The organism is Rubripirellula reticaptiva, assembly GCF_007860175.1.
Lineage (GTDB): Bacteria > Planctomycetota > Planctomycetia > Pirellulales > Pirellulaceae > Rubripirellula > Rubripirellula reticaptiva.
Genome location: NZ_SJPX01000004.1, coordinates 346,028 through 403,698, shown reverse-complemented (window position 1 = coordinate 403,698; position 57,671 = coordinate 346,028). Strand labels below are relative to the sequence as shown.

General features: G+C 51.4%; 52 protein-coding genes (2 of these 52 running past the window's edge). 23 read left to right on the top strand and 29 right to left on the bottom strand.

Annotated features, from left to right (window positions below; genetic code table 11):
- From Poly59_RS18525 to Poly59_RS18465, 13 genes are all read right to left on the bottom strand, one after another.
- A protein-coding gene (locus tag Poly59_RS18525; RefSeq protein WP_146535608.1) for a hypothetical protein crosses the window boundary here: on the bottom strand, nt 1-513 show its 5' portion. 252 nt of this gene lie to the left of the window's left edge; only the first 513 of its 765 coding nucleotides appear in the window; the start codon lies at nt 511-513; the stop codon falls past the left edge of the window.
- 137 nt (nt 514-650) lie between these two features.
- A complete protein-coding gene (locus Poly59_RS18520; RefSeq protein WP_222436135.1) occupies nt 651-1,781 on the bottom strand; it encodes a hypothetical protein in 1,131 nt (376 codons plus the stop codon).
- Between the two features lie 17 nt (nt 1,782-1,798).
- Nucleotides 1,799-2,101 (bottom strand): hypothetical protein, encoded by a 303-nt coding sequence (locus tag Poly59_RS18515; protein WP_146535606.1) that lies wholly within the window; start codon nt 2,099-2,101, stop codon nt 1,799-1,801.
- A gap of 30 nt (nt 2,102-2,131) precedes the next feature.
- Nucleotides 2,132-3,412 (bottom strand): DUF4062 domain-containing protein, encoded by a 1,281-nt coding sequence (locus Poly59_RS18510; protein WP_146535605.1) that lies wholly within the window; start codon nt 3,410-3,412, stop codon nt 2,132-2,134.
- The gene (locus Poly59_RS18505) at nt 3,405-5,360 is read right to left on the bottom strand and encodes an ATP-binding protein (RefSeq protein WP_146535604.1); all 1,956 of its coding nucleotides are present in this window, start codon (nt 5,358-5,360) and stop codon (nt 3,405-3,407) included. The genes Poly59_RS18510 and Poly59_RS18505 overlap by 8 nt, the downstream gene beginning before the upstream one ends.
- 18 nt (nt 5,361-5,378) lie before the next feature.
- The gene (locus Poly59_RS18500) at nt 5,379-6,161 is read right to left on the bottom strand and encodes a hypothetical protein (protein WP_146535603.1); all 783 of its coding nucleotides are present in this window, start codon (nt 6,159-6,161) and stop codon (nt 5,379-5,381) included.
- Nucleotides 6,158-8,161: a BREX-3 system phosphatase PglZ gene (gene pglZ / locus Poly59_RS18495; RefSeq protein ID WP_146535602.1), complete on the bottom strand. Its 2,004-nt coding sequence runs from the start codon at nt 8,159-8,161 to the stop codon at nt 6,158-6,160. Before pglZ ends, Poly59_RS18500 begins: the two co-directional genes overlap by 4 nt.
- Nucleotides 8,154-10,994, bottom strand: coding sequence for a DEAD/DEAH box helicase (locus tag Poly59_RS18490; protein WP_222436134.1), 2,841 nt, complete (start codon nt 10,992-10,994; stop codon nt 8,154-8,156). Before Poly59_RS18490 ends, pglZ begins: the two co-directional genes overlap by 8 nt.
- A gap of 1 nt (nt 10,995) precedes the next feature.
- Nucleotides 10,996-13,611 carry a DNA methyltransferase gene (locus Poly59_RS18485; RefSeq protein ID WP_186776371.1) on the bottom strand — a complete coding sequence of 872 codons (2,616 nt, stop codon included), beginning with the start codon at nt 13,609-13,611 and terminating at the stop codon, nt 10,996-10,998.
- A 131-nt stretch (nt 13,612-13,742) separates the two neighbouring features.
- Entirely contained in the window at nt 13,743-17,384 is a 3,642-nt protein-coding gene (locus Poly59_RS18480) for an AAA family ATPase (protein ID WP_146535599.1), read from the bottom strand.
- Nucleotides 17,385-17,510: 126 nt separating this feature from the next.
- On the bottom strand, nt 17,511-21,215 hold the full coding sequence (locus Poly59_RS18475; protein ID WP_146535598.1) for a DUF6079 family protein: 3,705 nt from the start codon (nt 21,213-21,215) through the stop codon (nt 17,511-17,513).
- A 26-nt stretch (nt 21,216-21,241) separates the two neighbouring features.
- Complete coding sequence (gene brxF, locus Poly59_RS18470; RefSeq protein WP_146536085.1) at nt 21,242-21,712, bottom strand: BREX-3 system P-loop-containing protein BrxF; 471 nt, start codon at nt 21,710-21,712, stop codon at nt 21,242-21,244.
- A 54-nt stretch (nt 21,713-21,766) separates the two neighbouring features.
- Nucleotides 21,767-21,997: a MerR family transcriptional regulator gene (locus tag Poly59_RS18465; RefSeq protein WP_246151754.1), complete on the bottom strand. Its 231-nt coding sequence runs from the start codon at nt 21,995-21,997 to the stop codon at nt 21,767-21,769.
- A 119-nt stretch (nt 21,998-22,116) separates the two neighbouring features.
- On the opposite strand from Poly59_RS18465, the gene Poly59_RS18460 reads away from it, so the two are divergent.
- The 7 genes from Poly59_RS18460 to Poly59_RS18430 all read left to right on the top strand — a co-directional run bounded on the left by Poly59_RS18460 (nt 22,117) and on the right by Poly59_RS18430 (nt 30,912).
- Nucleotides 22,117-23,484 (top strand): DUF4365 domain-containing protein, encoded by a 1,368-nt coding sequence (locus Poly59_RS18460; RefSeq protein ID WP_186776370.1) that lies wholly within the window; start codon nt 22,117-22,119, stop codon nt 23,482-23,484.
- Complete coding sequence (locus Poly59_RS18455; protein ID WP_146535596.1) at nt 23,474-25,015, top strand: argonaute/piwi family protein; 1,542 nt, start codon at nt 23,474-23,476, stop codon at nt 25,013-25,015. Before Poly59_RS18460 ends, Poly59_RS18455 begins: the two co-directional genes overlap by 11 nt.
- A gap of 85 nt (nt 25,016-25,100) precedes the next feature.
- Entirely contained in the window at nt 25,101-28,757 is a 3,657-nt protein-coding gene (locus Poly59_RS18450) for an AAA domain-containing protein (protein ID WP_146535595.1), read from the top strand.
- The gene (locus Poly59_RS29995; protein WP_222436132.1) at nt 28,754-30,322 is read left to right on the top strand and encodes an alpha/beta hydrolase; all 1,569 of its coding nucleotides are present in this window, start codon (nt 28,754-28,756) and stop codon (nt 30,320-30,322) included. The genes Poly59_RS18450 and Poly59_RS29995 overlap by 4 nt, the downstream gene beginning before the upstream one ends.
- A gap of 24 nt (nt 30,323-30,346) precedes the next feature.
- A complete protein-coding gene (locus tag Poly59_RS18440) occupies nt 30,347-30,514 on the top strand; it encodes a DUF2256 domain-containing protein (protein ID WP_146535594.1) in 168 nt (55 codons plus the stop codon).
- Nucleotides 30,511-30,708: a hypothetical protein gene (locus Poly59_RS18435; protein ID WP_146535593.1), complete on the top strand. Its 198-nt coding sequence runs from the start codon at nt 30,511-30,513 to the stop codon at nt 30,706-30,708. The genes Poly59_RS18440 and Poly59_RS18435 overlap by 4 nt, the downstream gene beginning before the upstream one ends.
- Nucleotides 30,709-30,729: 21 nt before the next feature.
- Entirely contained in the window at nt 30,730-30,912 is a 183-nt protein-coding gene (locus tag Poly59_RS18430; RefSeq protein WP_146535592.1) for a hypothetical protein, read from the top strand.
- A 45-nt stretch (nt 30,913-30,957) separates the two neighbouring features.
- On the opposite strand, the gene Poly59_RS18425 is transcribed toward Poly59_RS18430, so the two are convergent.
- The 6 genes from Poly59_RS18425 to Poly59_RS18400 all read right to left on the bottom strand — a co-directional run bounded on the left by Poly59_RS18425 (nt 30,958) and on the right by Poly59_RS18400 (nt 33,832).
- The gene (locus Poly59_RS18425) at nt 30,958-31,383 is read right to left on the bottom strand and encodes a hypothetical protein (protein ID WP_146535591.1); all 426 of its coding nucleotides are present in this window, start codon (nt 31,381-31,383) and stop codon (nt 30,958-30,960) included.
- Between the two features lie 44 nt (nt 31,384-31,427).
- Entirely contained in the window at nt 31,428-31,958 is a 531-nt protein-coding gene (locus Poly59_RS18420; protein WP_146535590.1) for a DUF6933 domain-containing protein, read from the bottom strand.
- A 78-nt stretch (nt 31,959-32,036) separates the two neighbouring features.
- Nucleotides 32,037-32,630: a helix-turn-helix domain-containing protein gene (locus Poly59_RS18415; protein WP_146535589.1), complete on the bottom strand. Its 594-nt coding sequence runs from the start codon at nt 32,628-32,630 to the stop codon at nt 32,037-32,039.
- 96 nt (nt 32,631-32,726) lie between these two features.
- A complete protein-coding gene (locus Poly59_RS18410; protein WP_146535588.1) occupies nt 32,727-33,119 on the bottom strand; it encodes a TspO/MBR family protein in 393 nt (130 codons plus the stop codon).
- Nucleotides 33,120-33,374: a hypothetical protein gene (locus tag Poly59_RS18405; protein WP_146535587.1), complete on the bottom strand. Its 255-nt coding sequence runs from the start codon at nt 33,372-33,374 to the stop codon at nt 33,120-33,122.
- Between the two features lie 44 nt (nt 33,375-33,418).
- Nucleotides 33,419-33,832 carry a hypothetical protein gene (locus tag Poly59_RS18400; RefSeq protein WP_146535586.1) on the bottom strand — a complete coding sequence of 138 codons (414 nt, stop codon included), beginning with the start codon at nt 33,830-33,832 and terminating at the stop codon, nt 33,419-33,421.
- A 397-nt stretch (nt 33,833-34,229) separates the two neighbouring features.
- On the opposite strand from Poly59_RS18400, the gene Poly59_RS18395 reads away from it, so the two are divergent.
- From Poly59_RS18395 to Poly59_RS18385, 3 genes are all read left to right on the top strand, one after another.
- Nucleotides 34,230-34,709 (top strand): hypothetical protein, encoded by a 480-nt coding sequence (locus Poly59_RS18395; protein ID WP_146535585.1) that lies wholly within the window; start codon nt 34,230-34,232, stop codon nt 34,707-34,709.
- Between the two features lie 765 nt (nt 34,710-35,474).
- Nucleotides 35,475-35,786, top strand: coding sequence for a hypothetical protein (locus tag Poly59_RS18390; RefSeq protein ID WP_146535584.1), 312 nt, complete (start codon nt 35,475-35,477; stop codon nt 35,784-35,786).
- Nucleotides 35,787-35,884: 98 nt separating this feature from the next.
- The gene (locus tag Poly59_RS18385) at nt 35,885-38,341 is read left to right on the top strand and encodes a phage/plasmid primase, P4 family (protein WP_146535583.1); all 2,457 of its coding nucleotides are present in this window, start codon (nt 35,885-35,887) and stop codon (nt 38,339-38,341) included.
- A 486-nt stretch (nt 38,342-38,827) separates the two neighbouring features.
- On the opposite strand, the gene Poly59_RS18380 is transcribed toward Poly59_RS18385, so the two are convergent.
- Both Poly59_RS18380 and Poly59_RS18375 read right to left on the bottom strand, forming a co-directional pair.
- Nucleotides 38,828-39,718, bottom strand: a complete 891-nt coding sequence (locus Poly59_RS18380; RefSeq protein WP_186776368.1) for a TolB family protein — start codon at nt 39,716-39,718, stop codon at nt 38,828-38,830.
- A gap of 36 nt (nt 39,719-39,754) precedes the next feature.
- Nucleotides 39,755-40,441 (bottom strand): DUF1963 domain-containing protein, encoded by a 687-nt coding sequence (locus Poly59_RS18375; RefSeq protein ID WP_146535581.1) that lies wholly within the window; start codon nt 40,439-40,441, stop codon nt 39,755-39,757.
- Between the two features lie 325 nt (nt 40,442-40,766).
- Between Poly59_RS18375 and Poly59_RS18370 the strand changes: the two genes are divergently transcribed.
- The 10 genes from Poly59_RS18370 to Poly59_RS18325 all read left to right on the top strand — a co-directional run bounded on the left by Poly59_RS18370 (nt 40,767) and on the right by Poly59_RS18325 (nt 47,348).
- A complete protein-coding gene (locus tag Poly59_RS18370; RefSeq protein ID WP_146535580.1) occupies nt 40,767-41,660 on the top strand; it encodes an ArdC family protein in 894 nt (297 codons plus the stop codon).
- Between the two features lie 268 nt (nt 41,661-41,928).
- Nucleotides 41,929-42,273, top strand: a complete 345-nt coding sequence (locus Poly59_RS18365) for a hypothetical protein (RefSeq protein WP_146535579.1) — start codon at nt 41,929-41,931, stop codon at nt 42,271-42,273.
- A 50-nt stretch (nt 42,274-42,323) separates the two neighbouring features.
- Nucleotides 42,324-42,740: a hypothetical protein gene (locus Poly59_RS18360; RefSeq protein ID WP_146535578.1), complete on the top strand. Its 417-nt coding sequence runs from the start codon at nt 42,324-42,326 to the stop codon at nt 42,738-42,740.
- Nucleotides 42,741-42,799: 59 nt separating this feature from the next.
- Nucleotides 42,800-43,105: a hypothetical protein gene (locus Poly59_RS18355; protein ID WP_146535577.1), complete on the top strand. Its 306-nt coding sequence runs from the start codon at nt 42,800-42,802 to the stop codon at nt 43,103-43,105.
- A gap of 86 nt (nt 43,106-43,191) precedes the next feature.
- The gene (locus tag Poly59_RS18350; RefSeq protein WP_146535576.1) at nt 43,192-44,082 is read left to right on the top strand and encodes a replication factor C small subunit; all 891 of its coding nucleotides are present in this window, start codon (nt 43,192-43,194) and stop codon (nt 44,080-44,082) included.
- A 65-nt stretch (nt 44,083-44,147) separates the two neighbouring features.
- A complete protein-coding gene (locus Poly59_RS18345; RefSeq protein WP_146535575.1) occupies nt 44,148-44,456 on the top strand; it encodes a hypothetical protein in 309 nt (102 codons plus the stop codon).
- Between the two features lie 65 nt (nt 44,457-44,521).
- Nucleotides 44,522-45,175 (top strand): metallophosphoesterase family protein, encoded by a 654-nt coding sequence (locus Poly59_RS18340; RefSeq protein WP_146535574.1) that lies wholly within the window; start codon nt 44,522-44,524, stop codon nt 45,173-45,175.
- A gap of 1,056 nt (nt 45,176-46,231) precedes the next feature.
- Entirely contained in the window at nt 46,232-46,633 is a 402-nt protein-coding gene (locus Poly59_RS18335; RefSeq protein ID WP_146535573.1) for a hypothetical protein, read from the top strand.
- A gap of 50 nt (nt 46,634-46,683) precedes the next feature.
- Complete coding sequence (locus tag Poly59_RS18330) at nt 46,684-46,872, top strand: hypothetical protein (RefSeq protein ID WP_146535572.1); 189 nt, start codon at nt 46,684-46,686, stop codon at nt 46,870-46,872.
- Between the two features lie 191 nt (nt 46,873-47,063).
- The gene (locus Poly59_RS18325; protein WP_146535571.1) at nt 47,064-47,348 is read left to right on the top strand and encodes a hypothetical protein; all 285 of its coding nucleotides are present in this window, start codon (nt 47,064-47,066) and stop codon (nt 47,346-47,348) included.
- A 152-nt stretch (nt 47,349-47,500) separates the two neighbouring features.
- On the opposite strand, the gene Poly59_RS18320 is transcribed toward Poly59_RS18325, so the two are convergent.
- Nucleotides 47,501-48,061, bottom strand: a complete 561-nt coding sequence (locus tag Poly59_RS18320; protein ID WP_146535570.1) for a hypothetical protein — start codon at nt 48,059-48,061, stop codon at nt 47,501-47,503.
- 211 nt (nt 48,062-48,272) lie between these two features.
- On the opposite strand from Poly59_RS18320, the gene Poly59_RS18315 reads away from it, so the two are divergent.
- Nucleotides 48,273-48,878 carry a recombinase family protein gene (locus Poly59_RS18315; protein WP_146535569.1) on the top strand — a complete coding sequence of 202 codons (606 nt, stop codon included), beginning with the start codon at nt 48,273-48,275 and terminating at the stop codon, nt 48,876-48,878.
- Nucleotides 48,879-49,230: 352 nt separating this feature from the next.
- Here the strand turns inward: Poly59_RS18315 and Poly59_RS18310 are convergent, their stop codons facing one another.
- The 7 genes from Poly59_RS18310 to Poly59_RS18275 all read right to left on the bottom strand — a co-directional run bounded on the left by Poly59_RS18310 (nt 49,231) and on the right by Poly59_RS18275 (nt 55,701).
- Entirely contained in the window at nt 49,231-50,925 is a 1,695-nt protein-coding gene (locus Poly59_RS18310; RefSeq protein ID WP_146535568.1) for an ankyrin repeat domain-containing protein, read from the bottom strand.
- Between the two features lie 29 nt (nt 50,926-50,954).
- Entirely contained in the window at nt 50,955-51,362 is a 408-nt protein-coding gene (gene pth2 / locus Poly59_RS18305) for an aminoacyl-tRNA hydrolase (protein WP_146535567.1), read from the bottom strand.
- Entirely contained in the window at nt 51,359-52,480 is a 1,122-nt protein-coding gene (locus Poly59_RS18300) for an AAA family ATPase (RefSeq protein WP_146535566.1), read from the bottom strand. Before Poly59_RS18300 ends, pth2 begins: the two co-directional genes overlap by 4 nt.
- Nucleotides 52,477-53,217, bottom strand: a complete 741-nt coding sequence (locus Poly59_RS18295) for an RNA ligase family protein (protein WP_146536083.1) — start codon at nt 53,215-53,217, stop codon at nt 52,477-52,479. The genes Poly59_RS18300 and Poly59_RS18295 overlap by 4 nt, the downstream gene beginning before the upstream one ends.
- Entirely contained in the window at nt 53,217-53,996 is a 780-nt protein-coding gene (locus Poly59_RS18290; RefSeq protein ID WP_146535565.1) for a tRNA(His) guanylyltransferase Thg1 family protein, read from the bottom strand. Before Poly59_RS18290 ends, Poly59_RS18295 begins: the two co-directional genes overlap by 1 nt.
- On the bottom strand, nt 53,986-54,426 hold the full coding sequence (locus Poly59_RS18285) for a bifunctional polynucleotide phosphatase/kinase family protein (RefSeq protein WP_146535564.1): 441 nt from the start codon (nt 54,424-54,426) through the stop codon (nt 53,986-53,988). Before Poly59_RS18285 ends, Poly59_RS18290 begins: the two co-directional genes overlap by 11 nt.
- Before the next feature lie 732 nt (nt 54,427-55,158).
- On the bottom strand, nt 55,159-55,701 hold the full coding sequence (locus Poly59_RS18275; protein WP_261343505.1) for an HAD family hydrolase: 543 nt from the start codon (nt 55,699-55,701) through the stop codon (nt 55,159-55,161).
- Nucleotides 55,702-55,924: 223 nt separating this feature from the next.
- On the opposite strand from Poly59_RS18275, the gene Poly59_RS18270 reads away from it, so the two are divergent.
- Together Poly59_RS18270 and Poly59_RS18265 are read left to right on the top strand one after the other, a co-directional pair.
- Nucleotides 55,925-56,383: an NADAR family protein gene (locus Poly59_RS18270; protein ID WP_146535561.1), complete on the top strand. Its 459-nt coding sequence runs from the start codon at nt 55,925-55,927 to the stop codon at nt 56,381-56,383.
- 13 nt (nt 56,384-56,396) lie between these two features.
- On the top strand, nt 56,397-57,671 hold the 5' portion of the coding sequence (locus Poly59_RS18265) for a hypothetical protein (RefSeq protein ID WP_186776367.1). The gene runs 357 nt beyond the window's last position; only the first 1,275 of its 1,632 coding nucleotides appear in the window; its start codon is at nt 56,397-56,399; its stop codon lies off the right edge, out of view.

The following is a 57,671-nucleotide window of genomic DNA, read 5'->3' as shown; positions in this document are numbered from 1 at the left end:
CTTGATGCTCGGGCTCAATGCTTCCATCGCTTCTTGCAGTTGTTGTTCGATGTTCTTCCGTTGCAGCGGTCGGAGTTCGGGATGATTGTCGTAAATTTGCTTGTCTACACGAATGGCGATTGGGAAAGATCGCAACTGCCAACCGAGGCCGTTTCCAAATTGAGTTGCAAGTTGAGGAACGGCGTGTTCCGGTATTTTGGGGTTCTGCTTTGCGTGTTCGGTCGTCAGCTTCAACACATCACTCGCCATGTTCGGCTTTGATGCCAGATCAAATCTCGATTCTTTGTCAGCGTCTATGGTCCTGAGCGCCAACAAGCATTGGAAGGCGACGAGGTACGGCAATACAGCGTCATGCTCTTGCTTGTGGAGCAGCAGATGAGCCGGTTGGTCATCCCGAGCGATACGGATAGTCGCATGACCAGCAAACTTCGGATCGCACTGCATGATCACTGGTTTACCGCTGGCAGATTCAACTCGGCCAATGAATTCACGTTGCAGTTCGATCAAGTCCAATGGAAATACACCCCGAAAAATACTTTCGTCTAGTAAAAACCCGCATTTTATCTGGTTGGGACACTATCCGGTAGGGACAGGCGGTGGATCTGCTTGAGTGTCCAATTCGAACCCAATTATCTCCCCAGCGGCGACACTCACACAGGGAAACGTGGTCGTTGATCCGGCTCGTTTTCTGTTTTAGAAAGTGCGTCTATGATCGGCCTCATATGCTCCATGATCGCATCGCATTGTTCTTGGCTGATCGATGCCTGCTTTGGAATGATAGCGTCTTTTTTCAAGTGCTTTTGCCAAAGCTGTTGGATGACTGAGTTGCCGGATGGATTGACCTCGGGATCGGACTCTCGCTCGGTCGCTAATTCCTTCAGCGTCTTGTTCAATTCGACCGATGGTACGAAAGATTGATCGTCGTCGAGAATCAATGGTGCCAACTGGTGGTGGAGTTTGTCTCCCGATGAGAACACTGATGCAAAGGGCGTGTAGTAAAGGTACTCAAGATCAACGATGTTACTGGAACGTGTTCCGAAGATCCCTTGCAGCATCCCCGAGTAATAGATCAGTTGAACTCGCAGGCAGTGATAGGAGTACGGTGCGAACGAAACAAGCATTCTGGTGACATCAAATTTCCAGCGGGTGAGGATTTGCTGTTGTCTCGTTTGGTCAAATTTCATCATGCTCAGGAACCAAGCGAGGATTGATCCTTGCAGTTCCGGCTGGGCAAGGAGCGTGTCAACGAAGTCACGAACCTGATCCGCTGATTTGAATTTCACTGACGGACTTGGTAAAGCCTGTTTCATCTCTTGGAGGCTTGCCCCCTTGGCAGCTTTTCGCCACTCGATTGCGAACCGCATGTCATCGCTGTTGAACTGCCCGCTCTGCCAACGGAGTACGGCGTCATGTTCTCGCTGCACGTCAATGACCAAACCCTTCGACCCATCCGAGGCGACAACCGGTTTTGCGCCGCTGACAGCCGGTCTGCGAGTCATTGGAACTCGTTCGCCAAGCAAATTGTGTAAGCACATTGTGTGGTAGTGCTCATTGGCAATCGACTCGTTAGGGAAGACCTTGTTTGCTATGTCGGCCACCTTCTTTTGGGCCGCTGGAAGATCGTCTGGCTTCAATGAAAGATCAGCCAGTGTCTCCATCAGTAGAACGTGAGGTACGACCGTAAAGAAATAGCGACCAACTTCAGCCAACGCTTTCTGGCCCAGTCCTTGAATCGCTGACTTATCGAAAATGATTGTTGGTCCCATGTATTTCTCAGACACAAATCAGCCAGTGAAGTTCACGTCTGCTGCGCATTGGTATTCTCGCCATTGAACAGGCTCGCATGGAGTTCCGGGTAGCGTTGCTTGAGTTCGTCACACAGTCCCTTGAAAAACGACTCCCACCCCGACTCATCCATTTCATTTGCAGACTCACCTGAGTCTGCTGAGACGGCAAATCCGATACGTCGATTGATTGGTATCCCGAGTTCCTTCTCGGCCTTCATTCTGCGAACGGTCGAAGATAGCCGCCCGGCGTTCGTATGTGGAACGATGGGATACTTCTGATCGAGTGAACGGATTAGTTCGTTGATGTCATCCAAGATTTTTCCTCCAAGTTGATGTTCTTGAATTCAGTTGTCGAGCCATTGCTGCACCTGTTCTCTTGACGCTCTTTCTCGTTGCATCGCTTCACTCTCACCAGCGAGCGGAGAGTTGCCGTAGAGATCGATCTCATCCAGTGAGTCTTCGGCCCCACTTAGTGCTCGATGCACCGCCTTGTTCAATGCAACAACGTTAGACTGGCTGTCATGAAGAGAGAACACAGATACGAGACCAATGTTCTGCATTTCATGCGTGCCTTCACCATCAAAAGCTTTTAACTTTTGCATCAACTCAATTCGGGCAGCAACGGGCAATAATTCTTCGTTGCGGCGGAGGCGTTCGATACTCTGCTTTAAGTCGAGCAGGCGTTGTTGAAGAGGGCCAACTGCAAACGCATCAAGGCTTTGGTCGAATTCAAGAAATTCGCCGCTCGAAACAGCCGCATCTAAAGCGCTGGTTGACACGCTTTGTCCGATGCCAGCCCCGCTAACGGCGAAAATCCCAAGCCACTTCAGACACTTTCCCCGAATCTCTGAATAGTCGTCTATTCCGCCACTGAACTCTCTTCGTGCGTGGGATGCCCAGTCATAAATTGGATTGGCGCTACCCTCGTGTTGTGTCATCATCACAAACAGGTTCGCCTCTATTTCAGCCTTCAGATTCGCAATCAATGAAATTCTACGGAGCGAATTTCCAATTCTAAATTCAACTCGAAGTGCGTCGATTATGTCTCCAAAGTTGTTGAATTGACGTATCCAGTTTCCAATTGGGAAAGGTGACGTTCCTGCCAGCGCCGTCCTCATTTCTTCGTTTCGAGCAATCTCGCTGAGGAAATTGAACGTAAATTGAGCGTCGTTAGCAAACTTACTGGGATGCGTCGTAATCCTTCCGATTTCCGCCTGATCAAGTTCGGCGCTGTGCAGAGCACCGTTCCTTAAAAGTGTTTCGAGTTCGCTTCTGTCTTCTCGAATATCCCATATACATTGGCGTACAAATGCGATGACTTTTGGTCGTCCTGCAAGCAAGTTTTCATAAGCTCGACGATACTCAGCTTGGGTGATGCTGATGCGGTTGTCCCTGTCGAACCAACCGCCGACACGACTTCCAACGAGAACAATGAAGTAATCACAAGCATCGATTGCTTGCAGACAGGTTTCGTACGAATTCAGATCAGCCTGAACAGGAAAGTCGTTGTGTTCCGACAATAGAACGTCGAAACCTAGTTCCTCAAGCCAAAACTTCAGTGCAGACCGCAGGTCACGGAAGTCGTAGATGGTCGAGGAGATGAATACACTCGGTTTGTCAGACATTCGCACCACCCTCTTCGCCGTTGCCTTGAAGTAACTCTCGCAAATGGCTTTTTATCACGAAGCGTTTCTTCTGTTCATCGACAAGTTGTTGCCTGATGAGCGTGTCGATGGCTTCTTGTGCTGAATCCAGTGGCAAGCCGGTCGCTGAGGCTGCTTGTTCGACGGATAGACCATCGACGGAGAGATTTAGGATCGTCGCTTCGGATGGCGATAGTTTCACGCCGAGTCGGTCTTTCCAGAACTCGTTGTAGTTATCCGGGACGGTTCGCCAGTCGAGAGTTAAGGTAAAGGTGTTGGCTGACGGATTGGACTCCATTTGAGGTGGTCTGCGTTTTTGAGTTCGCCAAGCGTGCTGAAGTTGGCGAAGGCCGGAACCGGCGAGTTCGGCAAAACCAATCAGACGTAAGGCCCGTGCGACCAATGGATTTCGGCACACGCTTTTCCCGCCCTCGACCAAGGCTTTTGTATTCGTCAAGGATTTGCCGGGGTTGAAGCAGACGACTTGTTCCGGCTGGATTTCGACCTGAGCGGCGGCTCGTTGGTCGGCGAAGTCTTGGTGGATGAATAGATTGACCAGTGCTTCACGCATAGCGAGGTAATCCGCTGAACCCGATGTCGCCTTCAGGCCATCCAGTGTCACTCCATAAACACCAATGTATTTCGAGAAGAACTCGACCGACTTCTTTAGGCAATCAATCACGTTGGAATGCGATTCGACTCGTTCATCCCAACGCTCACCCACTGTCATCACAGCACGTAAGTCGATCAGTTCACGCCCGAGGGTTTTCAAGATCGCAGCATCCGTGCCGAATAACATTTGCAGTTGATTGGTATCTGCTGCGTTCAGACTGTCTCGATCATCCAATAAACGAGAATGGATGATCTCTTGCGGGGAGCGAGTGTCGCCTTCGGTCGCTAGTTTTGAGGCGTACCAATTCATCGTGTCAGTCGAAAGCGAATCCCACTGAATCCTGCCTTGCAGGTTTTCTCTTGCCGCTTCAAGTGCTCGTCGGCGTTCGGACCATTCCTTAGCAAACGAGCGGCCATCAGCGAGTGTCAGTGATTCGGCCTGCCGAGTATTCCCTGCAAGGATCGAATGGAAGTCGTTTGTCTCGTTATCCTGAGATTCATAAGTGCTGACTTCCACCGCTTTGTACTTAACGCTATCCGAGAGAATTGTGTCAAAGATGAAGAGTTTATAGTTTGCCGTCTTGTGGGATACTCGCCAGACCAGCATCGGAGCGAGGACGTAGACCGAATCACTGAATCCGATATAAGGGTCTCCGTCGTCATGCAACGGACTTGAAAGCTCGATTGACTCTGGGGGCGGATCGGCTCCATCGCCCATGAGCATCAGTCGTTGACCGATGGTGTTGCCCTTGGTGAAGCGGATGTCCTCGACGACAAATAGTGGAAGCTGAAGAAGACCCTGCACGCCAGTAAGTGCAGCGACCAGCAGCGTCTGAGGTGCCTGCTCCTTCAGGATTGAAATAGCTCTCGCCCGATTGATGCTGTTCAGATCATGCCCAAGCTCATTCCGCAAATTCAACAGTTTGGTCAGTGCATCATCCGTTGGCCGAGCATCCTTTGAACCGTCATCGCTTGAAAACCCAGATTTAAGGTAAGGCTTTGCGGGATGATTGCATTTCAACTTCGCAGTTTGTTGCGTAACGCTCAGGAAGTGACCAAAGGCAAGATGCCCATCCAGCTTGGCAAACAACTCGGGAGCTTCCGTAGCATCTTCACGTACCGAATAGGATGCGAGCGAAACCGACGCCAGATACCGGGCAAGAATCTCAGCACCCTTCAGCAAGGCATCCAGCAAAGTTTCTTCTGATCGACTGCGGATGATGCGTCCGCAAGAAAGTGCAACTGGATGCGGATAGACCCATGAGCCCCGCTCGAACAGCCGAAACTCATCGCCTGTCATGTGTGTTTCTGCTGTCATAGTGCTCGAATTGCCCCGCTATTCATCGCCGAATAAAACCTTCTGTGTTGCGCCACGTTCTCTTGATTTTGGCTTTAGCTTGCCGTGTGGCATCTCAACCATATCCATGTCCAAGCCCTGTCGATGGACCTCGAATCCCTTTGTTCCTCGAATGTCGGCTTTGCCAACCGTGATTTTGAATGGGAACAGATTCGGGAGTGTCAGTAACTCATTGGCTTCAATTTGCTCTTTGCCGTGTGCGATGTGGGATGCCTTGAGCAACCAGACCTGAAGCTTCTTCGATCTGGTCGAATGCAGCGGTGCCGCTGTGAAGACTTTGTTGTCTTCCGAATCATTGAGGACGTGCCAATCCACCATGCTGCGCACAAGCCTTGGCACCGCTTTCTTTACCGTTGTGCGTTCACCCCACGAGGACTCCAGACGCCGATGGACTTGCCCCCATGTGATCTCGTCTTGCAGTTTGAGCAGTCTGCCAACGGATGAGGTGATGTCTTGGAAGATTGGGTAGGCCAACAGGCACATTCCCCAATGCAGCCAGAGTCGATCCTTTGACGAAATCGTTTTGAGAAGCTCGAACGCCTCGGCACGAACTTGCTGATGTTCCTCGGGAACACGTGCCCAAACTCTCATCAGCACGGTGACCGTTTTCCCACGAGCCACTTCGCCGGGGTGGTCGCCAGCCAAAATCTCATGAAGGTAAGTGCGCAGCGTGGAGGCATCTTGGTCCTGAGCTACTCTGTCTGCCAGAGCGTCAAGCCAATCAAGTTTGATCTTCCTGTCGAAACCTACGACAGCGGTCATTCTTCCTCCTTAACAAACCGCACAAACGGCACAATGATTTCTTCCAAGGCGATGCCACCATGTGACACGACCTTTTTGTCCTTGAACGTGAAGGCGGACAATCCTTCAGGCAACAACGCATAGCGGTCTGGCGGCAAACCGACATTCGACCATTCCAGACTTTCTGGAATCTGTTCGTGCGCTTGTCGCCGAAAGGTTTCGCTCTCGTAGATTCTGGCTCGTTTCCCGGTCGTCTCGGGCTTCACACCATCATCTGGCTTACCAACGCCTTTGGCAGCGATATTACCGTGGTCGGCTGTCACGAAGACTTCGTAGCCTTCGTCCATCAGCCGATCCAGTAACGACAACAAGTTTTTGGCTTCCAGTCGGATCGCATCGTGCATTCCTGCCGCCCCCTGTTTCTCGCCGTGCATGATGTCATCAACGGTGTTAACGACAATGCCGACGATTGACTCGTTCGGGTTGGCAAGGCACTCGTCCAGACTTTCTGTCGAACCTGACGTTACCTTCTTGGCATAGTGTATCAGACCGGATGAAATTCCTTCATCCTCCCAAAATCGCTCCCAGTGCTTCTTTTCCCGACTTGTATGTTCCATCGAGTCGGCAAAATACATCGGTGCCTGAGCCGCAAAGATCGACTGGCGTGAAATCGAAGTAAGCGAAGGCACCCATGCGAACACGCTCGATTCCTCCAGTCGCCAATTCATTCGTTCGGCCTCGATAATCCGTCGAAAAATCAACCACTGGTCGAGCGCCAGTCCGTCCATGACTACCAAAGCCAGTTTTCTCAACGACTCTTTGCTTCTGACGGAAGCAAGATACTTGGGGACGTGATGAACCATCACAGGCTCGGGCACGAATGGAAGGTTGTAGAGACTTCCGAATCGCTCTTGCATCCACTCCGCAAACTGCCGCTCGACTTGGACGTGCAACTCGTGCCAGCTTTGTTTTTGATCGTCTTCAAGTGACGTGTCGAGTTCCCACCGCAACACAACTGTCTCGGCCCAAGCACGAGCGAACTGTTGCCAGTCACGGTGCGTGTCCGTTAGCGACGGAATCTGCTCCTTGGCTCTCTCGACAAGTTTTGAATACCGCTTCAGTGCGTCCGCAATTGGATCATGCTTGACGCCAATGTGAGCCCACGCAGGCAGGGCATCCAACGAATCACATTCAATCGGTTGAAGAAGCCCTTCAATGAAGAATGTATCGACATACGCTCGCACATCCTGATGCTCGAACGGCACCAGCAGTTTTCCATTTCCGTTCGATGTCGAGTTGTAACCTTGAGGTGACTCTTGAACGGTCACGGATTCGCCGCCACCGAACGAATGAATCAGGTATCTCCACTGCCGCTGCAAGAACTGAAAGAAGACTGACTGGTTGGACAGTAATTCCTTCAGTGACCAATCAGCCAGAGCCGGGTTAGATTGCAGGTTCTCCGACAGATGATCCGTGAGTAGTGTCGGTAAGGTTCGATTGGCGTGGTACAGCGGCAGCAGTGCCCTTAGTAAATCAACGGCGGAAGTGATCATGCTACGTTCGATCCGAAAACAGGATCGCAGCACGAAGTCCTTTGTCGCCTTGTCAGCAAGTTTTGAATCGTGGTCTTGGCTGTAGGCAGCAAACAGCGGATCAAGCAACGACCGATCCAAAGCTGCCAGCACTGGGTAGCTCAGGTTTGGGAACAGCTTGTGCAGACTGAACTCCAGTTGCCGCCCAGCTTTCAGCAAGTCATACGGCAGATGCTGAAGATCGTTTTCGCTGCGAAGGACGACGACCAACTCCGTCTTCTCACCTCGGTCCCAAATCGAGCGATACTTCGACTCATAGGCATACCGGAACGCAATCGAATCCTCAAACGGGATTAGATCGAAGCCACGTTGCTTGATCTCAGCCAGCATACGTTCTTCCGTCAGCAATCCATCGGGATCGGAGACCAGTGTCAGCCGGTTGATGTCCTTCTTGAAATGCTTCAGGATCGTTTTTCGCCAATCAGCCATCAAATGCCTCCACGAATAAAATGCAGATGGGCTGAAGCTCAGGAAAAACGTGTTCTCGCTGCTGAAGTGCTGCTGTCCAAGCTTGTTCTTCTTCGTCCAATTTCTTGATGCGGAACTGCCGAACTTCGGGCAGACCGATGCGATTCAATGCCTGCCGACGAACGTGGAATGCGTAGCGCCCTTTCTCTCGCTCGTGATGCAGCCCTTCCTGATGTTTTGTATGCAATTCTCGAAACAGGTTTTCCCCATGCTTCTCAGCGTCCGCTGTTAGCTGATCGAAAACCTCGCTGCTGGCACTACCGTCGATGGTGCCGGTCTCTTCAACCTTCGTGTCGGCTTGCAGCAGACTCTCCCAGATCGTCCGAGCCGTGGGCAGAAACGTGCGGCCATCTGAGTTGCGAAACAGGGGAAGGATTCGGACATGTCCGCCGCCGCTGCCCCACTGTGTTTCTTCGTGGCTTCGCAACGCAATTTTCCACAGCGACCAATAGCCATGAATCTGTGACGATAGCCCCTTGATCTTGACTTTGGAGATTGGTTCACCGGCTATCGTACGAGGCAATCGCTCAATCAAAGTCCGCAGCTTGGGGTTCTCCAGACTGATATGATTCAGGCCCTTGTCCTGAGCTTCCCGACCAAAGAAACAAATGTCGTCCATCTGCTCGCCATCGGGCCACGTTAGATCGTATGCGAACAATTTCTTCTCCACCTTGCCGCCTTCGGCTTGCAGATAAGAAGTCGCCATTCGTTCGATCCAGTACGGCATCGGATGATTGACGTACTTCGATGCAAGCAATGCATCCAGAGGCGAATGATCGTAGAGCGACTTCCCTGACTGTTCGTACTCGGCTCGTTCACGTACCTGCATGATCAACTTATCGACGTTCTGCTCAATGTCGTCTGGATTGACTATCGCTCTGGCAAACACTTTCTCGAAGTCCGCACCGCTTTCGGCGGAATCAAGTACATCGCCGGTCTTGTCCACACCGAATTCGGCATGGATCGTCTTGAGTTTCGCTTCCAGCACCTCGTGAACTCGAAGCTCAACACTGTCAGCGAAGATCAGATTGAATGCTTTGACCACATGCTTCTGACCAATACGGTCAACACGTCCGATGCGCTGTTCGATTCGCATGGGATTCCACGGCAAGTCGTAGTTGATGACGACATGAGCGAATTGCAAATTCAAACCCTCGCCACCAGCATCCGTGGAAACCAGAATGCGAGCTTCCTTGGAAAACTCTTTCTGCACACGTTGTCGTGATTCCAGATCGAGCGAACCGTTCAGGCAGACCGTTTTGAAACCATGAGTCGTCAGCAATTCGGCCAGCATCTGCTGGGTGGGAACAAACTCGGTGAAGATCAGAAACTTCAACTCGGGATCGTTTTCTTCCTTCTGAGTCTTGTAGAGCAGGTCGAGCAATGTTTCTGCTCGTGCGTCCGTTCCCTGAGCCTGACACCGCTTAGCGGCCTCCAGCAACAATTTCACTTCTTCACGCTCGTTGTGCAGGCCAGCAATTCTGGAAGCCAGCAATTCTTCCATTTGTTCCTGACTGTCCGAATCGAATAGGTCCCCACTGTCTTCGTTCAAGTCATCTTCGGTGACGGTTGTCGATTGCAGAATGAGTTGCCGACGTTGCAAGGCTGATGCGATGGCTCGTGTGCTACTGGTGACCAGTCGCTGCATCAGGATCATCAAGAAACCGAGATACTGTCGGTTCTCTCGCATCGCTTGGTTGTAGCCCTGACGAACGTACTCGGTGACCGCTTCGTAGAGTTCCTTTTGCAGTTGGTGCTTGTCCTGCCACTGAACCGGAACAAGTCGAGTGACCCGAGGCATGAACAGTGCTTCGCCTCGATCATTGATGGCGTTTCGCTTCTCGGTGCGAACAACAAACGGAGCCACATTCTCGTGCTTGATCGAACCGATATCCGGGAAGGCGTCCTGATCCAACAACGACATCAAACGATGAAAGCTCTCCGTCTTTCCTTGGTGTGGTGTGGCTGACAGCAGCAACAGATAGGGAGCCGCATCGGCCAGCGCTTTGCCCAGTTTGTAACGAGCGACCGTATCACTGCTGCCGCCTAATCGGTGTGCTTCGTCAACAATGATCAAGTCCCAACCGGCTGCAATCAGATCACCGATGCGTTCCTGATTGTGCTTTTCGATTCGTTCTCGATTCCATCCTCGTCGTTTTTCCAGCGGCTTAACGGAATCCACTGGACAGACAACCTGATCGTAACGTCGCCAAATGTTGTCATCGCCGACAAGATGTCGATACGCCGAAAAGTCGCTGGGTGAGAGCATTTGAAAATCTTCGTGGAAGTGCGTTCGCATTTCCTGAACCCACTGCGTCACCAAGCCCTTTGGAGCAACCACCAACACACGCTTGACCAGACCACGCAGCTTGAGTTCCCGGATCACCAACCCAGCTTCAATCGTTTTACCAAGCCCGACTTCATCGGCAAAAAGGTAACGCACTTTGTCGCCCGACATTGCTTTAGACAATGCAACCAACTGATGCGGTAACGGAATGACGCCCGCCTCCAATGGTGCCAGCAGTACGTCTTCTGCTAGTCCTTCGACAACACGAGCCGCTGCAACACGATAGAGCAGATTCTCAAAACTCTTTGCCCGAGGTTGATCGACGGGAGAAAGCTGATCCGCTGTGATCCATGCGACAGCTTCAACGCTGGGACGCCAAACGAGATAGCTGGTGTGATTCCAGATCGTCTGCGATTCAAGTATGCGCACGGGCTCACGATGCTCTTGGCTGAACGCCCAAGAACCAGTTCTGTACGCATCATTGGCATCGTCGTTGACACGATCCACTTTATGCTCCATCGGTGAGCATCATTGCATTGTCGTAGTACATCAGGAGCGCCGGGTCTTCTTGGATAATGGCTTCCTTAACACGCTTGGCAAGAGCGACAATCTCAGCGTATTCGCCACTTTGCCATCGTTCTTTGAAACCAGCACGTAAAGCTTCAGACCGAACTTGCTTTAGCTTTCCTCGGCTTTCTTCGTAGCTGCGAAACTCCTTCATCAATGCTCGGACACGCACCTTTTCCAAGTCCCCTTCTTTCCTTGGGTCTGGTAAGTACCAACGGTCCGTTGCTTTCTTCTTCAGACGCTCATCAGATTTTTCAAGGTTTCGTAGCTCCTTGAAGTTTGACGAGAGATACCCATGTATTTGACTTGGGACATCATCCGCCCCGTCATAACACAAGAAATTCTCTTCAAGTATCTCTGCAAGTTCGACAGACTTTTCGTTCTTGTCCCACGTGTTCAGTTGCTGAATGAAGTGTGGGTGAATCTCTTGGAATGATTGGGGCTTCAGCTTTAACTCTTGCTTCAACCATTGGATAGCGCTTGATTCGTCAGAAACAAAAAGCTCAAGCTGGGTTAGCTCACTAACCGTCAACCGCTTTTTGTCATATTCGAGCACCTGTTCGGGCAAGAAGAACATGCTATCACGCTGCGGAAAACGCTGTTCAAGCCCAAGGTGGAATTCTGGTGCCGACACTGGGATTGCTCGGCTTCGCTGAACATGAAAGGCGACCATGCGATCAAACAAGACGTGCTTTTGGCGTTCAACTACTACTTCAGCTTTTCCGTTGGTCTGCAAAAACACGGGAAGCTGTTTAAGGTGCCCGGATACAAACTCCCAAACACTAACCTCTGAACCGGGCTGAGCATCAAGCGTCTCCTCCACATGAACGCCCGGTTTGTAGGCCGAGATGATCAAGTCTTTCTTGATGCTCTGGCCGAGGTCTTGCCGAATAGTGCCTTGCTTCTTGTCAAAGACTCGAACGTCCGCAATCACGAATCCGCATGCTTGAACTGCTTCGCTAATTGAATTCCAGACCGCATTGCTGCGATTGGAAAACTCGATTGTCATCCACTTTCCGGGCTTTAAGACCCTAAAGCACTGTGAGAATACATCTTGAATATGGTCTTGGTAGCCATCGATTGTTTTTCCTTGATGCTTGCTAACGATTGCTTCGCATTTGCGGTTGGTGAATACCTTCAAGAAATACTCGAAACAAAAACTGCTCTCGGCATACAGGATGTTCTTACCGAAAGGCGGGTCAACGAACACGTAATCAATCGAACCGTCCGATAACCCACTGAGTCTTGATGCTTCTGTTGACACGAATGCGGTAGGTGGGCGTGTGACAGCAAACGCTTTCTTTTGCTTCTTGACAGTCTTATCCCAAGTTCTGAATGGGTTCACTTCACATTGCAGTTCAGGAATGTAGAGTGAATTTGGCAGCGGCCCACAAGTCGTTCCTTTTGGGTGGTGCTTGTCGATCAAGTAGCGATTGCGTTTCGATGCATGGTTGTCCACGAAAGCGGTCAACACATACAGCATCTGTCTTGGGAATTGGCAATCGAGCGACGCATCACGCAGGGCACAAAGCGTCAGAAGATTGCGCTTCGTGTAGAAGTGATGTGCATGCGTCATTCCTGCGTGGTAACCCGGACGATAAAAGTCTCCCCATGGAGGATCTTCAAAATTTATCTTCACAGGAGGAGCAGACGCAGGGTATCGCATGTCCTCAATTGACCGGATTACTTCAAGATCAGCTTCGTCGGGCGTCTTTTCAAATCGTTTCTTGCCGACTGTGTAATGAATCAAGACAGGCGTTGATTTATTGCGGATAGCGGTTGCATTCAGTAGCGTGTCGAAATACGTTTCGGTCACACGTTCAAGTTGGTCTTTGGCTAAATCGCCGTCACATTCCGGGCACGATAAGTGTTTTAATATTTGTTGATTGTCTCGATCTACAAGTTCATCCCAAGCACTGAACTCCGCATTGCAGTGTGAACATCTGTAGTATTCAGTCCAGATTGTGTAGAGAATCTCACCAGACACGTTGCCAGATGACCCATGATGTCGAGTTTGGTACAGCGAGGCGTGCGAGGAAGCAACTTTGTCTCGAATGCTAGCGGCTAAGCTGGAGAAATGAGCCGCAGAGATTGACGGACGATTGTTCACATGGCTGATAAACGTCGCTAATGGCGAAATGTCAGATAGAATCGTTGAGCGGGCACCAGCGGTTCCCTCAAAATCGCCTAAGTGTGGCGTTGGGTTTTCACAAAGCGAAGCAGCAACGCCCAACATCCCTGAGCCAGCAAACGCATCCAATACTAAGTCGCCCGGCTTAGTAAAGTGCAGGAGCATTCGCATTAGCGCTTTGGGTGGAACCTTTGTATGGTACGGGTGCGCATCGTAGATCGGATCGCCCTTCCCCTCAGTTACATCTGAAGCAAACGGTGATCCGCTTTCTGTGGCCGTTTCATGTCCACGCACCTCTGCAACACGTTTCAGGAATGGGTTGGGACAGGCGGTGTAGTAAGGCGGGTCCGAGAGTGCGAGGATATCTTCGTCCTCTGCAATCGGGAATCCTTCGATTTTCCTGAACTCAGGGTCTTGTAGCTTCATCTGTAGTAGTTCGAGGAAGTGAAGTCTTCGTGCGGAATCATTTTCAAATGTCTCCCCTAGACATGTAACTGGGACGTTGGGTGCCCCAGCATCTTTGTCGAACAGTTGGTGTGTTTCGTCTGACATATCCGTTACTCGTCTTCCATCAGGATGTATTTGCGTGCGATACGTTCAATCTCAGGAGAACTTATGCTTCCGTCTAGTCGGTCTTCGGAAGTGATCAACTGATTGACGTAGCCGTTGTCTTTGTACCACTGGAGCTTCTTGTCCCACTTCTCTTTGTACGACGGCACCGAGAGCATTCCGAGATGCTCCCAGTAGAACACGTCCCCCTCAAAGCTGACCGTGAAGTCGGGCAATCGGTAATCGTTCGGGTTGCCGTCTTTGCTCGGCAGCTTCTTTTCGTACTCGTAGCTGATCTCCAAACGAGTCAGTGTGTCGGCCACGATCACTTCTGACTTGGACTGCACCAACACATTCTTCGCCGTGCGGTGAATCAAGTGATGAGCGTACCACTTCTTTACGTCTTCCGGTCGCACTGCCGTCAGCAGCAAGTTGGTGTTTCGCAACATCGTGTCGGATTCGGCAGGACTGCGGAGGCGCTCCAGCACGTCCGTGTCTCGCTCGACCAACAGGACCAACTTCTTTTTGAAGCGAGTCAGTCCGGTATAGAGCAGTTCTTTGGAAAGCGTTGAGGCTTTCTGCGGCAACACCAGAAACACGATCTCAAAGTCGCTGCCCTGCGACTTGTGAACCGTCATTGCATAGGCCAACTCCAAGTTCGCATCGACTTCGCCACGTTTGTAGTAGTACATCACCTTTGGCTGCGTCGAGAAAACCACGCCAATCGTGTCTGCTTTGCCTTTGTTCTTGAAACTGCGAGTGACGATGCCGACTTCTCCGTTGGCAACGTAATCCAGTCCATTCTCTTCACGTGGTTGCGACCAGCGGCGGTTGTTGAAAATCTGGATCACCTTGTCAGTCCAGATGATCTCCTGCTCGCCGAACGGCTTGGCAAGCTTGCCCTTTCGCCGACGAGAGTTGTTCAATAATCCGCCCCGGAAACGGCCCTGAATCTTGCGATTCATTTCCGTCGTACCGAACTCGTGCTTTTTTACCGGACTTAGTATCTGCCAGTGTTCGGCCTTTTGCGGTTCGTGTTCTTCGTCTCTTCCGTTGGCGATACCAATGCTGGTGTTGAATGGTTCGTAACATTTGGCACCATCGGTCAAGTTCAGAAGCTGCTTCATGCGGTTGTGCAGAAGAACTTCCAGTTGCACATGGTCCTGCCAAAAGTGGACTTCCAAGTCGCCGCCCACGTCTTGTCGAGCCACACGTGAGAGCATCTCGTCATCGCCGGGTGAACCTTCATCACTCAGGTAAACGTCGGCCAGTTGCAGAGCGAGACTGTTATGGTCCTCATGTCGGGCACGTTCGCTCAGGTGGGCGTAACAGCGGCCACGTTCCTCGGCTGAAAGCTGGAATCCCTTGGGGTAATGCTTGGTGACCGTTTCTTCGTCCGCCTTTAACCAACTCACCACATCGACAAACGGACGACCGGGACCAATCGGCGGCAACTGGTTTGGATCACCAACCAAGATCAGTCGCTTGACGGCGTTCAAATCCAAGGCTCGGAAAAGCACCCCCAGCAAATCCATGGAGATCATCGACGCTTCATCAATGATCACCGTAGGAGCGGAGCGTTGTTCGCCGCCCTGATATCGCAAAGCGAAGTTCTTGGGGTTGATCCAATTGTTGTGCATCAACAATTGATGAATCGTCATGGCGTCGTCTCGGCCTGTTCGATCCATCATGCGTACACGAGCTTTGCCGGTCGGAGCGAGCAACAGCACATGCTGCTGTCCTTCCAGTTCTTTCAATCCCTTCAGGAAGACGTTCAACACACTGGTCTTGCCGGTTCCCGCTCGACCGGTCAGCGTGCTGAACCGGGATTCGTACAGAACCTGCAATGCCTTGGCCTTCTCGGCTCTCGCTCGCTCTTCGACTTCAGGTGGTAATTTCGACGAACCTGCTTTGGAGAACTCTTTCTTGAGCAATGCTTCCCATGACCAATCGGCTGGCGGTGGGGCGTTCTTTCGCTTGAGGCGACGTTTCAGACGACTGCCGACTTCCTGTTCAAGTTCCGCCAGAATTCGCAGTGCCATCGTTGGCGGCTCGGCATCCTGCCGGAACATCAACGCTTCTTCATAGAACTCACTCTGGCCGACAACAAGTTCCCGATCCGGCAAACAAGCCCGACGCTCTGGAAACTGTGTCTTGATCCGGTTCAGTGTTTCACCAAGTGGCAGCAGAGTGTCGCCTTCGGCGGCTGCGTTCTTCAGCACCGTCACGGCACAGCCACGCACTCGACGTGGATCGTCCTGCGGAATGGATTCGCCTTTCGGCAGAAATAAGGCGGCATCACCTTCGGGACGCATCCCACGGTCGATGACTTCCAGTGATACCACGTCACGATCAGGACCACCCTCATCCATTTCGCAGATCAGGTAAGGATTGGCGGTTAGTTCTTCCGGCGTAGCATTGATTCCCGCTTCGGCTCGCTCGTCTTCGTCAGCAATTCGTTTGACTTGCTTAGGTGTCATTTCAAATCGAACCAGCTTTGCCAACAAATCACGTTTGGGCTGACCGTAAGCTGCCCACCGCTTGGCGGCTTGTTTCATCGGTTTGGCGTATTCGGCTTCTTCGCATTTCTGTTTGCCTTCCAGAATCGCCAGCAGATAGTCCCAAGCGTTCTCGCCTTTCTTGATACGAGGCATCAGCACTTGACGATGAAAGGCCGTGCCAACCTCGACGCCCAGAAACTGAAGCACGCTGCCAGCACCGGGAAACGGACCACGATTGGTCCAGACTTCGGACAGGACATCATTTAGCCAAGTGATGTGCCGGTGCCAGTCGCCAGTGATCTTGTTTTCATCTCGCACTGCCTGCACGCATTGCAGCAAGCGTTCCAATGCCCCGACTGCTGTGTCATCGCTAACATGCTCGCCCACGTAGGAGAAGTCGAGCATCGTGCCGTCTGGGATCGTGCAGATGATGTTCGACGGATCATGCCCTTCCCGCAGGTATTCCTGATACGGCAATCGGAAGCCCTGATTCTCGTAATCGTGGGTGATGCACCGAGACCAGATCGGATAATCGTCTTCGTAGCCTTTCTTGGTGCCAAAGTAGATTTGCTGAGCGATGTTGGAGATGCGTCCCACGCCAACCAAGACACGACTCAGGTTCTCACCGAGTGGATTGCCTTCGTTGCAGTAGAAGAAGACCAGCGACTGATTCTTTTCCAGCCGCCCCCAAAACTCTTTCAGCAACGCACGTTGTCGTTCCGGTTCAAAGACCCAGCCCGCTTCTTTTGCTTCATCCGGTCCACGAATCTCCAGACGCTCGTCTTCACAAAGCTGAGGGAAGTTTTCTTCACGCATCCAGCGATACGGTGACGTGCAAAACGAATAGGGTGGAACTTCCTCATCTGCCGAAGGCAATCTGCGAAAGTCCAGAGGATCGTTGTGGGTGATCGTGCATCCGATGGAGGAGAAAGCAAGAGGATCACGGGAACACGGCGGTTGCCATCCATCGAGTTCAGCCAGCGGTAAGCCCGCATTATCTACTTCTCGCTGAAGCTTCTCGGGATTCGACAGCGACTCACGAATATGCTGCTGAACAACGCAAAACGCATTCTGGCTGGGGTGATCACAAACGTGCCCATCCCATCCTCGATCATGCCATACCAGTCGTGCTGACAAATGCGTCGTCATCAGATTTTCCGAACGTGCCTTGGTGTTTGTAGTTTTTTCGTTTCGTGGTTGTCTCAGTCAGGTGGAGGTTAGTCAGTGACCAACTTCAGGGTTTTGCAGCAACTTAGTCAGTGACCAAGTTTGCGTCTATTTTTCTTCCTCGATGACGATGCGGACTTTTTCAACTTCCTTGCCACGAGTCATTTCTGTCACGAACTCATCGAACCGCTTACGAAACTGATCGACGGTACAGGACGCACTGCCATCACTTAGCTTGCCAATCAAATCGCCCGGCTTCACTTTGATGGGGGTCAGTCCCTCAAGCGCACTGTGGATTCCTTGGACGAGTTCCGTGCTGATTGTCTTGGGAAGACCGCCATCCTTGATCAGCTTCTTGACCGCTTTCTTCTGAGCGTCATCAAGTAGTTCGATGCTTTCGCTGACGGTTGGATCGCCAAGATCGGAGAGGATCGTTTCGGCCCAGCTATCGAGCAGCTTGTCGATCTCTTCATCAATCCCGTCCAGCACTACAGCGCCGGTTGCTGAGCTTTTCTCGTCACTTGGGCGAAAAGCACAATGCGGACACACAGAGTTTGTGTTCAGATCGTCCTTGATCAGCGAGTAACACGGTTTCAGTTTCCCGAGTCGTCCTTGCAGATCGGTCAGGCTGCTGTGCGACAGAACGGAGATGCCAGCGAGTTTGCCAAGCCGGTCAAGACGAGCATCCTTTTCAAGCTTTCGCTTCTTCTCTTCTTCGTTGACGCCGAGTCGGCTCTTCTTGTGCAGATCAAGATAGTGCTCCTGATATTCCTTCTTGCACTTTTCAATGGCCTGAACCAATTTCTGCCGGAAACTTGGATCGCTTCGTTTCACTGCGTCACGAAGCTGCGGTTGCCAGTCGTTGCACAGCTTCTCTGACTTTGCGATCCACGGATCACCTGATGGCAAGGCAGAACCTGCCATCGTCAAGTACGAGGTCAGCGGCATCAGTTCGCCGACTAGCAAGTTTGTCGCTTCCAATTCGCCAAGCAGATCAAGGCTGACTGCATACGCTTTCACATCATCCACCGAGGCCGAGAAGTTCTTGAGCTTCCCCGGAGTGTTGAACGCCTGCAACTTTTCCAGAAAAGCTTGGAAGTTATCCAGTTGCTGGCGATATTCATTTCGCTTTTCCAGCGGAATCAATTCATGGCCCCAGCAAGGCAGGCCGGATTGTGCGTGCTGCTTGGCAACAACAACTCGCTTGACGATCCCTGATGTCTTTTCATGGAGTTGGCGAATGGCATCTTCACGAGTGTTGGGATCTCGAATGATGCCTTCGGGAAGACCGACCAACTCGAACAGTGCGACAAGTGATGCAAGTGGGATGTCTTTGGGGCGTTCTACATGACGAAACTTGCAAAAGTCATCGACTGGCTTTTTGCCTGCATCGGAAAGCGACGAGGCATCAACGGCTTCTTTCCCAACGAGCCGCAATGTGATGTCGCCGCTATGAACGAGAGACAACAAAACCAGAACGAAGAGTTCGGGCTCCAGCTTGTATTGGCTTTCCAATTCGACGTTGGCGTACTTTTCTTCGAGAAGCTCGTTGCGATTGAGCACTTGCCCCGATGGTTTGGCGTCGAGTTTCTTGATGACCGATTTGCCATACCGTGAATCGTGGGGACGAACCTTGTCACCGTCGATAAGCTCAAGTCCGTCAAGGATTGCCGTCGCTAGATTGTTTTGCAGACCACCGGACAACGCACGAATGCCGCTCACAACCGCATCTTCGATATTGTCGCTGGTCAGCCGAACGGAAAACTTCGGGTACTCGGGGTAGCGTTCTTCAAACGTTGGCTCAAGTGCGACTGTCCCGACAAGGTTGACCAATTCACGAACGGTCATGTTGCCGGTCTTCTGACCTTTCAGGAATTCCAGCATCTTCTTCGACACACCCTGATGAATGACATCGAAGGCCGTCAACATATTGTTCCGCAGCCATGTCGTCAGTGCCTTCAGGTGTGAGTCTGCTTTGTCGAGGTAGTTCTTCTTCGTTGCAGCACCAGCCGTTGCCGCCATTGCCTGAGCACCTGCGTACAAACGCAAGGCTCGGTCAAATGCTTCGTCAGGATGCTTCAAGATGAAGAAGACTTCATCGGCAAGGTTGTCTTCCCAGTTTTTCTTTGGCCGTTCAAACGGCTGCATGAAATACAGATAGAAGTCACGAGGCGGTTGGGCCGTCGAGCGTTCGTTGGGAGCGCCGAAGAACAGATACCCTCGACGGAACATCTTGTGGGATTGCCAATCGACTTCGTGCTCCCAGATGCGATAGCCGGGGACATACTCGGGACGGTCCACGCATTCCATGACTCGCTTGAGTGCATCGAAGTAATAGCGGTCAAGTTCACTTTTAGAGAGGCTTTCCGAACGCTTTTCGATCTCGGTGTCGTAGTCAATGTTCTTTTCGAGATCGAGGTAATACTGATCGTTCTCTTTGTTGTGAGTGATGAACTGGCCGCTCATCGTTTTGACGATTTCATTCAGACACGATTGGACGGTCGTCTTCAGGAACTCGCTGTTTTTTTCCGGTAATGATTCGTGATAGAGACATAGGTCATCACGGATTTCGCTGGCGGTGGGTCCGATTTTGGCGTGAATGTCGTCGGTGGTTAGGCGATGCACTGAAAGACCGTGGCTAACTCGCAATGCCATTGGCGTGTAAGCCTTGCGAGTGAATGCCTGTTTGATGCGATTCTCCAAGACACCGCTTTTGTCGATCACGTCTCGAACGTCTGGAAGTGAACGAATCGAAGCATTGTCCCGCAGGTGACTCCAGTAGGAGTCGTAACTTACGAGGCCGGTTTCATTCTCCGGGATGTCTGTCTCCAGTAGTCGCCGCATTTCGGCACTGAGTGTTTTGAGAATCTCTCGCTTCTCAGCAATCGAGATCAACTCAAACTTCTCAAGGTAGGCCGGGTGAATCGGATAGAGCATGACAAACTCATCCAATCGTTCGGCCATGGAGTCGTAGAGTGGTGTGAACTTTTCGAGATGCTCACGAATCCACGCTCTCTGTTTATCGTTTTTGGTCAGCAGACGTTCGGCCACGACAAAGGCTACGTCCTGTCGAACAATTCGGAGTTGATCGAATCTGTCTTTGACTCGCCGAATACTCTCAGCCACGAATTGGAATCGAGGATTGTCGAATAGGGCTTCCTGAAGACCAGCCAAGAATCGGAACTTCAGATTGGCACAAACTTCTCCGACTTCTCGCAGGAAATTCAAGTCAAGGATGACTTCCTGATCGTTGCGGCTTCGCAGATAGTCCAAGAGTTCGTCCACAAACATCAGCAACCCGTGGTCGGGATACTTCTCGTGAAACTTACCCATCATCTCCGTCAGTCCGTCTTTGTTGTTACGGACCTTGGCGGCTGGAGGAAACGAGAATGTCACTCCCATGTCTTTCAGATGGTCTTCCAGTTCGCCACAGATGATGTCACGCAATCCCATCTGGGTTGCGCCAATCTCGCTACGAATTACCTTGAACCGGCCAGCGATTGGCTTAGCGGCTTTCGCAACGGCTTTGTTGCGGCAGGCACCAGAGAGGTCTTCATGCTCAGCCAGTGCTGAGAGGAACGACATCAAGTGGGATTTACCCGTTCCATAATTGCCGACGATCAAGATGCCTTTGTTGTCAGCAGGCTTGTCGAATTGAAGGTTGGGGAACACAACGTCCGACAATTGCTCGGCCATGCGATTTGAGATCACGAACGTTTCAACCAGACTCTTCGCCTTGTCGGGCGAGTCGGCTTCACGCAACTGGATGATGGATTCGATGGGCTCGAAGTCGATCAGGTCTTTGTATTTCATGTTTTCAATCAATGGCTGGCTGTTGTCTATTTCGTGGCCGACACAACGGCGACATCAATATCCCGATAGGACTTGTATTCGGGGTGGTCAGGTTCGGCATAACTCAACGTCCCATCGTGGAAAGTGCCGTTCCATGAGGCGATCAGTGTTGTGTTGCGGCTGTGCCCTTTCAAGAGTCGAAGCGGGTCAACCTTCAGGGCGGGATCAAAAAGCACTTCGATATCGTCAAGGGCGATCAGATCGCCGTCGCAGCCTTCAACCAGTTCACCAAAAAGTCGATCCACCTTGGCAGGACGCTTGCTACGTGGGAGTTCCAACAACTTCTGGCTGAGTCCGAGGTTCACGTTAATGAACGAGCAGGTTCGATTTTCACATATCTTTTTGAGCAGCGTTGTTTTGCCGCTACCGCCTTCAGCGACGAGCAGCACAAGACGGTTGAACAGACCGCTGGCCTGCTCAATCGCTTCGTTCAATTTCCCGATGTCCGCTCCCGGCATTTTGCTCACGCTGCTTGTTGTTTCTGAAAACTGGTTGCACGAATCCTGCAATTTCTATTTCGTTTTGCTGCTCGAAGAATCGGGCGGCTCCTGCAACTGCTGAAGCAGCGCATCGAGTTCCTCTTTCTTGAACAGTCGATAGCCATTCACCGGATGTCGGTGAGCGACAATCTTTCCTGCGTTCTCCCAGTTGCGGAGCGTGTTTGGTGACACGCCGAGGTAATCCGCAGCTTCAGAGATACGCAGGAAGTCCCGTAAATTTTCCACCTCGGTCTCCTTGAACAATGTGGCCCCATTCGGTCCACGCCACGACCTTGGTAAACCTTACCAAAGTGCGTTATACTTGTCGATCAGGTGCGGCACAGGAATCCGTACCAGAATCCTTCGAGGGAGTGAAAGCAACGATGGCGAAAAATGTTCCGGTTACGAAGTTCACGGAACTGCGTGGGCTGGATCGAATTTCAGTCATCACACACGAGATGAACTGCATCTTTCGTGTGATTTCGCAGGATGACGTTGGCATCGACGGCGAGATTGAAGTCGTCACGCCAAAAGCGGACGGCAACGGTTTCGAGACAAGCGGTGGCATCATCAAGGTGCAAGCCAAATCAGGCAGCAGCTACATCAAGAAAGATCACGGACCAACTTTCGCAACTCCCGTCCGCATCGACGATCTCGAATACTGGAACAGATGCACGTTCCCCGTATTCTTCATCGTGTATCACCCCGATGACGATGCGCTGTACTACAAAGAGATCAAAACCTACATCCGAGAAACGGCTGACGTATGGCAGACGCCGCTGGAAGTCGTGTTCGACAAAGCGACCGACATCTTTACTGCGGACACAAAGGAAAACGTGTGCGAGTACGCAGCAGTTAGCCCACCTCGCATTTCGTTCGACCAGCAGGAACGTCTTTACTCGAACCTGTTGCCAGTCAAGCGATTGCCGAAGACGCTGACGTATGCCAAGACCCGTCGCAAATCGGCGACTCGAATCCGAGAGGAGATTAAGGGCTACAAGCCACCGTTTTGCATTCACGACGGACGCCTTTACACGTTGTCCGATTTGCACCACGAAATGAATGTGCTTCGTGAAGTGTGCGATGTGAAGACAATCGGCCAGATGCCGTTTGCGGATTGGCTCGACGACTTCGATTTGCGCAACAACCTTGTTTTCATGATCAACCAATTGTTTGGCAACCACTGCCACCACTGTGGCTTGGCCTACAACCGGGACTTTAGGCGGACGTATTTTCCACGTGAGACCGAAAGCGATGCTGACAAGAGTTTTACCCGAACATGGACGAGTCCTCGGACTAAGCGAGACGCACCGCCTCGAACTGTTGTTCAGTTCTATGAGTATGGGACGTTCAAGTTCTGGCGACATTTAGCGGCTGAGTTCCGGTTCGAGCAATTCGGTAGCAAGTGGTTTCTGAGAGTTACTCCCAAGTTTCTGTTTACGGATGACGGCAAGAAGGTATGTAACCCGGCGTTGGTTGGACCATACACGACCAGACTCAAGGCAATGGAACACAATCCGCAAGTCTTGAACCACGTTCTCTTTTGGGGACAAACACTTGCGAATGGCCGACCACGAATCGAGATGACCCTATTCGGGGAGACTCTCGTTGTAATTGAGCCTGAACCAGCAACGGTCATCGCCGATTTTGCAATTCCCTATGATCCGGCAACTCACGAAGAGGAACCAGCATCTCCTCAGTTGACTCTGTTCGGTTTAGAGGACACGGAGGACGAACAGGATGAGCATTAGGATTGATTACCTCAAGGAACCGAAACTGCAATTCGGAAATTACTTTGAGCACCAAGACACCAAGACGGGACTGGCTGAGTTTGGCCCGTTTGGGAAAAACATTGCCGGTCTCCATCCGTCTGAAATCAAGATGGGTTTCATAGGCACTCGTGAAACCATCGCTGGTGCGAAGGAATGGCTCGAAGAATGTGGATCGGAAATTGAGAGCGAGAACTCGAAGGTCATCAAAGCCAAGATCAATGAGGCCGACAATTTGCCGAGCTTGTTTGGTCAGGGGATTTTTGAGGACGAGCACATCCATGAACCAATCGTACGGCTGTATAAGATTCTGAACCGTGACTTCATTGGCTTTTCAAAGGAGTCTGAGTTCGACTCGTGTTTCCAAATGAATGACAGGTGGGATCGCTCGATCCGACAGGAAGAGATCAACAAGACGCTAGGCATTGAAGACAAGCAGCGGCGGATTTGGGAACTCGTCGAACTCTTTGATAGTCAGATCAAGAGTCTCGCCGAAACAAGCCCGGCACCGGATATCATTGTCCTCGCCCTGACTCCCGAGATCGTAGATGAAGCCTACACGGTTCAAATCACCGGCAACTTTCACCTCAACTTCCGGCGTGCAATCAAAGCCAAGGCAATGCGCTGGGGCGTGCCCATTCAACTGATTCAACGAAGTACGGTTCTCGGCAAGAAACCCAAGGGACGCAAAACACCGCTCCAAGAGAAAGCGACTCGTGCTTGGAACTTCTGCACGGCCTTGTACTACAAGGCCGAGGGAATTCCGTGGTGTCCGGTAACTGTTGAGAAGGACACATGCTTCATCGGCGTCGATTTTTACGTCGCACAAGATGGCAAGGACAACCTGACAATGCGGACCAGCGTGGCTCAGGCTTTCGACTACCTCGGGCAAGGACTTGTGCTTCGGGGCGATCCGTTTGAATGGAACTCTGATGCCAATGGAAAGAGTCCGCACATGTCTCGTGAAGGTGCAGCCCGGTTGGTCAGCGCAACGCTAAAGGAGTACGTCAACGTCCGAGGGACGCCGCCAAAGCGAGTTGTCGTTCACAAATCTTCCCGTTTCTGGGGAAGTGATCACGGCGAATTCAACGAACTCGATGGATTCATCGAAGGCATTCAAAGTGTGTTCCCCGGTTGCGACTACGATCTCGTCACGCTGACTCGATCACGCATTCGCCTCTTTCGAGAAGGCCAATATCCACCAGCACGTGGCTCCTACTTCTGTATCGAGGATGAAGCCCATTTCCTTTACACGATGGGCTTTATTCCCTACCTCGAAACATTTCCCGGCAGCTATATCCCGGAGCCATGGCAGATTGTCGAACGACACGGCAGCAGCGCTCACAAAGACTTGTTTCGTGAAGTGCTGGAATTGACCAAGATGAACGTCAACAATTGTTCGTTCGCTGACGGTACGCCGATTACGCTGTCGTTCTCGCAGAAGATCGGTGAGATCATGAAGCATGTCTCGGACGAAGACACGGTTCAGACAAGCTACCGATTTTACATGTGATATCCGCAGAGCTAATTCAATTGGTTGAGAGATAACACGACTGAAGACGAACACAATAGAGCAACACAAATAGTTGAGCGGCTGCATGTCACATGAAGAAACCGAAATCGATGAGGATGCTGCTTGCGAGTTCACGCAGGCTCGCTTCGCCATCGATTTGAATTTGCCATCGGCGGATGGAATGTCGCTTGAAGATGCGAAAAGAGCGATTCGCAAGGAATATCGAGACTCGGCCAAGTGGAAACGGTTGCGTTGTCGCAAAGTCAGTGTTGTTTCGGAGACTGAATCGGGGACGGTTTACGAACTGGAGATTGGACACGCCGTTGAGTTCAATTGGACTTGGGAAGGTTCAGTCGCCTTTCGCCCGTTGTTGCTGAAAGAATTTGAAGACTCGCAGGCGACATTCTTTGAGAACGGTTCCATTGATCCCGACATCGACGATTCGATTGTCTGGTCAGGCGAAGTGTTGGAAGTAGACGAAGCGTCCGGTCGCATCTTTATCGTCGTGAGCAACCCGGAACACCCGCCTCGCCGTGGTTCGTTTTACGTCCGCCCGTTCGAGTTTCTTGCGTTCTTGGATGCCGTCTACAACGAACCGGCATTTACTGAGATTCGGTCGATGCTTCCACCTCGACTGGCGGCTGCTAAAGGAAACATCCATCCCGACGTTAAGGAACCTGCAAATGTTGGGCTCGATCACCTGCAAGAATGGTGGCAAAAATCTTGGAGCGTCCTTTGGGGGCCACCGGGCACGGGGAAGACCTACACGACCGGTCAACAAGTGGCGAGAGTTCTTTCCGATCCAAGTGAACGTATCTTAGTTGTCTCAACGACGAATCGGGCGACAGACGCCGTTGCCGTTTCGATTGGTCGTGCTGCTGTTGGAAAAAATGTCGGACTGGAAGACGGTCAACTATTGCGGATCGGCAAAGGTGCTTCGCTGAAGCGGTTTGAAAACGAACAGTTGACAGACATGCTTCGTGGAACGGAAACCGAATTTCTTGCTCAGATCGAAACTCTCGCTGTTCAGCTTGCTCGCTCGGAGAACCCTAAGCAAAATGCGATGATCCGAAAGGAGATCAAGGAAATCCGTGAAGCCATGAACGATGCGGCTCAGCGGAACTTTCTTGATGGAAGTGTGCGTGTCGTCGTGAGTACATCCTTCAAGGCGACCACCTTCTTGAACTACGACGAAATCAAGGAGGACTTGGCCGAAGAACTCTGTCCCTTCACGACGATCTTCATTGACGAGGCTGGCCTAATGTCTCGGGTGGCGATTGCGGCCCTGTCTTTGCTTGCGAGTCGTCGAGTTGTATTGGTGGGTGACTCGAAACAGCTTGCACCGATCAGTCGAATCAGCCGCATTTTGGAACCGGCACAAGGCAACTGGCTGGCTCGCAGCGGGCTGAGCCATCTGGATCGAATCGGATCTCGGATCGATGGCGTTCACGTGCTGAGCGAGCAACGCCGAATGCACTCCGATGTTTGTGATGTCGTTTCGGCGTATCAATACGACGATTTTCTAACGACAGCGGATGACATCAAGAATCGTCCATTCAAAATACCCAACGTCTTGGCGGAACAACCGAGGGCGGTTTGGTATGTGCTCGATGAAGACACTGACGATACTCCGTCGATTCGTGCCGAACGTGGTGCCGGGAATCGGAGTTGGATTCGTAAGGCCACCCTGAAGATTCTTGCGAAGCTGTTCTCTGATCCCACGCTTCGATCTGCGGATGGTCTGTTCATTTCTCCCTTCAAGGCTCAGGCAAAGGTAGTTCATTCGTTTTTTGCGGCGAACAACTTGGAATCATGGATGGCTTCGACAGTTCACAGCCAGCAGGGTTCTGAGGCGGATGTCGTTATCTTCGATTCTGTGAATGCCGGAAGTTATGGCTGGCCGTATGACGAATGGAAACGATTGGTCAATGTGGCTCTCAGCAGGTCACGAGAAGCGATCATTGTGCTTTCAAGTCGTGCGGAGATGGAAGAGCCATACCTTCGCCCGCTGTTGAAGCATTTGTCGCCACGTATTGTCCAGAGGAACAATAATAGACTCGCTTGGACGGAGGTTCCGCTCAAGACAGATTACAAGTTACCAGCGATCCACGAAGAGAAGGCTGAGTATCAGGCGAACAAGTCGTCGTCGATTGGTACTCAGCTTGCCAAACGCAAAGACCTTCGTCCGGTTTTGTCGCACGAACAGGAACGTCTTTGTGGTCTGGAATTGGACGGCAAGCCTCGTTTGGTTCGAGGAGTTGCTGGCAGTGGAAAAACGGTCATTCTTGCCCATTGGCTGATGCAAACCGTGCAGCGACTGGATGACCCGAACGCACGTATTTGGGCCGTCTTTGCAAATCGTTCGCTCCAGTCGTTGATTGGCGAATCGATTGTTTCTGCTTGGGAGAAGGAGACAGATGGCAAGCCGTTCCCTTGGGATCGTGTTGAATTGCATCACGTGAAAGAAATCTTGGAAGTGATGCTCCCCGAAGTTGGGCTTTCGGCAAAAAGCTATGGCTTTGAGTATGACGATGCCGCCGAAGCTTACTTGGAACAGAGAGCGGCAGACCAAATCAGCGCCCGTTGCGATGCTTTGTTCATTGATGAAGCTCAGGATATGGGTCCGAATACGCTCAAGCTTCTTTCGTCCATCGTGCGGCAGAGCGATGAGTCCGACGAAAACAGTCGGTCAGTGAATATCTTCTACGACAATGCCCAGAACATCTATGGTCGGAGTACACCCAAGTGGTCGGAGCTTGGGCTTGACATGCGTGGTCGTTCAACGGTGATGAAGGAGAGCTTTCGCAGTACAAAACCGATCACCGAATTCGCACTAAACGTACTTTATCGTTTGCAGCCACCAGAAACGAATCCTGATCACAAAGAACTCGTCGCACGAGGATTGATCGAACAAACGAAACGTGAGGGAACCGACTGGTGGAACGTCCGCTTCAATCAGGTTGACGGGCCAAATCCTCAGTTCCGCCAGTTCATGAATCTTGATCAGGAATTTGACGGCATCGCCGATTACTGCCGAGAGCTTATTGCCGAGCAAGGAGTGCAGCCATCCGATATTTGCCTCATCTACAACGGTGGGAACATCAAGTATCGCTTGGAAAAACAAGTCGCTCCGGCGCTTGCTGACTTGGGAGTGGAACTTTCAGTGCAAGCCAACAAACCATTTGAGCGCAGCCACAACATCCTTCTTGCAACTACATCGCATTCTTACAAAGGGTACGACTCGGAAGTAGTCATCGTCCCCGCCGCAGACCAATACACGGCCAAGGAAAAGGGGATTCTGGCAAACAATCTGTATGTCGCTATGACTCGGGCACGTTCAATCCTGACGCTGTTTTCACAGAAAATGCGAAACAGCGATGCTGAGTTGTTGTATGAAGTAATTGAAGACTGCCTCGGCAATCTGGAAGAGCGGCCCGAGATCGAATGCGACAACAGCCCACAAGACGATTTGATTGAGATACTCGACCGAATCGGTCGTGATCACCGCAAGTGGCTTGTCGGACTCTGGAATACATACGGGATATCCCAAGAACCGCTTACGACGAAAACGGGAGAGATAATCGCTGAGCCCCTGTTTTTTGTCCGTGCAAATCAGAAACACTACGCCTGTTTCGGTTCTGAACTTCCGAGGCAAAGAGTGCGACAGCGACTCGAAGATTATGGCGTTCAATTGCTGGAGCCGGGCCAAGAAATCACTGTGCCAAAGGATTCGGGCTCGTGAAGATTCTCTTTTTGCACGGCTGGACCTCAGTGCCCGGTGGTCGCAAGCCAACGCACCTAAAGAAAGCTGGGCACGAAGTTCTCAATCCAGCATTGGACGATGACGACTTCGGTCTGGCCGTCCGCACTGCCCAAGCAGAATACGATCAACACAAACCCGACGTGATTGTGGGCAGTTCTCGTGGCGGTGCTGTTGCAGTCAACATGAGCAGCGGCGATACACCGCTCGTCCTTCTTTGCCCGGCTTGGAAGAACGGGGGAACGGGCACAACCGTCAAGCCGAACACGGTCATCCTGCATTCACGACAAGACGATGTGATCCCGTTTGCTGAATCGGAAGAACTTATTCGGAACAGCAGACTATCGGACGATACCTTGATTGAAACTGGTGCTGATCATCGACTTGCCGATCCAGAGCCGCTGAAGGCGATGCTGGCTGCTTGCGAGAATTTGGCGTGGACGGAAATCGAACGAGAACTTTTGCAAAGTGACTGGAGTGGTCTTTGCTATACCGCTGCCATGCGATGGGCAAAGGACGCCAAGAGGCTAAATTGGTGGCTTGTTCACGGTACGGTTTTCAGCGGAGCCATGGGGAAGCGGATTGATCACGCTTGGTGCGAACATCGTGACACGGTTGTTGATCTGACGATGCCAGTTGGTTCCCGAGTCTTTAGCAGAGCAACCTACTACAAAACGATTCAGCCAGATGTCACCAACAGATATTCAATCGACGATGTCTTGTTCTTGTCCATCAGAACAAGACATGACGGTCCTTGGGATGAATGCGAGCGACAAGGATATGCGGAAGTGAAAAGCATACTAGACGATCCAGCTATCAGTGGTCGCTACCTGTTTCCACAGGATCGTACCGTTGAAGACCCTTTCGTGGTCAAAGCTGATGGTGCTGAGTTGGCGTGCTTTCGGAGGATCGTCGATCCCGAAGCTTTCACGATGATTCACTTCCACGGAAACGGAGAGGCGGTTGCGGACTACGTTCCGTTCATGGCGGACGTGTTCGCTGACATGGGTCTGAACTCACTGTTTGTCGAGTATCGAGATTACGGCGGATCGACTGGAGAAGCGAAACTCGTTGCAATGCTCGGTGACGGTGAAGCAGCAATGATTGCTGCTGGAATCGAGCCAGAGAAAGCCATTGTCTTCGGTCGATCAATTGGATCGCTCTACGCCATCGAGTTAACTCATCGCCAGCCGAACATCGGTGGCTTGATCATCGAGAGCGGCATCGCCGACCCCTCAGAACGATTCCTGACTTATGCGGATTTGGAGTCGGCAGGATTCGATGAGGCCGATGTAAAGACCGAGGTTAAGCGGTTCTTCAATCACAAGCAGAAGTTGTCTGGGTACACGAAGCCATTGCTGACGCTTCACACCGAGAACGACGGATTGATCGACATTTCCCACGCCGAACGCAATCACAAGTGGTCAAGCTCACGTCAGAAGCAATTGGTTCGATTCCGAAACGGGAATCACAATTCGATTTTCCATGCGAATAAAGAAGAATACTTGAATGCTGTTGGCAATTTTGCGAATAGCGTCCAGCGTTGACTGACACTTTCGCTAGGTTTTCCCATGCCTCACAATAAACCCAACTTGCCCGAGAAACTCTGCGTCGTTTGCGGACGACCTTTCAAGTGGCGAAAAAAATGGGAGAAGGTTTGGGACGACGTTAAGTATTGCAGCGACAAGTGCCGCAAGAATCGTGACGACAAGGCGACCAACAAGTCAGGCAAATCATGAAGTTCTTTGTCGCCATTGTGGGATCGCTCCTCCTTCTGGCCGTCGCTGCATTCTGTGGGTTCGGATTTCTGGCGACGTTTGAACCGACCGGCAATGTAGCTCAGTTCATGGCCTTCAGGATTGGCTACACAGTGATCGGTTTAGGTTGTCTGGTCGGCGTTGGCTTCTTGATCGTGAATACTGTTCGAAAATGAGTTCAACTGGGGAGATTTCCAATGGACCAGAAGATTGTCAAGAAGCTCGAAAGCGAAATTGAGGGAGCGATTGCCGAAGTCATTATGAGAATGGGTTTGAAGCGACTTCCACTTCTTCCAAGTCACCAGACCATGCACTTAATGTCGAAAGCTGCGGTCACGGTCTACGAAACCGCCGTGGAGAATCGGCAAAAAGAAGATTGACCAAAGCAAACTGACCGATCTGGCATAAGTTAGCGAATCGATTCGCTACCTTTTTTCACGCAATTTCGAGGCAACCGTCGGGCTAAAGAACAAAAACAGCAAGCCCAACGGCATCAACCCACCATTCAACACGTTGTAGTCAGAACCGATTCGCTCCCAAGACAGTCCCACCACCAATCGCCCAAACAAGACTTCGAACGCCACAGTCAACACCAACCAGATCAAGCCGACGAGCAGCAGTTCATTACGTCGTTTTGCCCCGATCCAGCGGATAGTGAAGTTGGCAATTGCAAGGATGATCGACGAACCAGTGAACACGCCAATCTGATTGGAGCGGAACTCACCGATCATCGGCACCAACGCAATCGCCCGAACAATGCCGTGGATGATCTCGGCAACAATGATCAGCAACCAAACTGCCAGACTGCGGATGATGGTTCGTCGGTGATCTTTGATCTTCACTTCAGTCATTGGTCAGCCGCTTCCCGAGATCCAAGAAGATAACCCTCTCACGCTTATTCTTGCTTTCCTTCGTCAGAGCACCGATCAGCCAACTGCTTGAAGGCTTCCCTTGGCTTCCAATAGAAGTCTGATTTGCTCCGGGCAAGCGACGACAACAGGATGCCGTTGAGCCGAAACCCTACATCGTGGGGCGAGATTTCCTCCTCGGTGAGCCAGTCCTTGGCGTGATTGACCAGATCGTTCATCGATCCCGTCACCGAACGGTTCAGTGCCTTAGCAAAGCTGACCGATCCGCTATCAGGAGCAATGAATCGCTGATAGGCAAACGACTGCCCGTCGTCTTCCATGAATTCCCTAATCGTGCTCAACGCCCGCTCGATGAAACGGCTGTCGTCCGTGATGCCCGCACCGTACATCACGCACGAGTAAAGCGACTTCGTATTGCTCATGATGATGTACTGAGTGCGATCAGCGGTGAAGAGATGGCATGACCAGTCCGCATACGGGTTCTCATCGAGCGGCATCTCTGTCAACTTGCCAGCTTTGATCTTCGTGTTCAGCTTTTGAGAAAGTCGAAGAATCATCGGCCCTAATTCCAGAGTGTGATCGCAAATTGCAGCACGGTCGCAATCGCCACCAATAAAACGCAGGACATGATCTACCTAGTTCTTCCCTGTCATCACGACTTCTTGTGCGATCTCAATCACTTCATCCATGCGATCTTGGCTGCAATCGAGCAACAACGACACGGTGTATGATTCTCCTTCATGCACTTCTTCCTGACTGCCGCCGCAAGCGATTGTCTTTATTCCCACCTTCTTCAATCGTTCTTTTATTGCCTTCATCTGTCGTGGTCGCCGAGCAGCATCGTTGGCGTAGGGACTATTATCATAAAGTAAGAGGCAATCGAGATCTTCGATATGCCAGACTCCTCGACGGCTTTCAAAGTGGTTTTCGCAGGCATCGTTGGCAAAGTAGTCGGCCCATTTCTGCGCTTCTTGTCTTGTCATCTTTTTTTCCTTCCTTTGCTTTGGCCTGCCCATTTCGAGAGGCCGTGGAACCAGAGAGATTTCGTCCGAGTGAACTGTTACGCCAAGAACACGAGCTAATTGATCCAGCTTGTCCATCGTCAACCGGCCACCATTCATGAATCGTGACATAGCGGACTTATCAATGTCCGCCGCCCTCGCAATTGCGTAGGTGGAAGTTGATGACCCTTCAACCAGATCTCGAATTTGTTGGCTTAACAGTTTCATAGTGGTTGCATTATACGAAACTACTTATTCCTGTCAATGCAACTGGTTGCACAATTGACAACTACTTCGCATGGGAACTCGCCGACATCATTGATCTCAGTTCCAGAATGTGATCGCCAATTGCAGCACGGTCGCAATCGACACCCAAATCAAATACGGCACCTGCGCCACGGCGACCCATTTGTAGTGCTTCCAGATCACCACCATGATCCAGATGATCGACGCCCAAACGAGCACGATGTCTATGGCTGCCAGTAGCAGGTTCCGTAGCCCGAACTGAATTGGCGTGAAGATCAAATTGACTACGAGGTTGATGCCGAACGGTAGAGTCACCATCCACGGAACCTTCTTCCTGATGGCCTGTACAAATACGAATCCAAACGTGATCAGGATGATCGGATAAAGACACTGCCAGACGAAGCCGATTGTGGACGGTTCCGGTGTCCACGAAGGCTTCTCCAGCGAGTTGTACCAGTCGATCCAGTTCATTCATTTACTTTCTGGTGATCGGTGTTCGTAATCCTTGTTCAGAAAATCCTTCGCCTTCGCTTCCATTTCCTTAAGAACGGCGGCGAAGTCACGGTATGCCGCATCAACGGTGATGGTTTGGTTTCCCTTGCGAATCCGTGCAAACGTCCCGACAGAGAGATCCTCTCCGATTTCCAGCTTTCCACCAGACCGCAATAAGGCGGCAAGGTTCGGATATGTAGATTCTTCTGCTAGTTGATCAGAGGTTCGTTTCATTGTTAGTTCCATTCGGTTGTTGATCATGATTCAGCAGGGCTTATCTACTGACCTTCTTCCAACAACCATTCTCTCGCCCGCTCCACCAACAGCAAATCACGAGTGCATTGACGGATATCGTCCTTGCGCATGTCTTCGATCTCCTCGGCATCAAACTCGACTTCCTCTTCGCCAAGCAAGGGACTCGACATCGGCTCGAACAGTTTCGGGTCAAAGGGCTCAGCTTGCTTGGCCGTTTCGAGATACTCTGCCAACTGCCACTTCTCAAAGATTGACTTGATCTCAGAAACGAAAGCGGGAATTTCGGATCGAAAGTCTACGTTGGCTTCAGCAGCTTCCAAGAAGTTTAGAAACTTCTCGCCCACGATGTATTCCAACGCCGGTTGAACTCCGTGCTCACTTTCGATGCCACGTGCCGCTTCGCATTGATCAATCCAGATTTTGTGTTGTGTTGTCATGGCGGAAACAAGTTCTGAGAGAAAACGTGACGGATTTTCATGTAACGATCCTAGTTTAACGCAGATCACTTTTCTCAAGGAGGACAACAATGAAAGAACTTGAAGGGACCGGCGACAATTCTGAATTCAAAAACCAAAGAACACTTTTGGATTGAAAGTTGAAACTGAAATCGCTCTGTCCAACAAATGTCGATTTTGTTAAAATCCTAAACACAGTTACCGCAAAATCTACAACGACCTTACTTTCTCCACTGGCACGCCTGCGTTCACGTCCCGTGAACCTCTTAGCGTCTGCTGACTACCGGCAACGGCTCAGCTTCCCCAACTCCATCTGCGCCATCGGTGTGCGCAATGGATTTTGTAGTGAATCAAACAATAACACGGAAGGAAATGTGAGATGACACAACTTCAGGCAATGCATGGGTACAACCAACAAAGAACGCCCCAAGAAGAACTCGAACACGCCAAGCAATTAGTCATTGAGGCTGAGAGTGACTGCCGCTTCTACGAAGACAGTTTTGCCGATATCGACGACAACGCCGTCTACGAGATTCGTTCAGGAGGGTATGACAATCCCTGCTGGCTCCACAAACGGGAGATCGTCAAACGAACTCCAAAGCAGATTCGCTTGGCGGCAAAGCACGCTGGCGAGAAACAAACGTGCTTGCCACGGGAACGACTTGAATCAGGCAGGTCCGTAGCCAAAGGTGATACTTTGCGTGACCCTGTGTACGCCCTTGGCTGGGTAATGCGGACAATGTTTCAAGAACTAAAAGCCAAAAGCACACGCCGTCTGGAAGACAGCCGACGCATACTCCAGAGCGTGGAAGGAGCCATCGGTAACAGCAAGCACGACTGGAAAGAGGAAGGTTTTTGATCGGGCTGATGGGAATGCACTTCTCGGAGCCGAAGTTGCGGGTTTGCTTGAAAGGGTGTCCGCTGACCGCCTTCGGAACCGCATTTCGCCAGTATTCTGCGGCATCGTGATGCCTTATGTTTCTGGGGAATGCGAGAGATTCACGAACGCCGGGATCTCTGCACGAAAGCCTTTGTCGATTTCGCACTGCTCACTCCAGATTCGGTGTGATGCAGTCCCCGGAATTTTGCCTCATTCCGATTACAAATTTTGGACCCGAAAGTTCATTCTGTTATCGGTCTGTGTGAAAACGCTCTGGGTAAAAACCGGCATCTTTGTTACCATCCCCGCACAGTTACAGTAATATACAGCGACGTACCAACACATCTACTGACGCCCTGCGTCCAATCGTTTTGGACCTCTTCGGCGTCCCGCTGACTTCCGGCAACGGCTCAACATTCCCGAACACGTTTTACGGCAGCGTTATGCGCTGTCGTGTTCGGAATTTAGAAAAACGCTGCCGAGTTTTTTCACAACGTTACTACATAAAAGTAACAAACAGCGTGGAGGGTACGTGAGAGCAACACCAGCAGAAAGAAGAAATGTCCTTGGACTATTCAACGTGTCTGAAGCAGCACGTCAACTCGGAGTTGGCATTCAGCGGCTTCACAGGGACATAAGGGCTGGTCGTGTGCCATCGCCACAAACGTGCGTTGGCAGACGATTCTACTTCACTGCGGACGCTCTGACGAACCTCGCCACGCATTACCAAGAAAGGAATTAGCGATGAAAAATAAAACAAGGAGAGTGACTGTGGATATTCAGGGCCAAGAAGAGATTCGCCATATCCGCAGTGTGATTATGGAAGTCCCAGAGGACATGCTCGACGAGGAGGTTGAATGCGTCAACGCTGATCACTTCAACCAAGTTGAAGAACGATCCGAGTGGGAAGTCGATGACTCCAGCGGAATCTATGCTGAAGGATTTCCAACGCTCATCGGACCCGCTGCTCAAGACGCAGAGCCCGACCTGATTGTCGTCAGGGACGACAACGGTGAGTTCCGTGTATGTGGCAACGAAAAATTCTTGTTGTCCTAAAACAACAAACCGCCAGCGATGAGTCGTCGCTGGCGGTCTTTGATCTTTTTAACTTTTGAAATGTTCCGACTGGTGGTCAGTCGGAGAAGGACATCCTTATGTATCTAAGTAACACCGAGCAAATTCTCGTTGACGAAAGCACGAGAAATCACAGAACAGAGATCGTCTCTCGGCTGTACGAAATGAATTTCAATCTGATCCCGATGAACGGTAAGAATCCGTGCGTCCAATGGAAAGAATTTCAGACTCGACGAGTATCGGCGGGCGAACTTAAAGAATGGTTACCGGGCAAGTTTCCGACCAAGGACGGCAGGCGAATTTGGAAAGCAAGAAACCACAATTTCGCTTTGCTTACCGGTGCCATCCCATGGTCAGACGACAATCCCGGCATCATCGTCGTGGACAGCGATGACGAAGAAGCTGAAGAGCTTGTTCGGAATCACTGTCCACCAACGCCAATGATGCAGGTCACAGGCAGTGGTAACAAGCAATTTGTCTATCGACGACCGTCAATCGAGGCCCATCCATTCATCGGTAGTCCGACAAAGCTGCGACTGGATGGCAAACAGTACAACCTCGACATTCGGGGCGATGGCGGGCTCATCATGATCCCCGGATCGATCCACCCGAAAACAGGGAGCATGTACGAAGAGGTAACACCGTGGACGATGGAGCTTCTAATGGAGTGTCCTGTTTATGATCCAGCATGGTTGCCAGATGAAACGGCGAAGACCAAGAAGGCAGCGGCCTCCGTAACGACGGATATCATTTCCAATGAACATGAAGGACTCATTGCTCAGGTTCAGACGGAAGTCGAAGAGCGTGAGTCGCAGGCTCGGCAGTATCTGAAATCTGTTCCCGGAACACAGCAAGGCACTGGGGCTGATAATAAGTGTTCAGCATTGACCATGAAGTTACTCTACGGCTTCGCTTTGCCAGTAAACGTCGTTCAGGAAATGCTGAGCGAATGGGCACGCAAACCGGACCAGTTTGACGCTTCCTGTGGTTGGTATCCGTGGACCGACGACGAAATCGCCAGAAAGATCGATTGGTGTCTCGGACAGACATACGAAGGCAAAATTGCAGATCGGCTGTCACCGTTTCGTGATGTTGGTCCCATGGAAGCCAAGGTTGACGATGTTGTTAAACCAGTTGATGACAACCACACCATTGATCCCAATAACCATCTCGAAACTGCCGAACTGTTTCGGCGGGAATGCTTTGCTCACAATCACAAGCCAACACTGATTCATCATCAGGCCACATGGCATGGCTGGACAGGAAGGCTGTATGAGGTCATCACTGACGACGACATCAAAGCTCGTCTGTGGAAGTGGATGGCGACTTGCAAAACGTGGAGCAAGGATAAACGGACGACATTCAAGCCGACAAGAAACGTTGTCGGTGGTGTCATGGATGCTCTGAAGGCGGTGACCAATCAGTCTTCGCAGCTTGAGGCACCCTGCTGGCTTTCCAGTGGACCAGAAGAAATCATCGCCTTTGATAACGGCTTGCTGAATGTCCGGGAGTTTCTGTCTGGGAAAGACAACCTCCTACAGCATACTCCGAACTGGTTTTCGCCGAATTGTCTGCCACATCGGTTTGACCGACATGCAGACTGTCCTACATGGATGGGTTTTCTGAACCAAGTGTTCGATGAAGATGAGGAACGGATCAGCACGCTGCGACAATGGTTTGGTTACAACCTCGCCAATGACAATCGTCAGCACAAAATCGCCATGCTGATCGGACCACCTCGAAGTGGCAAAGGCACCACGATGGCGATGATGTCAGCAATGCTCGGTCGTCATAACATCGCCAACACATCATTGGCTTCTCTGGGGGGCAGGTTCGGGCTGGAACCACTTGTCGGGAAGATGTCTGCTCTGATTGACGAAGGTCATCTTGGCAGATACAGCGACAACTCGCTTATTCTGGAACGACTGAAAGCCATCTCTGGCGGTTCTGAACAGACTGTTGACCGAAAAGGTGTGAAGGCAATATCCAGTGTTGCCATGAAAGTCAGGTTCACCATGGCGGTTAATGAACTGCCACGATTGTCGGATTCTTCAGCAGCATTGAGGTCTCGTCTGCTCATCATTCCCTACAACAACACCTACGAAGGTAAAGAGGATTTTGGGCTTGTTGACAGATTGTTGAAGGAAGTCTCGGGGATTACGAATTGGTCACTGGAAGGACTGAAACAGTTAAGAGCCAATGGGCGTTTCAAGAATCCAGTGGCAGGTGAAAAGATCATGCGTGACTTTGTTTATCTGTCGTCACCAGTTCAGTCGTTTTTGGACGAGTGCTGTCTTGTTGGACCAGACAAAAGTGTTCGCTTCGATGACATACAGGCAGTATGGAAGGTTTGGTGTGAGCAGAACGGGCATGTGTCTGGAAGTAATAACGACTTTGGCCGAAAGCTACGTGCTGCCATCCCACGTATCGATGATGAACGACGCCGAAATGGAGCTAGTCGAGACCGCTGGTACAAAGGTTTGGGGCTGAATCCTGAAACGATTAGTCAACAGAATTGTCGTTCGATGATTTCGTAGTGGGCCAGACAAACTGCCGTTCATGTGGGTCGGGACGAACAACGTTCCGGCCCATTTGCGTTTTGTGACCTGTTTTTCTTCCATCGTCACCCCCCTCAACAGCGGCGGCGGCAAGGTGGTCCAGACATGGGCCGAACAAAGGTCCGCACATGGGCCAGACAAAAGTGGCAATAAACACTGTAAAAACAGGGGTGGTCCACATGGTCCTAACAACATTCACTTCCATTGAGATATTTTGAATTGGAAGGATGTAAACAAAACAAGAAGGAGAACTGCGAATTCGTCTGGACCATGTGGACCATCCGGCCCAGCGCCACTTTTCTCTCTTCCTAAAACGCCGCAGGTGCCGTGGAAGACAGTGGCAGAAGAAAGGTGACACGTTGACTGAGGAACAGGAATGTAGATCCACTTCGATTCGACACCAAGGTGGTGTGGCTTGCCTCCATTGCCTCGTTCTGAAGCATCAATGTGTCTCCAACTGCTTTTCTACTTCCAGTCGCACAAGAAACAGTCTTCGCCATAGCTTTGGAAAACTGCTGGATTCGATCCATCTGCGTTCATCAAGTGGATGTCGGACTTGCCTCCAGAGTTGTTCACATAGGCGATCTGAGAACCGTCCGGTGAGAAAACTGGTGACTGCGAAGAAACGGTGCTTGAACTATCCATCGTAAGCCGGGTTCGATTGTCCCCTTCACCATCTCCATTGGAATCAGCAGCATCCATCACGTAGATATCAAGTTGATTTGTGATTGGGTTGTGGTGATCGCTTGCGTAGGAAATTCTCAGGCCGTCTGGTGACCAGCGAGGAGAGGTGCAAAGACTCGGGATTGTGGTCAAGTTTTGTTCGTTGCTTCCGTCTGCGTCGGCAACGAATACTGATCGAATTCCACCTCCAAAATCTCTAATGAACGCTATGCGTGAACCATCTGGAGAATAACTGGCGGACCTGTCACCGTTGCCGCCGCTTGCGATTGGCAACGCCGTTATTGATGAACCGTCAACCGCAGACATGGTAAACAGTCTTTCATCAGGTCGCTCGCCGGTAAACAAAATAGATTGTCCGTCATTTGACCAGCTTGGTGACGAGTCATAGAAACCGTCGCTCGTCAATCGAGTTAAGACTCCCCAGTCTTTTTTAATTCGATAGATCTCTGAAGTGTTTTCATTGCCTGCATCTTCACGATGTCTCATTGTTGCGAAGACAATACTTTCTCCAGTCGGAGAGAATGCAGCATCGAAGCTGTCAAACTCTTTGCCAGCCAAAGAAGTTGTCAGACGCAGTAAGTTTGATCCGTCATCATCAATTAGGAACAAATCAAAAACGTCATTGCTCCCAACGACGGACGCTGCTCGTTGAAATAGGATTTTGCTCGACATTGTTTTCTCCGTTTTGCCTGACTGCTTCATAACAACCTACCCACACTGCCAAAGGAACTTCGCTTCCATACCGTCCTCGCTTAAGAAAGCATAGCCGACACCGGCATCGCCAAAGTTGATCGAAAACGGGACGCTGCATGAGTCAAGTTGAACAAGCAGTTGGCATTGACCTTCAAACGGAAATTCGTCGCCTTGCATGAAGACAGGTGATCCACCGATTTTGTTTTCGTCGAGTTTCCCGGTAACCGCTGCCGCATCTTTTTCGGACATCTTGAATCGGTCATCTTCAGAGACAAACTTGATGTCGTCAGTCTCGATCAGTTTGACAGCGAATTCGCAGGTTTGCTTCTGAAGTCGATCTTTCCTTTCCACTTGGACCATCTTGAAAAGCGTTGGGCCGTCCGCCTTGTTCGTAGTTGGTGTCCGTGAAGTTCCCGGCTGGAGAATAACAGCATTCTCGCCGCCATCAGGCTCATACGTGCCATCCACAAAGCTGTCGTCTTCCTCTTCCGTCATGAACAGGTACGCCATCTTTGCGGGCGTGGTGAACCCGTACTCTTCCCGCAATTCCACTTGCCCAATGAATCGCATTTGGTTGCCGGATTCTCGACTCAGCGGCCAAGCAGGCTCGTCGATCCAAACAGGTTGTCCACCAAACTTCGTCACCGGCTCGGTGATCGGCGAGTCAGTTTCGGTGAATTCGATTACTTGCTTCTTTGTCATGGCCCTCTCCTTGACTTGTGTTGTCGCACCATTTTAGCCGGTGTCCATTGTGTTGATGAGACCGGGAACGATCCATCGACCAACAGACTCCGAGACGAATGAAAATTGAGACTTGAAAACCAACAAAGTCAAACGGCACGGCAAATCACTCAGTCATCACCAATTGGTGACCGCTTTTTCTGTCTCGCCAATTTGAGAACGAACAATGCGACAAGCCAATTTGAAACTCGTGTCTCAGTTCCCATGAGAAAGCCAGACAAGCCCCCTTTGAAATAACGGACACCAACTACATCGGCATCACCAACCCACTCACTTGGAGCCGCCGATGTCCACTTCACTTCACACCGAAATCACTGCCACCATCATCGAAGCCCTGACCGCTGGCGGTTTGCCACCTTGGCGAAAAAGTTGGTCCTGCGATCCAAACAGTCCCGGTCTTCACACCAGCTTGTCGTCGGGCGGTAGGCCATATCGAGGAATAAACCAGTTGATCTTGATGTGCTCAGCAATGAAGAACAACTTTCACTCAAGATGGTGGGCCACGTTCAATCAAATTAAGCAACAGGGCGGCAGCGTCTTGAGGGGTTCCAAGTCCACGACGGTTGTTCTGTATCGACCTGTTGAACGAACCAAGGTCAACGATGCTGGCAAGGAAGTTGACGATTCATTTTTCGTCATGCGAAGCTTCCGAGTTTTCAACGCCGACCAGACAACGCTTGAGCAATTTCAAGTCAGTGAAGAAGTTGAAGCCCAAGTGCCTTTTGAGAGCTACGAACACGCCGATCAACTGATCGACGACATCGGTGCTGACATTCGCTACGGCGGCAATCAAGCGTTCTACACTCCGCAGGGCGACTACATTCAATTGCCTCACCGCACTCGTTTCAGTTCACCCGAGGCATTTTACGAGACCTGCTTTCATGAGCACATCCACTACACCGAGCACGAAAGTCGTCTGAACTGGGATCGCAAGAACGAAGGCTATGCGATGGGTGAACTGATTGCCGAGATGGGGGCATGTTTCATGATGGCCGAGCTTGGCTTGCCTGTCACGAGCAGCCTCGACAATCACGCCGCTTACCTGAAGCACTGGCTCAAGGGCATGGAAGATGAAAAGTTCATCTTCAAAGCATCTTCTCAGGCCAGCAAAGCAGTCGCCTTCTTAATGGATTGCAGCACGAAGCGAGTCGAGGAACGAGAACCAGCCATCATCGTTTGATGGTTGTGTCGGGAAGGCAGCGAATGGAGTCGCTGCTTTACCTAGCGGACACCAGCTAAAGGGGCGTTCCGGTCGGGACACACCGAGAAGGACGCCTTCACTGATCGAATCGCCGCTTGGCTTTGACGCCAATCATGCAGCACGAACCTGATGGATTGGACTGCGCAGCAACCATCAGGAATCACTGCCAATGCGAAGCCTCAAGCCGCCGAACGATCAGTGATGCGTCCCAATCGGCTTTTTAACTCGCCTTTCGGAGAACAAGCAGATGGCACGTGACCAGCAAACTCAAGAACAACTCGACAACTATCGTCAAGCAATCGCTGACGTTGCCGAGAACATCATCGCCGAGCTTGAAGCCGACGACACCAATCGAGATGAAAGCTTGCAGCAGTTGGTCAATGAGCAGATTGAGTTGCATGACTATGTGATCAACAGCGAACTCCAGATTCACACGTTGCTGTACTCCGCACATCCATGTGCAGCCTTCTTCAACGGGACGCACAAAGACAACTACGCCAGCACGGACGACTTCCCGTTCGCCGTGTTTGCGTCAGATGCTTTTGAGCAGGACGTGATCGGAAAGGTCAAAGATCTTCTGGGCGATGAATAACGGACACCAACTACTTCGTCAGACACAACCAAAACCTGACGGAGAAAACCATGTCCGAAGTCGAAATTGAAAACACGATCACCAACTGCCAGCTTGTAGGCGTTCCGTACTCAACTGTCCTGAAGGCCATCGAAGCCACTGACAGCGATCCATTCACCATGACAATTCGCTGTAAGGCTGAATGGGCGGCGATTGCTCAATGTGTGAACCAAGGCATTGACGCATACCTTGAAGCCTGCTTCATCAAGGGAACGGACATCTTCGACAACGGCTACTGCGAAGTATCGCCGCAATCGCTCTGCGTGCTGCTGCGACGGCTTGGCGACACTGAATTCAAAGCGACCGACGATCACTCGGCTGATGAACTCTGGGACGCCGCCACGTCACTGCAAAGCTCCATCCTTATGGTTCTGGGCATCGACGACTGTGGGACTTATGTCGGACGTGAGGCCATGGGATTGGAGTAGCGGACACCAACTACGCCATCAGAAGCAAACAACTCCAACTTTTGGAACGGGAGCCGACGATGGCGTGGGAAGTTTCAATCACAGCAGAAGGCTGGTCAGAGATTCGTGAGAAGCTCGACGACTGGAATCGTGAAAACCTTATCGCAGCGATCACTGACGACAAGTTCGAGGCGGTTTACGAGAAGGGTGAAATTGAGCACGCCAAGCGTGCAGCCGATGCTGAGCGAAGCCGAATCGAAGAACTGCCCAATGATGTGCTGGCGGATAGAGCCTTTGAACTGATCGAGCAGAACAACACGTGCGACAACGGCGGTTTCGGTTATTGGATCGACCGTGAAGGTTTCCACAAGGTGTGGCTCGAATAACGGACACCAACTACATCACTGTCAGTGAATTCCAACTCCAACTTTTGGAGTTGGCTCCAAATCAACGTCTCCAGAGAGAGCTTGAAATGCAAGTCGAACGCCCCCAAACACGAGTCGAAGAGAAGCAAGGCCATCTGGCGAACATGGTTCGGATGATCGCCCAGAGCCAGTACCACGCTCTGTTCGTGATTTCGCAGGGCGGCACGGGCAAATCACGAACGATCACCAACGTTCTCCGTGACGAGGGACAGGATGTAGAAACCTACAATAGCCACTGCACTCCGCTTCAGCTTTACCGAGTCCTGTACCAGAACTCGCAAAACGACAAAGTGATTTACATCGACGATTGCGATGAACTGTACAAATCCGGTCCAGCCTTGGGCATTCTCCGCAGTGCGTTGTTTGGACAACCGAATCGGTTGGTGACCTACAACAGCAGCACCTTGCCCTCGGACCTTCCGGGACGTTTCGAGACAACTTCTCGGTTCATCTTTTGTGCAAACAAAGTGCCCAAGAAGTGCCCGATTTTCGATGCCGTAGTTTCACGGTGTTTGGTCTACCGAATGGATTTGAGCAATGCCGAAATCATCGAACAATTCCGAGCGATGACAGAGAACGGCTATCCCGGTTGCCCATCAGAAGCCGCCGAAGAGATCGTAGATTTCATCGAGGAACACGGCGATGAAAAACAGCTTTCAATGCGTCTTCTGACACCAGCAATTCGCATTTACAAATTTTGCAGCGAGAACGGCACTGACTGGCGTCCTGTTGTGCTTGCTCAAATGCAAAACCTCGGGCGACCAGTCTCGGCAACGAAACGCTTGAGCAACCACGAGCAGCAAGAGCGACTGCTTTTGGAAGCTCAAGATAAGTTTCCTGATTCGGTGAGTGATCAACAACGATACTTCTGCGACAAAACGAAGAAGTCGAGGGCAACGTTCTACCGGGCACTAAACCGGAATAGGAGCGGAAGCTAACGGACACCGGTTACAGACTCACTGAGACAACGGGGTCTCAGCGATACCTCAAGCTGGAGAACAAGATGCAGGCAACCAAAGCAATCGCAGATGGAAGTAACGCCGTTCAGCAACGTGCGGCCAGTGACGCCAACGCTGTTCAGTCCGCAGTGAATCTGACCGCTGTGGTTGGGGCATGGCATCGCCACTTGCTGGCGATGAGCAAGGAAGGCGTTCGTGGTGATGTCCTAAACAACCACCCAGTGAACCTTGCGTTTGTCAGCAAGCTTAACAGCCTGTGCCGTATCACCACCGAACGTGAGATGGCGGCATTTGGGGCCGTCGATCAAATTCAACGTGGCGACTCTGCCGAATACGAGGTGATTCCGATCTGACGGACACCGGCTAAACTGATGTGACAACGTTCAGGCCAACATTTGAAAAGTGGGAAGCAAACCGAATGATCAGAACCATCGCAATCGGCGACATTCATGGGTGTTCAATCGCTCTTGAATCATTGATCAACGTCATTGATCCGCAACCCGAAGATACGATCATTCCGCTGGGCGATTATGTTGACCGAGGAATCGATTCAAAGGGAGTCCTCGATCAGTTGATGAAACTAGGCGACCGCTGCCGCTTGGTCCCAATTCTGGGCAATCACGACCAAATGATGCTCCACGCAAAAGATGGGCGCTCAGACTTTCAGTTCTGGCTGAATTGCGGCGGCGATGCTGCGCTAGATTCCTATGGATCGACCAGTCAGCTTGATCTGATTCCGTCTGCTCATTTTCGGTTTCTCAGAGAGTGCCATTCGTATTTTGAAAACGACACGCACATTTTCCTCCATGCCAACTACAAACCCGATGTGCCCCTTGAAAAGCTGGACGACAAGACAATTCGCTGGCTTTCGATCCGAGACTACGTGCCACCAACACGGCATTGCTCAGGCAAAACAGTCGTGGTTGGACATACACCACAGTCAGAGATCCTCGACTTGGAATTCCTGATCTGCCTCGATACGGGAGTCTGTGACGGTGGCTGGCTAACAGCACTCGATGTCGAATCAGGTGAAGTCTGGCAGGTCAACGAGTCAGGCGAATTCAGGAAGTAGTCTAAAGAGCAAATGTTATCTTTCGTCGGTTCTTTAATTCTGGCGGACACCAGCTAAAACAATGTTCCAACTTTCGAGCCAAAAATTGAAAGCTGACACTATGATAAAATGTTTGCCGGATAACGCAGTTTCCGGTAAGCTCCCGACACAGTTACAGCAAATTTACTTTGGCGTTGTCCCGACGTAGCAAAAAACATGGGAAAGCCGTGCCGAGTCTTTTCGGCGATCAGCCCTGCGGCATAATATCAGGGGATACGAGAAGTGAGCGGGTCCGGTGACGACGTACTGCCTGCTAACGTGATCTATGATCGCCTTTCTCCGGTGTGATGGGTGAAAGCCAGCAAAACACCGTCATCAAAATCATTGCTGGACGCCGCCGAATTTTTTTCCCACGTTCCGGCGTGGGGTCGCTGCGCCGCCAAAGCGACACTCAGAAAAAGTCCTAGAAATTAAAGTAAATTGGACGGCGAAGCCGTCCATTTGTCAAAGGCAAGTGAGCGTAGCGAACGCTGACTTTGACTTAACCTTCATAGGACTAAGTATTACTAAACTAAACTTTTAGTTAGGCGTTTTTGTTTTTCGGGCGAGATCTGCGCAAATTTTCGCTCTCGCTCTGAAGCAGTCAGACCTCTATCTGCCCTCTCGTCAGCATCCATTCTGGCCGATCAGTTTCAGTCGCTTCAGTTACCAAGCATTTCTGCACGTCGGGTACTGTTGGCCTTTGTTCACTCGCTGACGCTCGCTCACTGGCAGGCCAACAATTCGCCCCCTTCGGGGGACGAATTTACCAAGATCCTTCGGTTCTTTGGTTCAGTCAGCCTGCCATTGTCTGAGCGATGTTTGGCACCATTCCAAAAGTTGTAGTGCGGTTTCTATCTGCAAGGCTCCAGCCTGTCGCCGCCAAAATGTATCGACGATCTGGAGCCAATGAGCGTTCATTGCTCTTGGGATATCGTTCATGAATTAGCCACGACGGCTTCGCATTCCGCCCGTTCACTAAGCGTGACGGACACCGGCTAGGAAAGTGTAAACAACACCCTCTAGCTGGAATCAAGAATGTGCCAAGTCAAAGCCAGTGCCAATTTCCACGGCCAAGAACTCTCCGACATTTCGGTTATCAATCCCGGTGGCTGGTTCGGCAAGACGTGGCTGATCGAAATAGGCGGATCGTACTCGTCGCTCTACCTCGTTGTCGAAGCCGACAGCATGTCAGATGCCATCGACGAACTGGCCGACGACGAGAAACACGGGCACCACATCGTTGTCGAAGACGAGTACCTGAGTGACTACGACCCTGAATCGTGTCACTACGGCCCATCTGGGCAAGTGCTGGATCTTGACCACATCATGATTTATGGACAGGAAGTTTCAGCCACACCATTCCCTTGCCGCTACTCAGGCGGTTGCATCACTGATGAAAACGTGGCACCGACTGAATTCGAGTGCGAATGTGATTGAGGGACACCAACTACATCGGTGTAAACAATACTTTCACACTGGAGAAAACGATGGACGACTTGCTGGACCAATTCATGGAAGACCACATCAACGGCGGCTATGGGGAAATTCTCGATGAACAAGCCGTCGAAGAATATCCCGCCGACGAACCGTGGGATGAGACGCTGGCTCAGCAGGAACTGGAAGATTTCGAGCAAGCTGACGAGCACTTCGGCTACTACGGCGGCGAAGACTGGTAGCGGACACCAGCTACATCAACACGAGGAGGCCAGATGAAACTGAAGCGAGGCATGGGCGGCTCCCGAAATGGTCGGGGCCGCTCAGAGAGAACCGAAACCTACAAACGTGTCAGCAAAAAACGACGGCGGCGTGAAGCTCGCCGTGAATGCAATCAGCGAAACAGTAAAGGAACTCAGGATTGATCGCACCAATGAAACCAAATGAGCCAAAGTTTGATCTTGGCCGAGTTGTCGCCACACCGGGAGCACTGGAGAAGTTGGCCGAGTCGTCGGAGACCGCCGCTAAGTTTCTTCGCAATCATCAGCAGGGATCTTGGGGAGACGTTTGCGAAGATGACGCAGCAGCCAATGAACAGGCATTAGAAGACGGCGAGAGAATCCTGAGCGTCTATCACACCGCCAAGGGTGAGAAGCTCTACGTCATCACCGAGGCCGACCGATCCTCGACTTGCATATTACTACCAGAGGAATACTGACGGACACCGCCTACTCCCGTGTTCCAACATCAGCCACGCCTGTATTTCTCGTGGTCTCCAGAGTGAGCAGTGTTGTTGGCTCGGGCGTCACGGATGACGCCCATTTCTTTCCCACGGACACCGGCTAATCCAACGACCCGTCGAAGCTGAATCTATGGACTGTCCGCATGCGCAATTTTGGCCGAATGCTCAAACTGTTCCCGGACTCCTCGCATGGCGATGCAGTCCCAGAGCGTCAAGTGATTCTTCTTATGGCTGCGACTTGATGGGATGTATTCGATCCGCTTGTATTCCGCCAGCCACGCTATCGCATCTGGATGAACGACCGAACTGTCGATTCCGGCTGGGTGCAACGCACCGGCAAGTTCACCGAGATTCACTCGCATCGTCCGCCACACAACGGGATCATTACCACAATTTCGATCCAACCAAATCAGTCCGATGGCTGAGCCGTCTTCTTGGATCTCGATGCCATCGGCAAGCGCTGCCTGAAACAATGGGTTGTCATTGGGCAACTCAACAATCAATGGCAACGTAATCTCACGACCATTTTGCAGAATCAAATGCGTCGGCGTTGCAGACCTGACGGCGATTGGCCTTTCGAGCTTTTCGAAATGCCACATCGGAATCGGCGAGCCAGTCAGCAGCGTGAGACCACCGAGTATCAGGACGATACTAATCGGTAACCACAGCAGTTTTTTCGGTCGGGTCATTGGACGGCTCCCAGAGACAGACCGCATTGTATCAACGGAAGCTGACGATCGATTCTGTAAAGTGTCAGTAGTGTTCTGAAATCGGCTCGAATTCGATCCAATCGCCGGTGAATCGTGAGAACGGAACTGTAACGGGTCGAATAAAAATGACAGTTTACAGTAACGGACACCAACTACATCGCTGAGTTCATCAGTCAGTGGAGTTGAAAACATGACCAAGAAGACAGCGATCTACGTTCGGGTAAGTAGCAAGCAGCAGGATCACCGTAGCCAGATGCCTGATCTTGAACGATGGGCCGCAGCCCACGGCGAGCCAGTGATCTACTTCAAGGACTCTTTCACGGGACGAACGATGAGTCGGCCCGGCATGGACAAGATGATGGAAGCCTTGCGTGCAGGCAAGCTCGATCGCATCGTTGTCTGGAGACTCGATCGTCTTGGCCGAACAACGAAGGGACTTTGCCAACTGTTCGATGAACTTCACGAACGTGGTGTCGATCTGGTCAGCATGAAGGATGGGTTTAGCTTGGCATCACCAGCCGGTCGCTTGCACGCACGCATTCTGGCGAGCGTTGCTGAATACGAGACGGAGATCAGAGCCGAGCGAGTTGCAGCCGGTCAATCAGCCGCACGTAAACGAGGAAAGACGTGGGGCGGCAGCGATAAGGGCTGGCGCTGGAAAGTGACGGACGATCAAGTGAATGCGATCCACGAGATGAAAGCAGCGGGCCGAAAGATCACACAGATTGCACGTGTGACAGGGCTGTCACGACCGACGATTTATCGTGTGCTTCGAGAAGTCGAACCGATTGCTTGATTGGCTTGGTCTTTTCGAGTTCCAGTTGCAAAACGAACAACTCAACAACTTTTATCGAAAAGTTGGTGGAGAAAGTCCCCGCCGTACCCTCGGGAGACACTACGCCATGAGGCTCTTTGTTATCGAAGAACTTTCTTCGATCGCTGCCTGCGCTGATCGATCCAAACAAATCGACTTGCGAAAATCGCCGCCGCCAGAATTTCGGCAGATCGAAAGGGTCGTTGCAAAAGTTGTTGTCTGGACGGCAGTGTTTAGTGGGAGAAGAGTCAAATTCGTCAACCAATTCGCCGATCGAAAAATCGCCACCGCCAAATTTTGACGGCAGTGTATTGGATCAAGTGCATAGGCAGGATCAAGCACGAGTCCAGACCCTGCTCGACAGATCCAGAGTGAACACGTTTTCATTATCCACGTGCTCCTCTTCACCTTTCACTTCAAGACAGATTTTTCCACCAGAAATCACGAGCAAGCCCGAATCCTCGAAGCGAGCTTTGTGTCCGTAGATCCAGCCGGGCTTGTCTCCAGTTGATGCGACTGACTCAATCTTCCACGTTCCGCAGTTCAATCGGTAGATCGGCGTTGTTCCGAATTGCCGTGAACCGCTGTAGCCCAATCCGCCAACGACATAGATGAACCCGTTCAGATACGTCGCTGAGTGAAAGTCGGTCGGAGAAAACACTTTCTCGGGATAGCCCATGATCTGAAACTGTCCATCTTGCTCATGAATGAGCACGTCGTTGTAGATGCAAAAATCGGGATCGTAAAAGTCTTCATGTTCACCACCGATCTGGACGAACCGTCCGTCAGGAAGCTCGGTGAACGAGACGCCGAACCGACTGAAGCACCATGTTGCCTGCGACATATTCTTAACGTCGTTGAATTGGTCTTTCGCCTGATACGCAGAGATCCCTGCTCGCACCATGTCATCCCAAAACGGAATGTCCATCATTTCTGGGTTTGACTTGCCAAACCTTGGGCGACAACCTGACTTGTATTCCTTCTTCGTGACGTTCAGCGATTCGACGCTTTGCAATCCAAGCAGTGTTCGTTTTAGCTCGGTGCTGATTTCGGAGATGTCCGCCCCGGCTCCGACAAGCAGACGCATTACGCCTTCAGATGAAGCCAGTGATATCGTGCTTTCATCGTACTCGTTCTTACCGTTGGAGACGGCACCAGCTTCGAGTAGCAATCGAACGCTCTCCGTCTCACCTGCCTGTGCGGCGAGCATTAGGGCTGTATTGTCTGCGCCATCAACCGCTTCAACATCAGCCCCAACATCTAATAGCCACGAGAGCATTTCAACATTGCCTTTCCCGGCACTGACTGCCAGTGCAGCCGAACCCATGCGTTCTCGGTCCTTGAGATCGGCCCCAGCTTCAAGAATCAGTTTTGCCTTGGCAATGTCTCCGGTCACACAAGCCAGCAGCCACGGTGTTCGTTCCCAGCGATCACGCTCATCAAGCCGAATGTCCTTCTCCGAAAGCAGCGTCTGGACCTCATCGATGGTTCCGAGAGCAATCGCCTGCATTAGCTTCGTCCACTGGAGCGGTGACGGATCAGCCCCTGCGTCGAGCAACGCATTTACAGCGTCGAAACGACCGAAGCGTGAAGACACGATCAGTGGCGACTCACCATGTCTGGTTTCGCAATCAGTCTCGGCACCAAGTCTGACCAATAAGTTGATCATAGGAACCAATCGCTCGTCATCGAACAACTTGTACATGATGTTGATGAGAACCGTGTATCCGCTTTCTGTCACGAATTTGACGTTGGCCCCAGCATCTGCGAGCAACTGGACTTTCCTGATGCTTCCCGAGCAAGCTGCTATTCCGAGCGGAAACTCTTTCGATTCTCCAACGGCAGCGTTCACATCTGCTCCTGAATCGATAAGTAGCGTCATGATGGACTCATCATCATCTGAGCTACTGGCTGCATAGGCCAAGGGCGTGAAGTCACGCTCGTCTCTGGAATCAACAGGAGTGCCATTTGCCAGTTCCCTGCGAACCGCTTCGATGTCACCAAGTCTTGTGAAGTCGTGAATTTTCATTCGTGTATTTCTCTCATTCCCAAGCAAGATCAAAGCAGTTGAAGATGACCCGTGATTTTGTCAATCTTCTCTGTCTCATCAGGGCCAATTGCCAAGCAGGTATTGGTCGGCTGGCCGTGAAATTCTGTTTTTCCGCTGTCCGTGATTAGATGCACTTCGAGGCCAGCTTCTTGAGCTTTGTCATGAATCTCGAATAGTTCTTCCTCGCTGTTCACTCGACAACACACCTTTGCGAATGATCCTGTGAGCCATGTCCTCTGAATCTTCGAGAAGTCCTCGACTGAAATTGACTCATTTTCCTGCAACCGGCGACACAGAAAAGACATGGAAGCGTGAGCACCCTGTGCGATTTGCTTGCCACGACGCATCTTCAAATCGTGTCGCATGACAATCACTTGCTTGACTGCCACCTGTTTCAAACCGGTTTCTGGGTTCATTCCGATTCTCCTGTCGAGAAGATCACGGAGTGACCTTCAATCCATGTTGGCGGCTCGCACTTTGCAGCCAGCTTCTTGATGACTTGCTCGGGAACTGGGTTCTGACGGCTCTTGTTCTGCTTGAGCAAGTCTTTGAATAGCGGTTCCACGTAGACCAGTTCGATGCGAGCGTTGTAGTCGGCGCACAGGTCGATCCATCGCCCACGGGTCTGCTTCATCGTGTTTGTCGCATTGAACGCAAACGACGTTCCGGCTCGAAGGTGCTCACGGCATCGCTCACGAGCCAATTGCACAACTTGGCCTTGATTGTCGGTCGGATCGACATCAAGTTCGCCACGAATATCGTCCAAGGCAACGACAGGTAGGTCACTGCGGTTTCGAGATAACCACGTATCCTTGCCGCTTCCGGGTAGGCCGACCATCACTGTTACCTGACAAGAAAACTCTTCGTGTGGCACATAGTGCAAATTTGGCTCACGCTGACGGAAGAATAGAAATCGAGCATGGGCGTTGGCAAATGAATACTGCTTGTCGTAGCAGGCCGACTCTTCCGAGAGCAGCTTCCAATAATTCAGATTCTCTTCAGGGCGAGTCATCGATTCGGTGTTTCGCCCACGAGTGTCCGCCAGAGCAAACAAATAGAGCAATCGGTTCTCGACAAGCCACGAAAGCCGCACAACTTCATGAATCGGCTCGGTGCGTTCCAGCAAGAAGGCTGGCCGACCGTGGTATCGGACGAGTCGTGCAATCTGCTCACGAGTTTCCAGATCGCATCCCAGATCACGCAGGACTCCACGAACGAGATGCTCACCCTTCACGGCATGGTTTGGCGAAGTAATGCGTCCTGTATCGGGATCGACCCGAGAGGTCAGCGGTTTGGCAGCGTCATGGAACAGTGCTGTGAAGACCAGCGCCGTTTTGTCGTGAGCGGATAGTTCAGGCCATTCCTCTAACTGCGTAAGCTGTTCACAAACCATCTTTGTGTGTGTCCAGACATCTCCCTCCGAATGCCACTCGGTATCCTGTGCGCAATCCGTCATCGCTCGACACCACGGCTGGGTTTCAGCCCATGCCGTGATCTCGTCAAGCGATGCGATTTTGAGTTGCTTCCAATTCATGACCAAATATCCACATCATCAGCAAGCTCATTGGGCACCATCACCTGCTGCTGCCAGTGGGTGCTCTGCTTGATCTTCTCGACAAATTCTGGACGAACGAACTTAGCTCGCCCAGTCACCGATCCCTCCGCTTCCGTCCTGAAATAGAGACCTTCCATCAAGTTGTCCGTCCCATTGGTTTCGGGGTTTTCAAACTGACTGTCAAATTGCGACGGACCAATAAGCGTTTCCATCTCTTTTCGCTTCAGGACGCCCGTGTGCAGAACTGGAACGGTTTCAATCCCTGTGTCTTCAAGCAGACTCAATCGTTGCTGGAGATCGAGAAACGCTTCCGCCTCTTTGTCGTAGATGTCGAACTCGAAGAAGTAGTGTGATAGCTGACGATAGAAGATCGAATGACGGGCGTAGACCCATTCGCCAAACAGGATGTAACGTTGTTCGAGCCGCTCTTCCAAGACATTTCGTTTGACCACAGCCCATTGCTTGAACAAGTCGTACTGTGGATGCATTCCCTCAGTGATCAAGTGGCCTCGGCATTGCAGAACGATTTCACCGTCATCAGAGAAATGGATGCCGACGTTTGTTCCGTCGATCTTCTCTTCAACGATCAAGGATTCGTCAGCAATGAAATCGTTCGATTCCGCTTCGCCTAAATGTTTGTCGTCCGCTGTCCCCTTCGATCCGAACAGATGCGGAGTGCGAGGGTACTTAACAAAGTCGCCGTGTGAGGCACCCATCATGCCGCTCCTGCTGTTCGAGATTGTGAAACAATCGATTCGACGAAAACGCCGTAATCGCTCTTCATCGGAAGGTCATAGTTCGTCTGGATACGTTTTCTGCGAGCAACCGTCTCGGTATTTGTTATTGGGTTGATTGAAGCCTTGTCGTAGTTTTCCCAGTAAAGGCCGACACCACGCTTTTGCCAACGAGGGATTTCGTTGAAGTTGATCCCAAACTGAAAAAGCATTTCGTTCTTTTGGCTCACCGATTTCCCAAGAAGTCGCTTGGTTGCTTCTTGTTCTTTGAGCCCTTGCTTTCGTAGCGTCCAGTAGCACCATGAGTTCAAGGCGTTTCGGGCAGCGTCCTCATTGCGCCAGCGGAAGTAATCAACGACCAATTCAACGCTTGGCAGTTGCGAAATTCGACAGTCGAACGCCGCAGCTTTCCCCAGACGCACTGAGAACTGGGCACTCGCCTCACCGGCCAGCGTTGAATTGTACTTGCGGAGCTTACGGCCAAACACTCGCTCATCAGGTCCGAAGAGAAGTGAGATTTCATCACTCTCGGTGTAGGCGTAAAGCACTTTGAATCCACAGTTCATTAGCGACTCGGTTGTTGCCACCATCAGGTCACGGAATCGAACATCGAACGGGGCTTCAAACTGACAGACTTCCTTCGTCAATCGGGTGAAACTGCGACCGTCGATGCGAGCAACCATGAACATGCCCGGCAGCACGCACAGATCAGCGGCGGTTTCGTAGACCCGCATTTTCTTGTCGAGATCGTCAAACTTCATTTTTCCATTCCTCGACCACAAACCCGTTGTCTTCAATTCGCACGTACCACAATTCGTCGAAGCCCTCTTCCAACCTTGGAAGCTCTAGTTTCTTTGCCGTCGAGAGTATCGCTACCTCTGGCACTCGATCAGCCCGTCCCTCGTTCCTTCTCAAACAGTCGTCCACCTTTGAGCGAAAGTAGTAGCCAATTACTTGAAATCCTGAATCCCGTGACTTACCGATGTACTTGACCCTTTCGTCGCAAGTGGGATTCGTGTTGTCGATCACAAACTTCTGCTGCGTCTCTAAGCAAACCTCAAAGATGCGATTCTCTCGATTTCGAGTTCGCAAAAGGTCGAGGCTGATCCGCACGTGAGTCGCAAAGAACCGCTCCTTGAAGAACGAAGACTTTCCTGAACCTTGCAGACCAGCAAATACAACAGCTTCCATCACGCACACTTGATTTCTGAATCAACGAAAAAAGCCCACACGGTTGACCTGCACCGTGCGGGCTTGAGTTGAGTCTCAATAAGCTAGTGCCGGATTACGCCATCAAAAATGTCCGTTGTTCAGAATGTTGTTGATTCGTATGTGGCATAGCGAAGGTTCCGTCAGATTTCGAGTTTCTAAGATGACGCTTTGCTGGAAAGAAGGTTCACACACAGCGTCGGGAAAGTCACTCAAAATTCCACGAAGCAGGAAGGGCGGACTGACAGACTCCGCAGACGAACCACTGATCCTTGACGATGTTGATCTGCGAGCAGGTAGGGCAACGGCGGAAAACGGATTCCGGGTCGAAGCAGTCAGGATGCTCGACTGAAATTCGATCCAGCGAACTGGCAACCACTGCCCATGACTCCGGTTCTGGGCAGTATCCAGTTGATTGATTCGTCACACGTTCGACAATGATCTCGTCTCCAACGGTTCCGATTGACATTTCACCCGCACTAAGGACATCTTCGCCTCTCGCACAGACTACGTGTTCAGATCGTCGGTCGGCGATTCGGAGTATGCCGTCTGTTCCAACAACAAAGGTCACCGTGAGACTCTCTCCGCTTTGGTAGCAATCCATTAAGCAGAGAGAGTCTCTCAGTTTTTCGACTGAATCGATGACTGTTCCACCGCAGTCGCTTTGAACACGAGCAGCGATTTCCGCTGGTCCGACGTATCGATATTGACGGTTCACTTTCGTGGCCCCGTAGTAAGTGAACTTCGCCAGCCTCGTTTCTCGATCTGTCGAACATTATCAGCCGTTACCATCGTTCGCAAATACGCTGCAAGCCAAGGCAATTCGTCATCGTCCGAATCGCCAAGGAACGGTTTCACGTAAACGGCGTTGCCATAGTTGCGTTCGAGCTTCTTGGGTGTGTCATCGACGATCAAGACTCGTGCAAGATCAAAGCCGATCCGCTTGACCTTTCTCAAGTCCTTGACGAAGTAGTGTTCCTGCAACTCAGGGTCAAATCGACGAACACAGCGTTCACGACTCCAAACGAAAACCAATCGAACTTCAGGCGGGACGGCCTGAGCCAAGACGGCGTGCAAATAGTCAGGACTCGAAGACGACCACACCGCCAACTGAAACGGGCCAGCGCACTTCAACAAAAACTCCCGCAAATGTGGCCTTCGTAATACGAAGTAGGGACCACACCGAAAATCGGCGGTCCGCTTGGGAGGATCATCTGAGGCGTGTAACAATGTCTCATCGACATCGAGAACCAGCAACGGTCGGGGATCGAACGGGCGAATAGATTGCGTGTTGAACTCTTCGCCCTCGGTATTATGGGTCTGCTGCTAAAGAACCGTCGCCCATTGCTGAGGCGGGGACGGTGATGACAGTTTACGACACGAATCGTTGACGATGGTTCACGTCGCCCGAACCTCCCCGATGCAAATTTGTCTCTGACAGGAATACACTTACAGCGAAACGAAGCACGGGGACTCAGCTATGACAGATCAAAGCGTCATCAACTTTTACAGCGTGAGCGACGAATATGGCGAATTCTCAAATTTCGCTGCGTACTCCATCAAACTGAAAGGGAAACGCTGGCCGACATCCGAGCACTACTTTCAGGGGCAGAAGTTCCAAGATGCAGGTCATCGGGAAGAGGTGCGAAAGGCAAAGACGCCAATGATCGCCGCCAGACTGGGACGGGATCGCAAGAAGAAGCTGCGGCGTGATTGGGAGTCGATCAAAGACAACGTGATGCGAGGTGCAGTCATGGCAAAGTTCTCTCAGCATGACGACCTTCGAGAACTGCTGCTGGCGACCGGTCAAGCAAAACTCGTCGAGCACACGACGAACGACGCTTACTGGGGAGACGGCGGCGACGGCAGTGGAAGAAATATGCTCGGGCGAATCTTGATGGAAATCCGTGACAAACTGCGTGTGCAGGAAACGAATTAAAGAGGGGAACACAATGGGGATATTCAGCAAGATGTTTGGAAGCAAGGAACAGAACGACGATCAACCGGATTCGGTGCCGTGGGATGAGCGGCCATCGATCTACGATCATGTACGCTCTCACATTGATCCGTCTGCGAGTGGACTGTCTGAAGGTGGTGAAACTCTGCCGGATGATGAGCGTGTGAATGCTGGCTCACGGATTCGCTGGGCGGCGGGTGCGATGGACGGAGTGGCAACTCACCACATGGGAACCGGTGATCCGAACGAGCAAGTGCAGAAGACGGTCAAGCTTGTGATGGAGTATTGCGCCCAACCCACGGCGGCAAACAAGGCAGTGCTCTACCGAGAAATCGTGGAGGAGAACACGGTCTCGATCATCGATCATGTGATCGAAGCAGTCACCAGCGAAGACCAAATCGATCACCAACGACTTTACGAGTTGACGTACTCATTTGTGACAGAGGCCACTGACCGAGAACCGGTTAAGTTCGGCATTGCAATCCTTGGTCTGTTTGGGCAGGCTGAAAACGAAGAACTCTTCCAAACCTTGGGGCGTCACGATGAGTTCACTTTGTTCTGTGCTGTCGCATTGGCGAACGCTAGTGAAAATCCTGACCGTTCTCTCTGGGAATTGGCAAAAAATGTCGATGGTTGGGGCCGCATTCACGTCGTGGAACGTCTTGCGCAGACCGATGATGCTGAGATTAAAAATTGGCTTCTGCGTGAAGGCTACCGAAACAGCGTAATGTACGAGTACCTCGCTTACACTTGTGCATCGGCTGGTGGGCTCATCGCAGCGCTTAGCGAGGACCAAGTTGATCGAGAATTGCTAACTTCATCAGGAGAAATTCTTCAAGCATTGATCGCAGGTGGTCCCGCCGAGTGCATCGACGATTACGACGACGGTGCGGTAGTTACGGAGATGTTTCTGGGCCACATCAGCAGTGCCGCCGACTCCATTTCTGACTTCCTTCACATCAATGCAATCAAAGAGTACCTGTCAGACGCTGATGCTGACTGGGACTCCCGTTCAGAAAGAGGTTGGACGACAGAACGTCGATCAGCCTTGCTTGAGTCGTGTGCTGCGATTCTGAATCAAGACGTATGGAACGAGAAAGTGAGCGAAGCCTTGCTCAGTGACGATGAGCTTGAGTTTCATCAAGCGAACCAAGCAGCGAAGGCTCTCGGTCTCGAAACTTGGGAGCATCATTGGCGGCGATGGCAGGCCAAGCCAACAGACTCAGGGCGATGGTTTTATGTTGTGTGGCATGTCGATGAACAACGGTTT

Coding starts and splice junctions, on each gene's coding strand:
- Poly59_RS18510 (WP_146535605.1), bottom strand. CDS start 3,412: ATGTCTGACAAACCGAGTGTATTCATCTCCTCGACCATCTACGACTTC.
- Poly59_RS18505 (WP_146535604.1), bottom strand. CDS start 5,360: ATGACAGCAGAAACACACATGACAGGCGATGAGTTTCGGCTGTTCGAG.
- Poly59_RS18500 (WP_146535603.1), bottom strand. CDS start 6,161: ATGACCGCTGTCGTAGGTTTCGACAGGAAGATCAAACTTGATTGGCTT.
- pglZ (WP_146535602.1), bottom strand. CDS start 8,161: ATGGCTGATTGGCGAAAAACGATCCTGAAGCATTTCAAGAAGGACATC.
- Poly59_RS18485 (WP_186776371.1), bottom strand. CDS start 13,611: ATGAAGCTACAAGACCCTGAGTTCAGGAAAATCGAAGGATTCCCGATT.
- Poly59_RS18480 (WP_146535599.1), bottom strand. CDS start 17,384: ATGACGACGCATTTGTCAGCACGACTGGTATGGCATGATCGAGGATGG.
- Poly59_RS18475 (WP_146535598.1), bottom strand. CDS start 21,215: ATGAAATACAAAGACCTGATCGACTTCGAGCCCATCGAATCCATCATC.
- brxF (WP_146536085.1), bottom strand. CDS start 21,712: ATGCCGGGAGCGGACATCGGGAAATTGAACGAAGCGATTGAGCAGGCC.
- Poly59_RS18460 (WP_186776370.1), top strand. CDS start 22,117: ATGGCGAAAAATGTTCCGGTTACGAAGTTCACGGAACTGCGTGGGCTG.
- Poly59_RS18455 (WP_146535596.1), top strand. CDS start 23,474: ATGAGCATTAGGATTGATTACCTCAAGGAACCGAAACTGCAATTCGGA.
- Poly59_RS18450 (WP_146535595.1), top strand. CDS start 25,101: ATGTCACATGAAGAAACCGAAATCGATGAGGATGCTGCTTGCGAGTTC.
- Poly59_RS18440 (WP_146535594.1), top strand. CDS start 30,347: ATGCCTCACAATAAACCCAACTTGCCCGAGAAACTCTGCGTCGTTTGC.
- Poly59_RS18435 (WP_146535593.1), top strand. CDS start 30,511: ATGAAGTTCTTTGTCGCCATTGTGGGATCGCTCCTCCTTCTGGCCGTC.
- Poly59_RS18430 (WP_146535592.1), top strand. CDS start 30,730: ATGGACCAGAAGATTGTCAAGAAGCTCGAAAGCGAAATTGAGGGAGCG.
- Poly59_RS18425 (WP_146535591.1), bottom strand. CDS start 31,383: ATGACTGAAGTGAAGATCAAAGATCACCGACGAACCATCATCCGCAGT.
- Poly59_RS18420 (WP_146535590.1), bottom strand. CDS start 31,958: ATGATTCTTCGACTTTCTCAAAAGCTGAACACGAAGATCAAAGCTGGC.
- Poly59_RS18415 (WP_146535589.1), bottom strand. CDS start 32,630: ATGAAACTGTTAAGCCAACAAATTCGAGATCTGGTTGAAGGGTCATCA.
- Poly59_RS18410 (WP_146535588.1), bottom strand. CDS start 33,119: ATGAACTGGATCGACTGGTACAACTCGCTGGAGAAGCCTTCGTGGACA.
- Poly59_RS18405 (WP_146535587.1), bottom strand. CDS start 33,374: ATGAAACGAACCTCTGATCAACTAGCAGAAGAATCTACATATCCGAAC.
- Poly59_RS18400 (WP_146535586.1), bottom strand. CDS start 33,832: ATGACAACACAACACAAAATCTGGATTGATCAATGCGAAGCGGCACGT.
- Poly59_RS18395 (WP_146535585.1), top strand. CDS start 34,230: ATGACACAACTTCAGGCAATGCATGGGTACAACCAACAAAGAACGCCC.
- Poly59_RS18390 (WP_146535584.1), top strand. CDS start 35,475: ATGAAAAATAAAACAAGGAGAGTGACTGTGGATATTCAGGGCCAAGAA.
- Poly59_RS18385 (WP_146535583.1), top strand. CDS start 35,885: ATGTATCTAAGTAACACCGAGCAAATTCTCGTTGACGAAAGCACGAGA.
- Poly59_RS18380 (WP_186776368.1), bottom strand. CDS start 39,718: ATGTCGAGCAAAATCCTATTTCAACGAGCAGCGTCCGTCGTTGGGAGC.
- Poly59_RS18375 (WP_146535581.1), bottom strand. CDS start 40,441: ATGACAAAGAAGCAAGTAATCGAATTCACCGAAACTGACTCGCCGATC.
- Poly59_RS18370 (WP_146535580.1), top strand. CDS start 40,767: ATGTCCACTTCACTTCACACCGAAATCACTGCCACCATCATCGAAGCC.
- Poly59_RS18365 (WP_146535579.1), top strand. CDS start 41,929: ATGGCACGTGACCAGCAAACTCAAGAACAACTCGACAACTATCGTCAA.
- Poly59_RS18360 (WP_146535578.1), top strand. CDS start 42,324: ATGTCCGAAGTCGAAATTGAAAACACGATCACCAACTGCCAGCTTGTA.
- Poly59_RS18355 (WP_146535577.1), top strand. CDS start 42,800: ATGGCGTGGGAAGTTTCAATCACAGCAGAAGGCTGGTCAGAGATTCGT.
- Poly59_RS18350 (WP_146535576.1), top strand. CDS start 43,192: ATGCAAGTCGAACGCCCCCAAACACGAGTCGAAGAGAAGCAAGGCCAT.
- Poly59_RS18345 (WP_146535575.1), top strand. CDS start 44,148: ATGCAGGCAACCAAAGCAATCGCAGATGGAAGTAACGCCGTTCAGCAA.
- Poly59_RS18340 (WP_146535574.1), top strand. CDS start 44,522: ATGATCAGAACCATCGCAATCGGCGACATTCATGGGTGTTCAATCGCT.
- Poly59_RS18335 (WP_146535573.1), top strand. CDS start 46,232: ATGTGCCAAGTCAAAGCCAGTGCCAATTTCCACGGCCAAGAACTCTCC.
- Poly59_RS18330 (WP_146535572.1), top strand. CDS start 46,684: ATGGACGACTTGCTGGACCAATTCATGGAAGACCACATCAACGGCGGC.
- Poly59_RS18325 (WP_146535571.1), top strand. CDS start 47,064: ATGAAACCAAATGAGCCAAAGTTTGATCTTGGCCGAGTTGTCGCCACA.
- Poly59_RS18320 (WP_146535570.1), bottom strand. CDS start 48,061: ATGACCCGACCGAAAAAACTGCTGTGGTTACCGATTAGTATCGTCCTG.
- Poly59_RS18315 (WP_146535569.1), top strand. CDS start 48,273: ATGACCAAGAAGACAGCGATCTACGTTCGGGTAAGTAGCAAGCAGCAG.
- Poly59_RS18310 (WP_146535568.1), bottom strand. CDS start 50,925: ATGAAAATTCACGACTTCACAAGACTTGGTGACATCGAAGCGGTTCGC.
- pth2 (WP_146535567.1), bottom strand. CDS start 51,362: ATGAACCCAGAAACCGGTTTGAAACAGGTGGCAGTCAAGCAAGTGATT.
- Poly59_RS18300 (WP_146535566.1), bottom strand. CDS start 52,480: ATGAATTGGAAGCAACTCAAAATCGCATCGCTTGACGAGATCACGGCA.
- Poly59_RS18295 (WP_146536083.1), bottom strand. CDS start 53,217: ATGGGTGCCTCACACGGCGACTTTGTTAAGTACCCTCGCACTCCGCAT.
- Poly59_RS18290 (WP_146535565.1), bottom strand. CDS start 53,996: ATGAAGTTTGACGATCTCGACAAGAAAATGCGGGTCTACGAAACCGCC.
- Poly59_RS18285 (WP_146535564.1), bottom strand. CDS start 54,426: ATGGAAGCTGTTGTATTTGCTGGTCTGCAAGGTTCAGGAAAGTCTTCG.
- Poly59_RS18270 (WP_146535561.1), top strand. CDS start 55,925: ATGACAGATCAAAGCGTCATCAACTTTTACAGCGTGAGCGACGAATAT.